Source organism: Azospirillum cavernae, from assembly GCF_003590795.1.
GTDB classification, from domain to species: domain Bacteria; phylum Pseudomonadota; class Alphaproteobacteria; order Azospirillales; family Azospirillaceae; genus Azospirillum; species Azospirillum cavernae.
In genome coordinates, this window is record NZ_QYUL01000001.1 from 378,443 (window position 1) to 434,163 (window position 55,721).

At 66.2% G+C, this 55,721-nt stretch carries 60 protein-coding genes and 1 CRISPR repeat array (2 of these 61 running past the window's edge); of the genes, 53 read left to right on the top strand and 7 right to left on the bottom strand.

What is annotated here, in order from left to right; all coding sequences use genetic code 11:
* From cas9 to D3877_RS01825, 5 genes are all read left to right on the top strand, one after another.
* A protein-coding gene (gene cas9, locus D3877_RS01805) for a type II CRISPR RNA-guided endonuclease Cas9 (RefSeq protein WP_119829075.1) crosses the window boundary here: on the top strand, positions 1-1,966 show its 3' portion. It extends 1,226 nt beyond the left edge of the window; only the last 1,966 of its 3,192 coding nucleotides appear in the window; the start codon falls outside the window, past its left edge; it ends in the stop codon at positions 1,964-1,966.
* Positions 1,967-1,969: 3 nt separating this feature from the next.
* Positions 1,970-2,953: a type II CRISPR-associated endonuclease Cas1 gene (gene cas1 / locus D3877_RS01810; RefSeq protein ID WP_119829076.1), complete on the top strand. Its 984-nt coding sequence runs from the start codon at positions 1,970-1,972 to the stop codon at positions 2,951-2,953.
* Entirely contained in the window at positions 2,946-3,236 is a 291-nt protein-coding gene (gene cas2 / locus D3877_RS01815; RefSeq protein ID WP_238474683.1) for a CRISPR-associated endonuclease Cas2, read from the top strand. The genes cas1 and cas2 overlap by 8 nt, the downstream gene beginning before the upstream one ends.
* Positions 3,237-3,311: 75 nt before the next feature.
* Positions 3,312-4,072: a CRISPR direct-repeat array (repeat unit 36 nt; unit sequence ATTGTAGCCGCTGGGGGATCGGGGTCCAGCCGCAAC).
* Positions 4,073-4,419: 347 nt separating this feature from the next.
* Positions 4,420-5,256 (top strand): hypothetical protein, encoded by an 837-nt coding sequence (locus D3877_RS01820; RefSeq protein ID WP_119829078.1) that lies wholly within the window; start codon positions 4,420-4,422, stop codon positions 5,254-5,256.
* Between the two features lie 64 nt (positions 5,257-5,320).
* Positions 5,321-5,521: a hypothetical protein gene (locus D3877_RS01825; RefSeq protein ID WP_199720671.1), complete on the top strand. Its 201-nt coding sequence runs from the start codon at positions 5,321-5,323 to the stop codon at positions 5,519-5,521.
* 24 nt (positions 5,522-5,545) lie between these two features.
* On the opposite strand, the gene D3877_RS29270 is transcribed toward D3877_RS01825, so the two are convergent.
* Positions 5,546-6,643 (bottom strand): hypothetical protein, encoded by a 1,098-nt coding sequence (locus tag D3877_RS29270; RefSeq protein WP_147395073.1) that lies wholly within the window; start codon positions 6,641-6,643, stop codon positions 5,546-5,548.
* 391 nt (positions 6,644-7,034) lie between these two features.
* Between D3877_RS29270 and D3877_RS01830 the strand changes: the two genes are divergently transcribed.
* The 37 genes from D3877_RS01830 to D3877_RS29705 all read left to right on the top strand — a co-directional run bounded on the left by D3877_RS01830 (position 7,035) and on the right by D3877_RS29705 (position 36,451).
* Complete coding sequence (locus D3877_RS01830; RefSeq protein WP_199720672.1) at positions 7,035-8,366, top strand: DNA cytosine methyltransferase; 1,332 nt, start codon at positions 7,035-7,037, stop codon at positions 8,364-8,366.
* Positions 8,359-9,156: an endonuclease gene (locus D3877_RS01835; protein ID WP_119829080.1), complete on the top strand. Its 798-nt coding sequence runs from the start codon at positions 8,359-8,361 to the stop codon at positions 9,154-9,156. The genes D3877_RS01830 and D3877_RS01835 overlap by 8 nt, the downstream gene beginning before the upstream one ends.
* Before the next feature lie 95 nt (positions 9,157-9,251).
* Positions 9,252-9,542 (top strand): hypothetical protein, encoded by a 291-nt coding sequence (locus D3877_RS01840; protein ID WP_119829081.1) that lies wholly within the window; start codon positions 9,252-9,254, stop codon positions 9,540-9,542.
* Positions 9,543-9,545: 3 nt separating this feature from the next.
* Complete coding sequence (locus tag D3877_RS01845; protein WP_119829082.1) at positions 9,546-10,349, top strand: hypothetical protein; 804 nt, start codon at positions 9,546-9,548, stop codon at positions 10,347-10,349.
* A 104-nt stretch (positions 10,350-10,453) separates the two neighbouring features.
* Complete coding sequence (locus D3877_RS01850; RefSeq protein ID WP_119830719.1) at positions 10,454-11,443, top strand: tyrosine-type recombinase/integrase; 990 nt, start codon at positions 10,454-10,456, stop codon at positions 11,441-11,443.
* A gap of 120 nt (positions 11,444-11,563) precedes the next feature.
* Entirely contained in the window at positions 11,564-12,223 is a 660-nt protein-coding gene (locus D3877_RS01855; RefSeq protein ID WP_119829083.1) for a DUF3164 family protein, read from the top strand.
* A 44-nt stretch (positions 12,224-12,267) separates the two neighbouring features.
* Positions 12,268-13,059, top strand: coding sequence for a DNA-methyltransferase (locus D3877_RS01860; RefSeq protein WP_119830720.1), 792 nt, complete (start codon positions 12,268-12,270; stop codon positions 13,057-13,059).
* Positions 13,056-13,298, top strand: a complete 243-nt coding sequence (locus tag D3877_RS01865) for a hypothetical protein (protein WP_119829084.1) — start codon at positions 13,056-13,058, stop codon at positions 13,296-13,298. Before D3877_RS01860 ends, D3877_RS01865 begins: the two co-directional genes overlap by 4 nt.
* A gap of 6 nt (positions 13,299-13,304) precedes the next feature.
* Positions 13,305-14,012: a hypothetical protein gene (locus D3877_RS01870; RefSeq protein WP_119829085.1), complete on the top strand. Its 708-nt coding sequence runs from the start codon at positions 13,305-13,307 to the stop codon at positions 14,010-14,012.
* Positions 14,013-14,024: 12 nt separating this feature from the next.
* Complete coding sequence (locus D3877_RS01875) at positions 14,025-14,267, top strand: hypothetical protein (RefSeq protein ID WP_119829086.1); 243 nt, start codon at positions 14,025-14,027, stop codon at positions 14,265-14,267.
* Positions 14,268-14,425: 158 nt separating this feature from the next.
* Positions 14,426-15,097 (top strand): hypothetical protein, encoded by a 672-nt coding sequence (locus D3877_RS01880; RefSeq protein ID WP_119829087.1) that lies wholly within the window; start codon positions 14,426-14,428, stop codon positions 15,095-15,097.
* A complete protein-coding gene (locus tag D3877_RS01885) occupies positions 15,084-17,189 on the top strand; it encodes a terminase gpA endonuclease subunit (RefSeq protein ID WP_119829088.1) in 2,106 nt (701 codons plus the stop codon). Before D3877_RS01880 ends, D3877_RS01885 begins: the two co-directional genes overlap by 14 nt.
* 10 nt (positions 17,190-17,199) lie before the next feature.
* Positions 17,200-17,460, top strand: a complete 261-nt coding sequence (gene gpW / locus D3877_RS01890; protein WP_119829089.1) for a gpW family head-tail joining protein — start codon at positions 17,200-17,202, stop codon at positions 17,458-17,460.
* A 7-nt stretch (positions 17,461-17,467) separates the two neighbouring features.
* On the top strand, positions 17,468-19,117 hold the full coding sequence (locus D3877_RS01895) for a phage portal protein (RefSeq protein WP_119829090.1): 1,650 nt from the start codon (positions 17,468-17,470) through the stop codon (positions 19,115-19,117).
* Positions 19,114-19,932, top strand: coding sequence for a S49 family peptidase (locus D3877_RS01900; protein WP_119829091.1), 819 nt, complete (start codon positions 19,114-19,116; stop codon positions 19,930-19,932). Before D3877_RS01895 ends, D3877_RS01900 begins: the two co-directional genes overlap by 4 nt.
* A 27-nt stretch (positions 19,933-19,959) precedes the next feature.
* Complete coding sequence (locus tag D3877_RS29700; protein WP_158599760.1) at positions 19,960-20,565, top strand: hypothetical protein; 606 nt, start codon at positions 19,960-19,962, stop codon at positions 20,563-20,565.
* 10 nt (positions 20,566-20,575) lie between these two features.
* A complete protein-coding gene (locus tag D3877_RS01915; RefSeq protein WP_119829093.1) occupies positions 20,576-20,980 on the top strand; it encodes a head decoration protein in 405 nt (134 codons plus the stop codon).
* A gap of 14 nt (positions 20,981-20,994) precedes the next feature.
* Positions 20,995-22,032 carry a major capsid protein gene (locus D3877_RS01920; protein ID WP_119829094.1) on the top strand — a complete coding sequence of 346 codons (1,038 nt, stop codon included), beginning with the start codon at positions 20,995-20,997 and terminating at the stop codon, positions 22,030-22,032.
* 1 nt (position 22,033) lies between these two features.
* Complete coding sequence (locus D3877_RS01925; RefSeq protein ID WP_119829095.1) at positions 22,034-22,264, top strand: hypothetical protein; 231 nt, start codon at positions 22,034-22,036, stop codon at positions 22,262-22,264.
* 3 nt (positions 22,265-22,267) lie between these two features.
* Entirely contained in the window at positions 22,268-22,594 is a 327-nt protein-coding gene (locus tag D3877_RS01930) for a head-tail joining protein (protein ID WP_119829096.1), read from the top strand.
* On the top strand, positions 22,591-23,196 hold the full coding sequence (locus tag D3877_RS01935) for a hypothetical protein (protein ID WP_119829097.1): 606 nt from the start codon (positions 22,591-22,593) through the stop codon (positions 23,194-23,196). Before D3877_RS01930 ends, D3877_RS01935 begins: the two co-directional genes overlap by 4 nt.
* An 11-nt stretch (positions 23,197-23,207) precedes the next feature.
* A complete protein-coding gene (locus D3877_RS01940; RefSeq protein WP_119829098.1) occupies positions 23,208-23,378 on the top strand; it encodes a DUF2635 domain-containing protein in 171 nt (56 codons plus the stop codon).
* Entirely contained in the window at positions 23,375-24,853 is a 1,479-nt protein-coding gene (locus D3877_RS01945) for a phage tail sheath subtilisin-like domain-containing protein (RefSeq protein WP_199720673.1), read from the top strand. Before D3877_RS01940 ends, D3877_RS01945 begins: the two co-directional genes overlap by 4 nt.
* Positions 24,854-24,865: 12 nt before the next feature.
* On the top strand, positions 24,866-25,234 hold the full coding sequence (locus tag D3877_RS01950) for a phage tail tube protein (protein WP_119829099.1): 369 nt from the start codon (positions 24,866-24,868) through the stop codon (positions 25,232-25,234).
* A 3-nt stretch (positions 25,235-25,237) separates the two neighbouring features.
* Positions 25,238-25,540, top strand: coding sequence for a phage tail assembly protein (locus tag D3877_RS01955; protein ID WP_119829100.1), 303 nt, complete (start codon positions 25,238-25,240; stop codon positions 25,538-25,540).
* Between the two features lie 112 nt (positions 25,541-25,652).
* The gene (locus D3877_RS01960; RefSeq protein WP_119829101.1) at positions 25,653-27,680 is read left to right on the top strand and encodes a cell wall hydrolase; all 2,028 of its coding nucleotides are present in this window, start codon (positions 25,653-25,655) and stop codon (positions 27,678-27,680) included.
* Entirely contained in the window at positions 27,680-29,149 is a 1,470-nt protein-coding gene (locus tag D3877_RS01965; protein ID WP_119829102.1) for a DNA circularization protein, read from the top strand. Before D3877_RS01960 ends, D3877_RS01965 begins: the two co-directional genes overlap by 1 nt.
* On the top strand, positions 29,149-30,222 hold the full coding sequence (locus tag D3877_RS01970) for a phage baseplate assembly protein (protein ID WP_199720674.1): 1,074 nt from the start codon (positions 29,149-29,151) through the stop codon (positions 30,220-30,222). Before D3877_RS01965 ends, D3877_RS01970 begins: the two co-directional genes overlap by 1 nt.
* Positions 30,219-30,800, top strand: coding sequence for a phage baseplate assembly protein V (locus tag D3877_RS01975; protein WP_119829103.1), 582 nt, complete (start codon positions 30,219-30,221; stop codon positions 30,798-30,800). Before D3877_RS01970 ends, D3877_RS01975 begins: the two co-directional genes overlap by 4 nt.
* A gap of 2 nt (positions 30,801-30,802) precedes the next feature.
* Positions 30,803-31,237, top strand: a complete 435-nt coding sequence (locus D3877_RS01980) for a phage GP46 family protein (protein WP_119829104.1) — start codon at positions 30,803-30,805, stop codon at positions 31,235-31,237.
* Positions 31,237-32,337: a baseplate J/gp47 family protein gene (locus D3877_RS01985; RefSeq protein WP_119829105.1), complete on the top strand. Its 1,101-nt coding sequence runs from the start codon at positions 31,237-31,239 to the stop codon at positions 32,335-32,337. Before D3877_RS01980 ends, D3877_RS01985 begins: the two co-directional genes overlap by 1 nt.
* A gap of 7 nt (positions 32,338-32,344) precedes the next feature.
* Positions 32,345-32,992 carry a YmfQ family protein gene (locus D3877_RS01990; RefSeq protein ID WP_119829106.1) on the top strand — a complete coding sequence of 216 codons (648 nt, stop codon included), beginning with the start codon at positions 32,345-32,347 and terminating at the stop codon, positions 32,990-32,992.
* A 1-nt stretch (position 32,993) separates the two neighbouring features.
* Positions 32,994-33,461: a phage tail protein gene (locus D3877_RS01995; protein ID WP_238474684.1), complete on the top strand. Its 468-nt coding sequence runs from the start codon at positions 32,994-32,996 to the stop codon at positions 33,459-33,461.
* Between the two features lie 2 nt (positions 33,462-33,463).
* Complete coding sequence (locus D3877_RS02000; RefSeq protein WP_119829108.1) at positions 33,464-34,822, top strand: glycine-rich domain-containing protein; 1,359 nt, start codon at positions 33,464-33,466, stop codon at positions 34,820-34,822.
* Positions 34,819-35,361, top strand: a complete 543-nt coding sequence (locus D3877_RS02005) for a DUF4376 domain-containing protein (protein ID WP_147395074.1) — start codon at positions 34,819-34,821, stop codon at positions 35,359-35,361. Before D3877_RS02000 ends, D3877_RS02005 begins: the two co-directional genes overlap by 4 nt.
* Before the next feature lie 83 nt (positions 35,362-35,444).
* Positions 35,445-36,206 carry a lysozyme gene (locus D3877_RS02010; protein ID WP_119829110.1) on the top strand — a complete coding sequence of 254 codons (762 nt, stop codon included), beginning with the start codon at positions 35,445-35,447 and terminating at the stop codon, positions 36,204-36,206.
* On the top strand, positions 36,203-36,451 hold the full coding sequence (locus D3877_RS29705; RefSeq protein WP_158599761.1) for a hypothetical protein: 249 nt from the start codon (positions 36,203-36,205) through the stop codon (positions 36,449-36,451). The genes D3877_RS02010 and D3877_RS29705 overlap by 4 nt, the downstream gene beginning before the upstream one ends.
* A gap of 169 nt (positions 36,452-36,620) precedes the next feature.
* Here D3877_RS29705 and D3877_RS02020 read toward each other — a convergent pair whose 3' ends face one another.
* Positions 36,621-37,379 carry an HNH endonuclease gene (locus D3877_RS02020; RefSeq protein WP_119829111.1) on the bottom strand — a complete coding sequence of 253 codons (759 nt, stop codon included), beginning with the start codon at positions 37,377-37,379 and terminating at the stop codon, positions 36,621-36,623.
* A 150-nt stretch (positions 37,380-37,529) separates the two neighbouring features.
* On the bottom strand, positions 37,530-38,381 hold the full coding sequence (locus D3877_RS02025) for a DMT family transporter (protein ID WP_158599762.1): 852 nt from the start codon (positions 38,379-38,381) through the stop codon (positions 37,530-37,532).
* Positions 38,382-39,388: 1,007 nt separating this feature from the next.
* Between D3877_RS02025 and D3877_RS02030 the strand changes: the two genes are divergently transcribed.
* Both D3877_RS02030 and D3877_RS02035 read left to right on the top strand, forming a co-directional pair.
* Entirely contained in the window at positions 39,389-42,337 is a 2,949-nt protein-coding gene (locus D3877_RS02030) for a calcium-binding protein (protein WP_147395075.1), read from the top strand.
* A 150-nt stretch (positions 42,338-42,487) separates the two neighbouring features.
* Complete coding sequence (locus D3877_RS02035; RefSeq protein ID WP_119829114.1) at positions 42,488-42,766, top strand: ribbon-helix-helix domain-containing protein; 279 nt, start codon at positions 42,488-42,490, stop codon at positions 42,764-42,766.
* An 81-nt stretch (positions 42,767-42,847) separates the two neighbouring features.
* Here the strand turns inward: D3877_RS02035 and D3877_RS02040 are convergent, their stop codons facing one another.
* On the bottom strand, positions 42,848-43,657 hold the full coding sequence (locus D3877_RS02040) for an alpha/beta hydrolase (protein WP_119829115.1): 810 nt from the start codon (positions 43,655-43,657) through the stop codon (positions 42,848-42,850).
* Between the two features lie 136 nt (positions 43,658-43,793).
* On the opposite strand from D3877_RS02040, the gene cobU reads away from it, so the two are divergent.
* The 5 genes from cobU to D3877_RS02065 are packed head-to-tail and all read left to right on the top strand — an operon-like array spanning position 43,794 to position 47,129.
* Complete coding sequence (cobU, locus tag D3877_RS02045) at positions 43,794-44,336, top strand: bifunctional adenosylcobinamide kinase/adenosylcobinamide-phosphate guanylyltransferase (RefSeq protein WP_119829116.1); 543 nt, start codon at positions 43,794-43,796, stop codon at positions 44,334-44,336.
* Between the two features lie 50 nt (positions 44,337-44,386).
* Positions 44,387-44,956 carry a cob(I)yrinic acid a,c-diamide adenosyltransferase gene (gene cobO / locus D3877_RS02050; RefSeq protein ID WP_238474839.1) on the top strand — a complete coding sequence of 190 codons (570 nt, stop codon included), beginning with the start codon at positions 44,387-44,389 and terminating at the stop codon, positions 44,954-44,956.
* Positions 44,957-44,958: 2 nt separating this feature from the next.
* Entirely contained in the window at positions 44,959-46,443 is a 1,485-nt protein-coding gene (locus D3877_RS02055; RefSeq protein WP_119829117.1) for a cobyric acid synthase, read from the top strand.
* A gap of 36 nt (positions 46,444-46,479) precedes the next feature.
* Positions 46,480-46,740 (top strand): type II toxin-antitoxin system VapB family antitoxin, encoded by a 261-nt coding sequence (locus tag D3877_RS02060; RefSeq protein WP_119830725.1) that lies wholly within the window; start codon positions 46,480-46,482, stop codon positions 46,738-46,740.
* A complete protein-coding gene (locus tag D3877_RS02065) occupies positions 46,734-47,129 on the top strand; it encodes a type II toxin-antitoxin system VapC family toxin (RefSeq protein ID WP_119829118.1) in 396 nt (131 codons plus the stop codon). Before D3877_RS02060 ends, D3877_RS02065 begins: the two co-directional genes overlap by 7 nt.
* Before the next feature lies 1 nt (position 47,130).
* On the opposite strand, the gene cbiB is transcribed toward D3877_RS02065, so the two are convergent.
* Positions 47,131-48,096 (bottom strand): adenosylcobinamide-phosphate synthase CbiB, encoded by a 966-nt coding sequence (gene cbiB / locus D3877_RS02070; RefSeq protein ID WP_119829119.1) that lies wholly within the window; start codon positions 48,094-48,096, stop codon positions 47,131-47,133.
* A 53-nt stretch (positions 48,097-48,149) separates the two neighbouring features.
* On the opposite strand from cbiB, the gene cobD reads away from it, so the two are divergent.
* The 4 genes from cobD (at position 48,150) to D3877_RS02090 (ending at position 52,905) form a co-directional block, all read left to right on the top strand.
* Entirely contained in the window at positions 48,150-49,244 is a 1,095-nt protein-coding gene (gene cobD, locus D3877_RS02075; RefSeq protein WP_119830726.1) for a threonine-phosphate decarboxylase CobD, read from the top strand.
* A 143-nt stretch (positions 49,245-49,387) separates the two neighbouring features.
* A complete protein-coding gene (locus tag D3877_RS02080; RefSeq protein ID WP_119829120.1) occupies positions 49,388-51,061 on the top strand; it encodes a sensor domain-containing diguanylate cyclase in 1,674 nt (557 codons plus the stop codon).
* Positions 51,062-51,308: 247 nt separating this feature from the next.
* On the top strand, positions 51,309-51,614 hold the full coding sequence (locus tag D3877_RS02085; protein WP_119829121.1) for an STAS domain-containing protein: 306 nt from the start codon (positions 51,309-51,311) through the stop codon (positions 51,612-51,614).
* 43 nt (positions 51,615-51,657) lie between these two features.
* Positions 51,658-52,905: a PP2C family protein-serine/threonine phosphatase gene (locus D3877_RS02090; protein WP_119829122.1), complete on the top strand. Its 1,248-nt coding sequence runs from the start codon at positions 51,658-51,660 to the stop codon at positions 52,903-52,905.
* Here D3877_RS02090 and D3877_RS02095 read toward each other — a convergent pair.
* Together D3877_RS02095 and D3877_RS02100 are read right to left on the bottom strand one after the other, a co-directional pair.
* Entirely contained in the window at positions 52,868-53,788 is a 921-nt protein-coding gene (locus D3877_RS02095) for a response regulator (RefSeq protein ID WP_119830727.1), read from the bottom strand. The two genes, D3877_RS02090 and D3877_RS02095, sit on opposite strands and share 38 nt — an antisense overlap.
* 79 nt (positions 53,789-53,867) lie before the next feature.
* Positions 53,868-55,721 carry the 3' portion of a response regulator gene (locus tag D3877_RS02100; RefSeq protein WP_238474685.1) on the bottom strand. It continues 1,695 nt past the right edge of the window, so only the last 1,854 of its 3,549 coding nucleotides appear in the window; its start codon lies beyond the right edge, outside the window; it ends in the stop codon at positions 53,868-53,870.

Here is a 55,721-nt window from a genome sequence, read left to right on the forward strand (position 1 = left end):
TTGCCGCCTGAGCGAAAAGGCGCTGGAGCTGGTGGTGCCGGAAATGCGCGACCGCCATTTGGATTACAGCGAGGCGGTGGAGGCGATGGGCCTGCATCACTCCGATTTCCGTCCCGACCGGCTGTTGGATCTCCTGCCCTATTACGGCGAGCCGCTGGAGCGCTTCATCGCCTTTGGCACCGGCGAGCCGAACGACCCGCCGGAGCGGCGACTCGGGCGCTTTCCCAACCCCACCGTTCACATCGGGTTGAACGAGCTGCGGCGGCTGGTCAACGCCATCATCGCCCGCTGGGGCAAGCCGGAGGAGATCGTCGTCGAGCTGGCGCGCGACCTGAAGCAAAGCCGCGACGAGCGCGACCAGACCCAGCGCGACCAGGCGCTGAACCAGAAAAAGAACGAGGCGCGGGCGGCGGAGCTGCGCGAGCTGGGCGTCGCGGTGAAGGGCGAGGCGCTGCTGCGCCTGCGCCTGTGGGAGGAGCTGCCCAAGCACGGCGTCGCCCACCTCTGCGTCTACACCGGCAAGCCGATCGGCAAGGCGCAACTGTTCAACGGCGAGGTGGACATCGACCACATCCTGCCCTTCAGCAAAACCTTGAGCGACGGGGCCGACAACAAGATCGTCTGTTTCCGGTCCGCCAACCGATTCAAACGCAACCGCACGCCGTGGGACGCGTTCGGCGTCGCCCCGGTGGAGGGCTATGACTGGGACGGCATCCTGGCGCGCGCCGAATTGCTGCCCAAGAACAAGCGCTGGCGCTTCCAACCCGACGCCATGGAACGCTTCAACGGCGACAAGGGCTTTCTGGCCCGCCAGCTCAACGAAACCCGGCATCTGTCGAAGATCGCCCGGATCTATCTGGGCTGCGTCATCCCGTTGGAAAAGGTCCGGGTGGCGCCGGGGCGCTTGACGGCGCTGCTGCGGGCGCGCTGGGGGCTGAACGCGATCCTGTCCGACGCCAATCTGAAGAACCGCTGCGACCACCGCCACCACGCCATCGACGCCGCCGTTCTGGGCGTCATCGACCAACGGCTGGTGCAGCGGGTGGCCGAGGCGGCGGAACGGGCGGAGAAGAAGGAGCTTGAACGGCTGTTCGACGGTCTGCCCGACCCGTTCGACGGGGTCAGCGCCGAGTCCTTTGGCGATCAGGTGCGCAACATGGCGCGCGGGATCATCGTCTCCCACAAGGCCGAGCATGGCTGGCAAACCCGGATGCACAACGACACCGCCTATGGCCCGGTCGGCGTTCTGCCGAATGGTCAGCACCAGGTGGTGACGCGCAAACCGCTGTCCGGCCTGACCGCCAAGGATCTGGACAACATCCGCGACCGCAAGCTGGCGGCGGCGCTGGAGGCCCATGTCGAACGCCAAGCGGCGCAAGGCCGCAGCTTCGCCGAGGCGCTGAGCGGCTTTGAATGGACGGGGGGCGTCGTGCGCCGCGTGCGGATGCTCGACACGCTGGGCAGCCCGATCCCGATTCGCGATCCGGCGGGGTCGGTGTTCAAACTCTACAAGGGCGACAGCAACGCCTGGTACGAGATCCTGCGCGACGGGCCCGGGCGCTGGGCCGGGCGAATCGTCAGCACCTATGAGGCTTACCAGCTTCACCGGGCCTGGCTGGCGGAAACCGGGGCGTCGCGGGCCGAGGATGGCCGCCCCTTTCTGGAATGGGCCGGGCGGCGGGTGGCGGGCGACCTGGGAACGCCGCTGTTCCGCCTGTTCAAGGGCGACACGCTGGCGCTGGGCGTCGCGCCCGACCGCCAGATCATGCGGGTGGTCAAATTTTCGGAGGGGGTGATTACGTTGGCCGCCCATCACGAGGCCGGGGCGTTGAAGGCGCGCGACGCCGACAAGAACGACCCGTTCAAATACCGCTACGCCTCCCCCGACGCGCTGCGCAAGGCCCAGGCCCGCCCCGCTGGCGTCGATCCGCTGGGCTACGTCCACGACAACGGCCCGATGGAGTGACGCATGGGCAGCGCGGCGGCGATCGTCATCGAGGTGGCGGAGGACGGGCGGCATCTGTCGCTCGACCGGGGATTCATGGTGGTGTCCACGCGCGGCGCGGAAATCGGCCGCGTCCCGCTGGACGACATCGCCGTGCTGATCGGCACGGCGCATGGGCTGACCTATTCCAACAACCTGTTGCTGGCCCTGCTGGAGCGGGAATGCGCGGTGGTGCTGTGCGGGCGCAACTTCAGCCCGGCGGCGATCCTGTGGCCGATTGACGGGCATCATGTCCAGGCCCAGCGGATGCGGGCGCAGGCCGACACCACCGACGCCTTCAAGAACCGGCTGTGGCAGGCCATCGCCCGGGCCAAGGTGCGCAACCAGGGCGCGGTGCTGGCGGCGCTGGGCCAACCGGCGGGGGCCTTTGTCGAGCTGGCCCGCAAACTGCGCTCCGGCGATCCCGACAACATCGAGGCGCAGGCGGCGCGCCGTTACTGGCCGTTGCTGTTCGGGGCGGATTTCCGCCGCGACAGCGACGAGCCGGGAATCAACGGCCTGCTGAATTACGGCTACGCCGTCCTGCGCGGCGGCACGGCGCGGGCGGTCGCCGCCGCCGGTCTGCACCCGACCTTGGGGCTGAAACACTCCAACCGCTCCAACCCCATGTGTCTGGTCGATGATCTGCTGGAACCGTTCCGACCGTTGGTTGACCTGCTCGTGCATCGGCTGGTCGCCGAAGGGCGTCTGTCGGTGGATCGGGACGCCAAACGCGCGCTGGCGGGCATCCTGACGCAGGATTTGCGGACGGAGGCCGGAGTCACCCCGCTGGCGACCTGCCTGTTCCGGCTGGCCTCCTCGCTGGCGCAGACGCTGTTGGGCGAGCGGCAGGTTCTGGACCTGCCGCTGTCGCCGCTGCCGTTGGATCTCGTTCCCCCACACTCTGGCAAGGGAGGCGCGCATGGCGCTCAGCGCGTATCGTCTCATGTGGATGATGGTGATGTTTGATCTGCCCACCGTGACCAAGACCGACCGGAAAGCCGCGACGAATTTTCGCAATTTCCTGTTGGACGAGGGGTTCGAGATGTCGCAATTCAGCGTCTATCTGCGCTTTTGCGCTGGCGCCCCACAGGTCGAGGCGCGAATCGGGCGCATCCGAACCAACGTGCCAAAGCGGGGAAAGGTGCAAATCCTGACCTTCACCGACCGCCAATACCAGACCATGGTGTGCCTGGAGGCGCGAACGAAGAAAGAACCCGGCGCGAAATACGAACAGTTCAAGCTGTTTTAGCGGGCCGGATTGGCGGATTCACGAAGAAAAATCCCCGGATAAAGCGTTTGGTGTCAACGCCTTATCCGGGGACCTATTGTAGCCGCTGGGGGATCGGGGTCCAGCCGCAACAAACACGCGCTCCGCCCTGCCCGCCCCTCTATTGTAGCCGCTGGGGGATCGGGGTCCAGCCGCAACTGGCCTTCCGCGCTGTAGACGGTGTAGGCGATTGTAGCCGCTGGGGGATCGGGGTCCAGCCGCAACTGCGGCCGGATCATGGTAGGCCATGACCAGATTGTAGCCGCTGGGGGATCGGGGTCCAGCCGCAACGACCAGAAATACATGCAGATGCGCAAGGAGATTGTAGCCGCTGGGGGATCGGGGTCCAGCCGCAACTACATCAACCCGTTCGATCAGGCGGCAATCATTGTAGCCGCTGGGGGATCGGGGTCCAGCCGCAACGCGCGCCGCGCGCTCTTCAACCTGGATGACATTGTAGCCGCTGGGGGATCGGGGTCCAGCCGCAACCGACCAATCAGGGTTGCCAAATGGCGGTAGATTGTAGCCGCTGGGGGATCGGGGTCCAGCCGCAACTCAACGGCGCATGACCCCGTAGTGTTTGGCATTGTAGCCGCTGGGGGATCGGGGTCCAGCCGCAACCTTCAAATCGGCAGTACCATCAAGACCGCCATTGTAGCCGCTGGGGGATCGGGGTCCAGCCGCAACTGGATCCGACGTGGTGTTCTGGCGCGAGGAATTGTAGCCGCTGGGGGATCGGGGTCCAGCCGCAACTTTGGTCAAGCTTCCTGTATTTTTCGAGAATTGTAGCCGCTGGGGGATCGGGGTCCAGCCGCAACGGCGCCAGGGCTGCCTTAAGAAGCGGGCTTATTGTAGCCGCTGGAGGATCAGGGGCCAAATGGATTGGTTGTGTCAGGGGCTTGACCCTTCGGCCCGGTGGAGCGATGTTTCGCGTCGGAGCTTAGAAACCTCCAACTAGGCGGCAAGCCGCCCGCGCGTTTTTTGCGATGCGGCTATTTTCATGCCCGGAGTCTGTCCGGCGCATACCCCTTTGCCGGGGGTCGGATAATACAACACCCGCAAGGGGAATAATCCGGCCTGTCCTAGTCAGGTTTCTAGCCCCCGGCGCCAGGGTTGTCGTAGAAAGCGGCCCTCCGTCGGCAACGCCGGACTAGGGGCTATCGCCATGAACAGCATGGGCGACAACGGGCAAGCCTTGCCCGCGTTATCACTGACCGACATCGACACCACGATCAATCACGAGCCGCGCATTCTGGATCTGCGCTTGGCCGAAGCGTTGGGTTTTGGGCGACCACGCGACATCCGCCAGTTGATCGAGCGCCACCGCGAGGCGTTGGAACGGCTCGGCGGAATTTGCGGCGCCGTACCGCAAAATCGGGGACGCGGTCGCCCGACGGTTCAATTCTGGCTGACGAAGAAACAAGCCATCTACATCACCACCAAGGCCGAGACCGACCGCGCCACCGACATCACCATCGCCCTGGTCGAACTGTTCGACGCCGTGACCAGCGGCGCCGTTCCCGCCGCCCCGTCGTCGGCGCTGACGCCCGCCGACCTCGACGCCATCGACCGCCGCGCCCGCCGGATCGGGCAGGAGGAGGAACAGCGGGCGCGCTCCGCCTTGCTCGCCCAGGCGCTCGACCGTCTGCGCCGGGGCGAGCCGATCGACGCCGCCCACCTCGCCGCCGCCCGCCCCGCCGGATCCGCCGATCGGCTCCCACCCCCGCCGCCCCGCCGGACCCACGCGCAGAGCGTCGATCTCGCCGTCGCCCACCTCCGCGCCCTGCCGCCCGAGCTGCGCGAGGAAGGCTTCCGCCTGATGCGCGCCGTCAAGGCCCACAGCGACGCCCTGACGGAGCTGAAAGCCGCGACCGAAGCCATCCACTCCCCCCTCGACACCATCGCCGACATCCTGGAACGCGAAGCCCACACCCTGCGCCAAACCCTCGCCGCCCAATCCGCCGCCGCGCGCTCCGCCGCCGCTCCAGGGGACCGGGCATGAGGACGATCCTGGTGGTTTAGAGGAAGGGCGGCGGCCAAAGACCGCCACCGTCCGCAATCGGACGGTGGCCGCCGCCCCCAAGGCCCGCGAGTCCCGCTTCACCGCCGCGCTGTCGCTGCCCTGGAGCACGGATCCGTCCGCCCCCGGCGCGATCCTGGCGGAACTGGACGGCGTGCGCCGCTTCCTGCTGGTGGCGCCGGACCCGGCGGCGGCGGACGCGGTGCTGCATGTGGTGGAGTTGCGCAACGCTTACTTAAAGCATTGAAAAGATGTTCGGAATAGCCTTATGTTAATTTTTGCCGCCTCGGAAAGCATTGGCTGTTTTGCCAAATATATCTGAAACAACATTTGTTGGAAGCATGTCGCTTCCAGTAGCGCTGTGAAAAATTGAAGTCTCTCCTTTTTTCAGAGAAAAATTTCTTTCTGTTTTTGATAGTTCAATAAATATCTTTGATGACGTTGCCGCGTTGCCCATTTTTAGAGCAGATATGGCAGACAATACTTTCATCTCAATGTTAGTTATTTCATTGCTCACGTATTTTTCGTCAATTAGCGTTGACTTGTAGTGTCTGAGGAAGAAAAAGGCAACAACTTCAATCATACTCACCAGGCTAATTCGCATAGTATAGTAAAATATTATTGATACATTGTCAGATGATTGAGGATGAGATTCAGAGTATATAAAAGCACCAAGCAGAAATATACCAATTACTGCGGTAGTAACTCCCCATGAAAGCGCGGCGGAAGCCTTCTTTGAAAGATTTGCTTGAAATTTTTCAAGCCTATTTTTCATCAAATTTACTTTTTCTTCCATAATTTCAGATACAAACTCACTTTTTACGGAGTTTCCGTATTTTTTGTCAATTGCTGCAAACACTTCCGTCGGGATGGATGAACGGACTATATCTTTCAATTGATCGGTGATAACTGAGCGATCTTCGCTAGTTATGTGGCGATTGCTGCGAATATCTTCAGCAGATTTTTGCACGGAGTCAATCATGGCCGCAAGCGTTTGAATGTTAATGTCGCCTCTACCATCTATTTGTTTTTCTCGCGGTGTGATTTTGAAAAGACCCGACAAATAACCAGAAGTATATAGATAAGTGATAAGGCCAAGAGTAATGATTCCAAGCACTCCAGAAAAAATTCTTATTTGGCTTGTGTATGAATCAAGTGCTATAGCCAAGTAATTTGGCTCGTATACACGAACACTTCCAGACATCAACGCCGTGGCGATGTCTTTCGAAAAAACTATCGATAGGAATACCGCCGCCATCAAGATCACGGCGGTGGCTATTAGAAAGGATTTTCTATTAACAACAATTGCATTCATCGAGACAATTTCTTGCGCAGACATAGATTTTCTATCTTTGCTTGTATCATCCATTCTTATGTACCTCTTTTGGTTGATTATTGCTTCCAGATGCACTGTTAAGGTTTGTTTATATTAATATCAAGCTGATTTGTCATCATAGTGAATTTCATATGCTTCTATGCGGTATGTAGAGTGCCAAAATTCTCATAAATCCCGCGAATACCCTTCCAGCCGCCCCTTGCCCCTTCGGCCCGGTGGAGCGATGTTTCGCGTCGGAGCCTGACAACTCCATGACTAGGCGGCAAGCCGCCCGCGCGTTTTTTGCGATGCGGCTATTTTCATTCCCTGAGTCTGTCCGGCGGCGGCGGGTCGTCCATTCTTGAGGGCGCAAAAACCCGATCGACAGCGCCCCGGAAACCGGCTAACTTGCGGCGTGTTGCATCCGGTTCAGAGAGCTATGCGCGTGAGACCCATCGGTATCGACTTGTTCGCAGGGGCTGGCGGTTTGTCGCTTGGATTCGAGCAGGCAGGCTTTGACGTGGCGGCGGCGGTTGAGGTCGATCCGATCCATTGCGCCATCCACATGTTCAATTTTCCCGAAACCGCCGTCATCCCACGGTCGGTGGTGGGCCTGTCGGCGGCGGAAATCCGGTTGGCCGCAGGCATCGGCAACCGTCCGGTCGATTGCGTGTTCGGCGGGCCGCCCTGCCAAGGTTTCTCGTTGATCGGACAACGCGCGCTCGACGATCCCCGGAACGGCCTGGTGCTGGAGTTTGTGCGGATCGTCGCCGAACTGGAGGCCAAGACCTTTGTTTTCGAGAATGTGAAGGGGCTGACCGTCGGCAAGCACAAAGCGTTCCTTGAGGAGCTTGTGCAGGCCTTTGACAAGGTCGGGTACGATGTGCGGCTTCCTTGGAGGGTTCTGGACGCGGCCAGCTATGGCACGCCGCAGCATCGGCAGCGCCTTATCCTGATCGGCGCGAGGAAGGGGCTGACGGTCCCCGATTACCCGCCGCCCACCGTCAACGCCGCCGATGCGCGCAAACCCATTCCGGGGCTGCCGAGAGGGCCGAATTGCCTGGAGGCGATCGGCGACCTTCCCAACGCCGACGGCTTTTTCGATCTGTGCGACAGCGACAGCGTGCGAACGACCGCCTTCAAGACGCCATCCACCTTCGCGGCTGACTTGCGTTGCCTGACGAAGGACGCCTGGCATTGCGGCTATGCCAGGGAATGGGATCCTTCCGTTCTGACGTCCAGCGCCCGCACCGATCACACGGCCATCTCGCGTCGGCGGTTCGGCGAAACCAAACCTGGTTGGGTCGAACCCATCAGCCGCTTTTTCAGGCTGGCTCCGGAGGGCCTTTGCAACACCTTGCGGGCGGGCACGGATGGCGCGCGCGGGGCGTTCACCAGCCCACGGCCTATCCATTACGCGCATGAGCGCTGCATCACCGTGCGCGAAATGGCGCGGCTGCACGGATTTCCAGACTGGTTCAGGCTTCAGGCCACCAAATGGCACGGCGCCCGGCAGGTCGGAAACGCGGTGCCGGCGCCGCTGGCCCGGGCGATCGGTCAAGCCGTGGTGACGGCTTTGGGGCTGACGCCGACGCGGCCTGAACGGGTGATCCGCTTGGGCGATCCCCGCCTCCTTCGCATGGACCTGTCGGAAGCGGCGGAGCATTTCGGCGTTGCAAAGCCGAACAGCAAGCGTGATCGCAAAAGCGGCGCGAAGAAGCGCAAGCAAGACGAAATCGAGGCGGCGCACACGCGGTCGAGGGTGGCGCATGGCTAAGAAGACGGAGCGGCCGAACCGCTATAAGCAGTTGATCGAATCGATTTTTTTCGACCATTGGCAGAAAGGAGACGTGGAGTTTGAATTTGAAAGAGGCGAAATTGAAAGCGTCGCGGCAAAGCTGGGCATAAAACTTCCGAAAAACCAAGGCGATGTGACCTACGCGCTGCGCTATCGGATCGATTTTCCAGACAGCATTCTCGACACTCAGCCTGACGGCCTCGAATGGATCATCGAGGGCGCGGGACGCGCGCGCTATCGCTTTCGCCTGGTAAAGAAAACACGCATTCTTCCACGTCAGGACTTGGCGCGCATCTCGATCCCGGACGCGACCCCTGAGTTGATCCGCGCCTACGCGCTCGACGACGAACAGGCGTTGCTCGCGATCGTTCGCTACAACCGATTGATTGACACCTTTCTCGGACTTACGACCTACAGTCTACAGAATCATTTGCGGACAACGGTCAAGGGGATCGGGCAGATAGAAATCGACGAGTTGTATGTCGGTCTTGACAAACATGGTTGTCATTACGTCATTCCCGTTCAAGCAAAAGGCGGAACGGACCAAATCGGCGTCGTTCAAACAACGCAAGACATCCGGTTTGTGGAGCAGAAATTTCCTGGCATGAGGTGCCGAGCCATCTCCGCGCAGTTCATGGAGGGCGGGGTCATCGCCTTGTTCGAACTGACGTTGCAGGATGACGAGGTGAAGGTGGTGGAGGAGCGGCATTATAAATTGGCGCCAGCATCCGAACTCGATCAAGCGGCGATCCGCGATTACAGACGCTAGTTCCTTCAGGTAATAAATTATTAATGTTTATGGGCAAACAATCCTAACAATTCAGGCGGGCCATGGCCATGCCCTGTTGTTGCTGGAGGTTGCTCATGCCCGCCACCGCCGCCCTGATGCCGCTGTTTCTGGCCTACCAACGGTTGGCCCAATGCCCGGACGCCGAAGCGGTGGACGGGATGCTGGGGGTGTTGGAGCCGCAGATCGCCAACGGCGCGATCACGACCCTGGACGATCTGTTCGCCAAAGCCCGCTATCTTCAGGAAACCAGCCGGATCGACCCGGCGCTGATCCCGGCTGAGGCGCTCGACACCCTGGTGGCGGGAATCCTCCGGCTGTTTCATCGGGAATTGAGCCAGACGCTTCCCCTGGTCGCGGCGGCTTGAGCCATGGCCGTCGCGCTCGCGCCCACCGCCGCCCACAGCCGGGCGCTGGATCTGGAGGCGTTGCTGGCGTGGGCGATCCGCGACCAAAAGGCCGACCGCAGCGACAGCGCGCTGCATCCGGTCGAGGCCATCGCGCATTTCGGGCGGCTGCATGGCTTGCCCGCCGGGGCGTGGGCGCATCATCGGGGCGTCAGCGCCGACGGCTGCGCGACCATCGCCAACCGCCACATGGTGGGAACCCACATCGACGGCGGCGGGCCGATCCGGGGCGTTCCCGCCCGCGTCCATCCCGACGCCGAACGGGTGGCCGACGCCGTCGAGCGGCTGCCGTCGCCGGAGCGCCGGGCCGTCCTGCGCCACGCCCGCGCCGCCGACCGGCCCGACTGGCTGCCGTTGACCGCGCCGCTGGTGGCGGTGACGCGCCCCAGCGACGCGCCGGGCCGCCGCCGCCATGTGGTGTCGGAGGAATGGCGCGCCACGCCCAAGCGGAGCGAGGTCGCGCAGCTCTATCTCGCGCGCGGGATTTCGCTGTTCGACGGGCAAGGGCGGCGGCGGATCCCGGCGGAGGAAAAGGGCTTTCGCTTTCGCCTTCTGGGCGACGGGGCGCGGCAAGTCCTGGCGACCTGGTGCCCGCTGGAGCCGCTGCATGGCCAGCGGGAGATCGTTGAAACCAACGAGGCGTATCTGCTGTGGCATGGGGCGATGGCGGCGCTGTTCGCGGCGTTGCGGGGCGTGGCGCTGCGCGACCACGCGCTGACCGGCTTCGCCGCGTTGGAGCGGCCCTGGATGAACAAAAAAGGAATATAATCGTTGAAATAAGATCATTGTCTTGACAGAATGGCCGGGACAAAGTGCGCCCGAACGGCCCGCTCCTCTTTGGGGCGGGCTTTTTGTTGTCTGGGGTGTGGTCGATGCCAAGCGATGGTGAAGCGCCGATGGATGGCGCCGTGGCGCGCGCGGTTCCCGCCCTGGCGCTGGACCGGCTCCAGGAGCGGCTGCTTGAGGCCTTTTACGGCGGGCGCAGCGCCAACACGGTGAAGGCCTATCAACGCGACCATGAGGATTTTCGGTCCTTTCTGGCCCGGCAAGACGGGCTGGAGGGATGGTCCGACAGCGCCGAGCGGGCGGCGCGCCTGCTGCTGACTCTGCCGCCGGGGGCGGCGAACGCCCTGGCGCTGGGCTATCGCAATGATCTGATCCGGCGGGGGCTGCGACCGGCGACGGTCAACCGTCGGCTGGCGGCGTTGCGCTCTGTGGTGGCGCTGGGGAAAACGCTGGGGCTGACGGCCTGCTCGCTGGAGGTTGGGAATGTCGAGGCCGCCGCCTACCGCGACACGCGCGGGCCGGGGCGGGACGGCGTGCGGGCGGTGATGGCCAAGGCCAGCGCGCGGGCCGACGCGAAAGGCGCGCGCGACGTCGCCATCGTCCGGCTGTTGCACGATGTCGCCCTGCGGCGCGGCGAGGTGGTCTCGCTGGATCTGGAGCATTACGACGGCGCGACGGGCGCGCTGTTCATTCTGGGCAAGGGGCGGCGCGACCGCGAGGCGATCAGCCTGCCCGCCGTGACCCGGCGGGCGGTGGAGGCGTGGATCGCCGCGCGCGGGGATCGACCGGGGCCGCTGTTCCACCGGCTCGACCAGGCCGGATCCGGCGAGGGGCGCCTGACCGGGGAAGCGGTGCGTCTGTTGGTGCGGGCGCTGGGCGAGGGGGTGGGCCTGACGCTGCGCCCGCACGGGTTCCGCCACGCGGCGATCACGACGGCGCTGGACCGCAGCAACGGCAACGTGCGCGCGGTGCAGCGTTTTTCCCGGCATCGCGACGTGCGGACGCTGCAAACCTACGACGACAACCGCGCCGATCTGGGCGGCCAGATGGCCGTTCTGGTGGTTGACGAGGATTGAGCCGAGCTTGCGAAAATGTGCGTTATCGCAAGCTGAAACGTTACACGGACGACCGGCGGACGTTACACGCGCGTTACACGCTCTGCCCGCGCATCACGAAAAACATCAAGGATTACAACGATGTCTCAGTCGGCTCCACAATTGGAAACCGTCAAGGTCGGTGTAACGCCGGAGGTGGCGCGCCCCGATTATTACGAGGACGCGCGGGGCCGGATGATTCCGGCGCGGCTGGTGAAAGCGCAGGATCTTCTGGAAGACCAGTTGGTCCGCGATCTGCTGAATCAGGCGGATTCCCTGTCGGGATTGATCGCCGCGTTCAAATCGACGGTGTTCAGCGAGGTGGGCGCTTTCCTGGCGATTTTGACGGATCAGTACAAAGCGAAGCGCGGCGGCAAAAAAGGAAACATGACCTTCACGAGCCTGGACGGAAAGCTCAAGGTGCAGGTTGCCGTCGCGGATCACATGACGTTCGGCCCGCAACTGCAAATCGCCAAGGGTTTGATTGACGAATGCATCGGCGATTGGAGCCAGGGGGTGAACGCGAACATCCGCGTTCTGGTGGATCACGCCTTTTCCGTCGACAAAGAGGGGCAGGTGTCGCGGGAGAAAATCTTCGCGCTGCGTCGGGTCGACATCACGGATGATCGGTGGCGCCAGGCGATGGACGCGATTTCCGACAGCATCCGCGTCGAGGGGACCAAGACCTACGTCCGCTTTTACCGCCGTGATTCCCAAGAATCGCCATGGCGAGCGATCACGCTCGATCTGGCCAACGCCTGATCCGCGTCGGCGGATCGCCGGGCGCGCAAACTGGGATTATCTCCATGCTTCACACTGTGACCGTCGGCGCGGCGACGCTGATGCTGGGCGACTGCATCGAACGGATGCGGGAGCTGGACGACGCTTCCGTCTCGCTGGTTCTGACCGACGTGCCTTATTCCAGCGGCGCCACCCGCGAGGCGGGCAAGACGGCCTTCAGCAAGACCATGACCCGCTCGACCAAGGGCGATCCGGCCCAGTGGTTCGGGTCGGACAGTCTCAGCACGCGGGGCTTCCTGCATCTGCTGCGGGGCTGCGCGCTGGAATGGCGGCGCGTGCTGAAGCCCGGCGGCCACGCCCTGTGCTTCATCGATTGGCGGATGGGCGACCATTTGGCCGACGCGGTGGATCCTGGCGCGCCAGACGATCTGTGGCTGCGCGGGGCCGCCGGGGACGCGATGGAGAGCGCCGATCTGCGTCGGGTCGGGCTGTTGGTGTGGGACAAAACCTATTTCGGGATGGGGACGCATTTCCGGCTTCAGCACGAGCTGATCCACCATTTCAGCAAGGGCAAGGGCGACCCGCCGCTGCGCCGCGACATGGCCAACATCCTGCGTCATCCGCCGGTGCGGAAGGGGCTGCATCCGACGGAGAAGCCGGTGGGGCTGCTGACCGACCTGATCGGCACGCTGTGCCCGGTTGGCGAGACCGTTCTGGACTGCTTCGCGGGCAGCGCCTCGACCGGGGAGGCGGCGCTGTCGAGTGGCCGCCGCTTCATCGGCGTCGAGCGGGACGAGCGCTATTTCGAGGCGGGTTGGAAGCGACTGGCCGGGCTGGTCAAGGAGAATGCGGCATGACCATGCAACTGGATGACCTGGTGCACGGTCTCAACGGTCGGGCTACGGTCGATGGGGTGATCGTCGCTTTGTTCTCGACGATGGGGCTGTGGTTGGACGCGCTGCGCGGTCCAGCCCAGGAGCTGGCGTTTTGGGGCACCGTGGTTCTCGTCCTTGGGCGGTTGGTTCTGTTGGCCTTGGATTTTCGCGACCGCCACCGACGGAACCGGCTGGCGGAATCGTTCACGGGTGAACGGTGAAGGGCTGTGTTTGACATCAATGTCCAAGCGGATCTGAAGCCGCTTCAGACAACGCTGAGCGATCTGGCCAAGAAGCAAATTCCCTTTGCCACCGCCCGCGCCTTGACCGCCGTGGCGAAGCGGGTCCAAGGGGCCGAAAAGGAGGCTCTGAGCGAAGTCTTCGACCGACCGACGCTGTTCACCCAGCGCTCAATCGGCGTGACGGCGGCGAAGAAGGCGGACTTGACGGCCACGGTCTTCGTCAAGGACATCGCGGCGCAGTATCTGGAACCCTTCGAGACGGGCGGTCAGCATCACCTGCCGCCTTCCAAGCGAGGCGGCACGCTGTTCAACCCGAAGGCGGTCGATCTGAACCAGTACGGCAACCTGCCCAAGGGCAAGCTCCGCCGGTTGGCCGCCCGGCCCGACACCTTCGTCGGGACCATCAACTTCCGCTCTGGCCAGACGGTCAGCGGGGTCTGGCGGCGACCGAAGCGGGACTACCGGCGGGCGGACCCCAAGCGCGGCTATTGGCGCGATTACGGGACCAAGGGCAAGCTGCGGAAGGTGGACGGCGTGCTGACCGGGCTGAAGCTGCTGGTCCGGTTCGGCGACGCGCTGCCCGTCAAGCAGCGCCTGGGCTACAGAGAGCGGGCCAAGGACGTGGTGCGGGCCTCGCTGAAGGCCGAGTTCGACAAGGCCATGGGCGCGGCTCTGGCGACAGCAAGGAAGTGATGGAGAACAGCGATGGCTGACCTGGACCTTCTCGACCGCGTCATCCGCTTGGCAGAGTTGGCCAACGAAGCTTCAGACGACGTGCGTGAGCAAATCGTGTTGACGCTGAAGTGGATCAACTGCCCGGTTCCGTTGACCGCTCGGCTGGGCGGCAACACCGAGGCGGCGCTGACCTTTGCCCGCGCTGCCCAGAAGGAGGGGGCGGTCGCCCGCTTCCTGCGTGATCCGCCGCCGCCTCCGATTTCCTTGGGGTGATGGGGCCGGAGGGGGCGCCCCCCTCAATGGGTCCTTCCCAAGGGGGTTGGCACACGCGGGCATTGCACACCGCAGGTTCTGGCTCTCGTTGAGCAAAAAAAACGCGTTACACGGTCCGTTACACGCTCCCGCAGGAGGGAAAAAGCGGAGCGAAATCAATGCACTCATCTGCGAAGCGTGTAACGCCCAGATCGACCGGCGTTACACCGCCGCGTTACACGCCCGCCGCGACGATCGGGAAAGCGGCCCTGGCGGAAGCGCTGGGCTGGACCCGGCCCAAGCTGGACCGGCGGCTGGAGTCCGACGCCCGCTTCCCGGTGGTGACGCGCGGCACGAAAGCCGGTGGTTGGGAGTTCGATCTGGCGGCGGTTCGGGCCTATCTGGATCCAGAGGCGCCTCCGGCTTCTCCTCCCCGATCCGCCCGGCCCCGACCGCCGCCATGTCGCCCGGCGCCGCCTCCGCCGAGCGACGATGTCGATGTCGACCTGGAGGAGATCGACGATGACCCGCCCCCGGCGCGTCGGCGCCCGCCCGCCCAGCACGCCGGTGAGAGCACGGCCAAGCAGCGCAAGGACGCCGCCCAGGCGGCGATGCTGGAGGACAAGCTCCGCCTTTCTCGGGATGAGCTGGTGGAGGCGGAGGAGATGCGCACGGTGCTGGCCACCCTGCTGTCTCGCCTGTCCAAGGGGATCGACGGCATCCCCGTCTTGATGGTCAAGCGGCTCGGCCTGGACGAGGACGCCCTGCCGGTGTTGCGGGAACTGGTCGACGATCTGCGCGGCCAAATGGTGATCGACCTTCAAAAGGCGTTGCGGGATGACCGAACCTGAGTTCGCGTCGGCTTGGGTCTTGGCCGAGGAGGCCCTGGCCGCCCTGAAGCCCCCAGAGCGTCGGACTGTGGCGGAGTTCGCCGAGATGCGGCGGGTGCTGGCCAACGAGGGCGGCGGCTTTGTCGGCAAATGGCGCAACGACCAGGTGCCCTACGTCGTCGAGCCGATGGAGTGCCTGACCTCGCTGGATCACCTGACCGTCGCCGTGATCGGGCCGGGCCAGAGCGCGAAGACCACCATCGCGGAGAATTGGCTGCTGCACGCCGTCGCGTCGGACCCGGCCAACCTGCTTTGGTACATGCAGACCGACCAGGCGGTGGAGGCCTACGTCAAGTCGCGCATCAACCCGATGATCGAGGCGCATGAGGACCTGGCGTCCCGCCTTGGGACGCGGTCGGTCGACGACAGCCTGCACTTCAAGAATTTCCGCACCATGCGCGCGGAGTTCCTGCCTGCGACCAAGCGCAACCTGATCAACAAGTCCGCGCCGCGCATCGTCGCCGACGAGATCGACGCCTATGGCGAGATGGGCGACGTCAAGGCCCTGCTGGACATCCGCCGCCAGACCTTCGGTCGGCAGTCGATGATCCTGGCCGTGAGCCACCCCGACAAGGCCAAGGGCATGAATCCCGCCCGCGACTGGTCGGAGGGAATCATGGCCATGTACGCCGACAGCGACCGGCGGGTCTGGTACTGGCGCTGTCCGCATTGCGGGGCCTGGTCGTCACCGGCGCCGATCGCGGCCCGCGTCATGGCGCTGGACTACCCGGAGGAGGGCACGCTCGACGACATCGAGGCCGAAGCCCGCTTGCTGTGCCCGGTCAGCCAATGCCGGATCAGCGACGCGGAACGCCGTGGCATGCTCGCCAGCGGTCGCTGGGTGGGGGACGGCCAAACCATCGCGGAGGACGGCGTCGTCACCGGCGAACGGGCGCGGCGCGCCACCGCCGGGTTCTGGATCACCGGCACGATGTCGCCTTTCGTTTTGGGCGGCATCGGCGCGCTCGCCCGCGCCAAGGCCAAGGCGGAGCGCGAATTCGAGATGACCGGCGAAGACGAGACGCTGCGCCAGGTCATCGTGAAGCAGTTCGGCATCCCCTACGCCCCGCCGCGCAGCGTCGGGCTTCTGCTGGGGACGGACATCGCCGACCGTTGCTCGACCGATCTGCGCCTTGGCGCCGTGCCGGAAGGGGTCCGCTTCATCACCGCTTTCTGGGACGTCCAAATCGCGCATTTCGACATCCTGGTGCGGGGTTGGGGCGTGAAAGGGGAAAGCTGGGTGATCGACCGATTTCGGGTCGCTGGCGACCCGGCCACCAGCCCGGAGGATTGGGACCAGCTGGTGGAGGCGGTGGTGCTGAAGACCTACCCGCTGGCTGACGGCTCCGGTCGCCACATGGCGCTTCGCGCCGTCGGCTACGACTCCGGCGGCCAGCCCGGCGTGAGCCAGCAAGCCTATGACGCCTGGACGCGGTGGCGGAAGCGCCAACTGGTGAAGCGGTTCGGCACGATCGCCGGGCGTGACGTCTATTCGGTCATCCCGACCAAAGGCAGCTCCGCGTTGATGGCGCCACGGTTGAGCGTGACCTACCCGGACACCTCGGCCCAAGCGAACAAGAAATTCGGCTCGAACGGCACGGTGCCCGTGGCGGTGTTCAACCCAAACACCTTCAAGGATGACCTGAACGGTCAGCTCCAAAAGGCGGATGACGGCCCCTGGTCGGTCCATTTCCCGGCGGCGTTGCGGGCGAAAGCGCCGCCGCACCCCTGGTTCGAGCAGCTGGTCGCCGAGATCCGGCTGCCGTCGGGCCGATGGGAGAAGCACAGCCGGTCAGCGCGCAACGAGGCCTTGGACACCATGGTCGGCAACCATGTCGTCGCGCACCTGCACGGCCTGAACCGCATCAATTGGGAGCGACCGCCGAGCTGGGCCGCGCCATGGGATGAAAATTCCCTGGTCTTCACCCCCGAGCAGGTGAAGGCCGCAGAGGTCGCTTCGGTCTTTTCGACCCTGGCGACCGTCGTTTCCGCCGTTGCGGGCGTTCCGCAACCGCCGTCGCCCCGGCGCAGCCTGTCCAGCCGCCTGGCCTGAAGGACCTGACATGATCGACACGTCCAGCGGCATCCTGGCCGGGATGACCGAGGCGCAATTGCGCGCCGCGCTCGCCACCGCGCAGAAGGCCTACATCGACCTCCAGATCGGTCAGAAAGTGGTCTCCGTCTCCTACGCGCAGGGCAACGGCTCCCGCTCGATCACCTATCAGCCGACCGATCTGCCGCAGATCACGGCGCTGATCCAGGCGATCCAGCGTCAGCTTGGCATCGGCTCCAGTCGTCGAGCCGTCAGCTTCCTCTATCGGTAAGGCCGCCATGACCAACGTCATTCTCTACGGGCCGGACGGCGTCACGCCGCTGTCCGCGCCGCCCCGGCGCGCCTCGATGCTGGCCGGTGGCGGTTCGACCCCCTACGACGCCGCCGACACCCAGGGCGAGCATCTGGCCGCGTGGCAGCCCTATCTTGGCTCTGCGGACAGCGACCTGACCCCGTACCGCGACCGCATCGTGTCGCGGGTGCGGGACCTGGTGCGCAACGACGGCTGGGCCTCTGGAGCCGTCACCCGCATTCTGGACAACGCGGTCGGCGCGACCTTCCGACCGATCGCCAAGCCCGATTACCGGGCGCTCGCCCTGATGACCGGCAACAAGGGATTCGACGCGGCCTGGGCCGACGCGTTTGGGCGCGCGGTGGAAGCGGGCTGGCGCACGTGGGCGGACGATCCTGGTCATTACTGCGACGCGCAGCGGCAACGCAGCATGGCGCAGCTGCTCCGTCTGGCGTTCCGACACAAGCTGGTCGATGGCGACGCCCTGGCCGGCCTGCCGTGGATGCCGGAGCGGATTGGGCGCGGTCGAGCGAAATATTGCACCGTGGTGCAGCTGATCGACCCGGACCGGCTGTCCAACCCGCAGATGCAGTTTGACCAGCGCCATCTGCGCGGCGGCGTCGAGATTGACGAACATGGGGCGGCGGTCGCCTACCACGTCCGCAAGGCCCATCAGAATGATTGGTATTCGGGAAGCGACAGCGTCGCCTGGTCGCGCATCCCACGCGAAACCGATTGGGGGCGCCCGCTCATCGTCCATGACTTTGACGCGGAGCGGGGCGAGCAGCATCGCGGCGGCGCCGGGGTGCTGACCCCGGTGATCCAGCGGCTCAAAATGCTCATCAAATATGATGGCACCGAGCTGGACGCCGCGATCGTCAACGCGATTTTCGGCGCCTACATCACCAGCCCGCACGACCCGTCGGTGGTGCAGGACGCCCTCGGCGCTGGGGATGGCGTCGGGGCCTACCAGGACGCCCGCGCCGACTACCACAAGGAACGCCGCACGGCGCTGGGCGGGGTCCGGATGCCGATCCTGTTCCCCGGCGAATCCATCAACACGGTGGCGGCGGCCCGCCCCACCAGCAACTTCGCGGCGTTCGAGGGGGCGGTGTTGCGCAACGCCGCCGCTGGGATCGGCATCAGCGCGCAGCAGCTCAGCAACGATTGGTCGGACGTCAATTATTCCAGCGCCCGCGCCGCCCTCCTTGAAGCGTGGAAGACGCTGACGCGGCGTCGCACCGACTTTGCCGTGGGATTCGCCTCGAAGGTCTACGCCGCCTGGCTGGAGGAAGCCATGGAGGTCGATAACCTGCCGATGCCGTCCGGCGTCGTCCCCGACTACCTCGACGCCCGTGGCGCGTACAGCCGATGCCGCTGGATGGGGCCGGGCCGAGGTTGGATCGATCCGGTGGCCGAAAAGCAGGGCGCGGTTCTCGGGATGGACGCCGCGCTCAGCACCTTGGAAGAGGAGTGCGCGGAAAACACCGGCCAGGATTGGGAGGAGGTGCTCGACCAGCGCGCCCGCGAAATGCAGGGGTTCAAGGAGCGGGGTCTCGAACCGCCCAGCTGGGCGAAGATGAACATTCCCGCCAACCAGGCGGCGGCGCCGCCGAAGAAACCGGACGCCCAATGACCCAGATGTTTGACATTGCCCGGCGGTTGTCGAACCGCCCGCTGGCGCTTGTGCGAACCGAGGTGGACCTGCTGGCCGCCGCGCTGCGCGGCGAGGCTCTGGCGCCGCAGGCGGTCTTCGGTCAGCCCGCCGAACGGGAGCGGCAGTATGGCCTGATTGACGGAGTGGCGATCATCCCTGTTCGTGGGGTTCTGTTTCAAGGCGCGGGGGGCTGTTCCTGGGCGACCGGCTATGACTGGATCCGTCGGGGCTTCTTGGCCGCCCTGTCTGATTCCGAGGTTCGCGCCATTGTGTTGGACATCGACAGTCCCGGCGGCGAGGTGGCTGGATGCTTCGATCTGGCTGATACGATCCACGCGTCGCGCGGCATCAAGCCGATCGCCTCCATCCTGTCGGAAAGCGCCTATTCAGCGGCCTACGCGCTGGCGTCCTCTGCCGATCCCGGTCGGCTGTCTGTACCCCGAACCGGCGGCACCGGATCCATCGGCGTGATCTGGATGCACGTCGATTGGTCCAAAGCCCTGTCCGACTTCGGCCTGGCGGTGAGTTTCATCACCTACGGCGCGCGCAAGGCCGATGGCCATGCCGAGATTCCGTTGTCCAAGGAGGCACGGGAGCGCTTCCAGGCCGATGTGGACATGATGGGCGACCTGTTCGTCACAACGGTCGCGCGCAACCGCAACCTCTCGGCTGCCCAGGTCCGGGACACCGAGGCCGCGACGTTCCTGGGTCAAAAGGGCGTCGATCTGGGGCTGGCGGACGCAGTTCTGGCGCCGGACGCCGCCTTCCTGAGCCTGCTCGACGAGCTGGGCTAACCCACCAAACCACACTGGAGACCGATCATGAAGCACTCGCCTTTCGCGAGCGCGGCGGGCGCGTTCGCCCACCTCTTGGGCCGCCGCCCCTCGGGCAAGCGAGCCGAAGAGGACCGCAAGGAGGACGAACAGTCCAAGCGGGCCGAAGAGGACGACGAGGAGCAGGAGGCGGAGGAGGACGGGGACGGCGAGGGCGACGGGGATGAGGAGGAAGACCCTGACGCCAAGGCTGAGGAATCGGACGACGATTCGGAGGACGATACGAAGAAGAAGGATGCGAAGAAGGCCAAGGGAGCGAAGGGAAAAACCTACGCCGCCGGTCGGTCCGACGAGCGCAAGCGTTGCGCCGCCATCTTCTCAAGCCCGCAGGCCGCCGGGCTGCCGCACGTCGCCGCTCAACTCGCCTTCTCGACCAACCTCAGTTCCGCGCAGGCCGTCGCCGTGATGGCGGGCGTCGCCATCACCGGCCAGCCAGAGGGCAAGCGCGGGCTGGGCGAGCGCATGGCCCATGTCGAAAGCCCCGCCGTCGGCCCCGACGGCGGCGGCGGCCCGGAGAAGGGCAGCGTCGCCGAAACGGTCGCGCGCATGACCAACGCCTACAACCGCGCCACCAGCGGCGCGGCCAAGAAGTGAGGAGCCGACCATGACCACCCTCTCCAGCTCGCCCTTCGCGCCGGGCACGGCCTCGAATGAGTTCGTGCCGGACCAATCGATCGCTGGTCGCCTGCAACTCGTGACCGACACCGTCACCGTGGTCAGCGGCCAGGTTCTGGCCCGTGGCGCGGTGCTCGGCAAGATCACCGCGTCGGGCAAATACACCCTCAGCGCCGCCGCCGCCAACGACGGCAGCCAGGCGCCGTCCGTCATCCTGGCCGACGCGGTCGACGCCAGCGGCGGCGACAAGCTCGTCGGCGTCTACCTCGCCGGTGAATTCAACGCCGGTCGTCTGGTTTTGGGCGCCGGCCACACCGCCAACAGCGTCAAGGACACGCTGCGCGACGCGGGCATTTACCTCAAGACGGCCGTCTCGGCCGCCGACCCGGCCTGATTGGAGGCATTCCCATGGACATTTACAGCACCGCCGTCCTGGTCGGCGTGGTTCCCAACCTGAAAACGGCGCAGAACTGGCTGCTGGACAGCTTCTTCCCGAACATCGTCACCAGCGACAAGGAGACGGTGGCCATCGACGTCGACGTCGGCCTGCGCCGCATGGCGCCCTTCGTCTCGCCGCTGGTCGCTGGCAAGCTCGTTGAGAGCCGCCGGATGCAGACCAACGAGTTCAAGCCCGCCTACATCAAGGACAAGCGCGCGCCCGATCTGCGCAGGCCGGTGCGGCGCCAGATCGGCGAGCGGATCGGCGGCGAGTTGAGCGGCGCCGAGCGCGAGATGGCCAACCTCCAACTGGAGATGGCCGACCAGATCGACATGCTGAACCGCCGCCTGGAATGGATGGCGTCGTCGGCGCTGTGCACCGGCGCCGTCACCATCAAGGGCGACGGCTTCCCGACCACGGTGATCGACTTCCAGCGCGATCCGGCCCTGACCGTGGCCCTGTCGGGCGTCGCCCGCTGGACCGCCGACGCCATCAAGAACGAAACGGCGTCGCCGACCACCGACCTCGACAATTGGGCCACGCTGGTCCTGAAGAAGTCGGGCGCGGTGGTGACGGACGTCGTGTTCACGACCAAGAGCTGGCAAGCCTTCATCAAGGACCCGGTTCTGAAGACGGCCAACTGGTACCCCGGCCAGGGCGGGGCCAACAGCATCCAGCTTGGCACGCAGGTGCAGCGCGGCGCGGTGTCCAAGGGCGTCTGGGGCCAATACCGGCTGTGGCTCTACAACGACTGGTTCATCGACCCGGACGACAATGTCGAGAAGCCGATGATCCCCGACGGCGGGGTGGTGCTGACCGGCCCCGACCTTCAGGGCACCCGCGCGTTCGGCATGATCCTGGATCCGGATCACGGCTATGGCCCGCTGGCCTACGCCCCGAAGTCGTGGGTCGAAAAGGACCCGGCCCAACGGCTGATCCTGATGCAGTCGGCCCCCGTCATCATCCCCTCCCGCGCCAACGGCGCGATGTTCGTGCAGGTGAATTGACATGGCTGAGAAACAGAACCCGGCCCCCACGGGGCTGGTCGCGATCACCGTGGCGCCGCGCCGCGCCGTCCATCGGGCGGGCAAGGGCGAAGACGGGGAACCGACCTCGATCGCCCATGGCCCCGGCGAGACTCTGGACGTCGAGCCTGCCGAGGCCAAGCGCTTGCGCGAGCTTGGCTTTGCCCTGCCGGAGCCGGTCGCGGTCGCGATCAACGATCCGGCGGAGGCTTGATCCATGGCGGTGGATTGGGACGGTTTGGTTCACGGGCCGGTGGCCGACGCCTTTGGCCAGGCGGCGCTGTACGCGCCCTTCGCTGGCGGCGCGCCCTTCACCATCACCGGCGTCTTCGATGAAGCTTACGCCGAGGTGCAGGAACTGGCCGACCAGCCGGTCGCCTCGGCCAGCCCGGTTTTGGGAGTCCAGCTGTCTCAATTCCCGACGCCGCCGGACATCAAGGACCAACTGACCATTCTGGCCAGCGGGACCGTTTATGTCGTCTCGGTGGTGGAGCCGGATGGCCATGGCTGGGCGAAGCTCTTTTTGAATTGGGTGTCGGGATGACCGTGCTCTTTTCTGAACAGCTCCGCGAACTGGTGATCGCCGCGCTCAAGGCGGCGAACACGCTCGCCGGGGCCAACGTCTTCGCCCCCCGCGACACGCCGCTCGCCAGCAGCGAGCTGCCCGCGATCATGGTCGATGACCAGCGTGAGGACAGCGAAAGCCGAGGCAACGCGGGCTTTCCCGCCTTCCTGACGACGGCCATCCTGTTGGTCGAGGCCAAGGTTGAGCGGGAGACGTCGGAGGCGGTCAAGGCGGACCTGTCCACCCTGCGCCGTCAGATCAAGGTGGCGGCGCTGACCGACTGGAGCATCATCGCCAGCGTTGAGCAGGTGGTGGGCGTCCGCACCGAAACCGCCATTTCGGCGGAAGGCAAAAAGCATGTCGGCGAGCTGCGCATGCAATTCGCCATCCGTTACCCCGAGGATTTCGAGCCGATCATCACCGATCAGCTCGATGGCCTCGACGTTCACGCCGACCTGCTCGACCCCTTCGACTCCACCGGCGTCTATCCCGACGCGCCCTTCCCCGAGGCGGCGCGTCCCGCCCCCCGGACGTCCGGCCCGGATGGGCGGGATGAGGCCGCGCTCTCCATCACCTTTTAAGGAGCCGCGCCATGCGCGTGAAACCCGCTCCGGGCGTCGCCGTGCGCGACCCGGATCTGAAGGACTTTTTGCCCGAAGACGGGCGAGAGGTGCCGGACACCCCCTATTGGAACCGGCTGTTGCACGTCTTTGGCGACGTGACGCTGGTCGTTCCTGTGGACCGTGAGGAGGACAAGCCGTGATCCCGTTCAAGAACGTCCCTCAAAATCTGCGCGTGCCGCTGTTTTACGCCGAGGTGGACAACTCCAAGGCCAACAGCGCCGCGCAAACCATGCGGACCCTCATCGTCGGCCAGATCACCGCCAGCGGAACCGCCGCGCCCAATCAGGCGTCGATCTGCCAGGGCGCCGCCGACGCGGTGGTCAAGGGCGGCCCTGGCTCGATGCTGGCGCTGATGACCGCCGCCTACCGCAAAGCGGACAATTTCGGCGAGGTTTGGTTCCTGCCGCTGGCCGACGCCGAGGCGGGCGTGGCGGCCACCGGCGGCGTCACCCTGACGGGCGGCGCGACGGCGACGGGGGTGCTGTCGCTCTACATCGGCGGCGCGCTGGTGTCCCAGGCCGTCACCAGCGGCCAATCCGCCGCGACGGCGGCGACGGCCCTGGCGGCGACGGTCAACGCGATGATCGATTTGCCGGTGACGGCCTCCGCTGACACGGGGGTCGTCACGCTGACGGCCAAAAACAAGGGACCGGCGGGCAATGAGATTGACCTCCGCCTCAATTACCGAGGGGCGGCGGGCGGCGAGGCCTCGCCCGTCGGTCTCAGCGTCGCCGTAACCCCCATGGCGTCGGGCGCGACCCCGCCGGACCTGTCCGCCGCCTTCGCGGGCCTCAGCGACATGGCCTTCGACTTCATCGTCTTTCCCTACACCGACGCGGCCAGCCTGGACGCGGTGAAGGCGCTGCTGAACGACGTGTCGGGCCGCTGGAGCTGGTCCCAACAAATCTATGGCCACGCCTTCGCGGCCAAGCGCGGGACGCTGGGGGCCTTGACCAGCTTCGGCTCGACGCGCAACGACCAGCATGTTTCGGTGCTGGGATTCTACGACAGCCCAACCCCGGCCTGGGTCGTCGCGGCGGACTTCGCCGGGACCGCCGCCGTCAGCCTGCGCGCCGACCCTGGCACGCCGCTCCAGACCCTGGCGCTGTCCAGCATGCTGGCCCCGCCCATCGCCAGCCGCTTCGCCATCGCCGAGCGGAACGTGCTGCTGTGGGACGGCGTCAGCACCTTCGTCACCGCCGACGATGGGACCTGTCGGCTGGAAAACGTCATCACGACCTATCAGAAAAACGGCTTCGGGGCCGCCGACGACAGCTATCTGGAGGTGGAGACGCTGTTCCTGCTGGCCTTCATCCTGCGCCGGATGAAGAGCGTCATCACCAGCAAATACGCGCGGGTCAAGCTGGCGGCCAACGGCACGCGCTTTGGCCCCGGCGCCAACGTGGTGACGCCGAACATCATCAGGGCGGACCTGATCGCGGCGTACCGCGAGCTGGAGGCCGAGGGCTATGTCCAGAACGGCGACGTCTTCAAGGCCGAGATCATCGTCGAAAAGAACAAAACCAACCCGAACCGCGTCGATGTGCTGTGGCCCGGCGCCCTCATCAACCAGCTGCGCATCTTCGCGCTGCTGGCCCAATTCCGCCTGCAATAAGGAGGTTCGCCCATGGCCGACACCAGCCGCCGACTCGCGGGAGTCGCCTATTTCACCGTCGATGGCGTCAGCTACATGCTGGCCGGAGATTTCAGCTACAGCCCGGTGCAGGTCAAACGCGAGACCATCAGCGGCATGGACGGCGTCCATGGCTACAAGGAGACGCCGATCCCCGGTTTCATTTCCGCCACCCTGCGCGACGCGGGCAGCCTGTCCGTCGCGGCCTTCAACGCCATGACGAACGTCACCGTCATGATCGAGCTGGCCAACGGCAAGATCGTCACGGCGCGCAACGCCTGGACGGTCGACAGCCAGGAGGTCAAGGGCGCGGATTCGACCTTCGACGTGAAGTTCGAATCCGCTTTGGTCGAGGAGGCGTAAACCATGAGCACAGATCATTTGCCGGACGAACTCGTGATCGAGCTGCGCAAGCCGATTGAGGTCGGGTCGGAAGTCTACATGGAGATCCGGCTGCGCGAGCCGACGGCGGGCGAAGTCGAGAAGGCGCAAAAGGCCCTGATCGGGCCGAACGCGTCCCCCACGATGAGCGACATCGTGATGGTGTCCTTGGTGTCCGGCCTTCCGAAACCTGTCGTCGAGCGGATTCCCTACAGCGATTTCGAGAAGGCGGTGCGTTACCTCATGGGTTTTACGGGCGGTGGCCTGACAACTGGCGCGACGTCCTAGCCGAGGTCACACGGTGGTATGGCTGGGGGCCGCGCGACGCGTGGTCGCTCACCTGGACGGAGCTGTCCTGGTGGCTTGACCAGGCCGTGCGGATGATGAAGGCGGAAGCCCGATGACCAACCAATTCCAGATCGTCATCACGGCGAAGGATCAGGCGTCCGCCGTCGTCGCCAAGGTCGGGTCGGCGCTCGGTCAAATCCGCCGCCCGATAGCCGGTATCGGCTCGGCGGTCGCCGGGTTGGGCGACGCGACCCGGTTGAGCGCGCTGGGCCATGGCGTCGCCAACGTTGGCGGAATGGCGCGCGAGGCCGCCGGTGGGCTTGGCCTGCTGGGCGGGTCCGTGGGAGCCATCGCGGGCGTGGGGTCCGTCGCGGGCGTGGCGGCGCTGGTCAACCAATGGGGGCAGGTTGGCGTCGCCACCGCGAACGCCGCCGGGGGGATCGGCATCGCCGCCGGTCGCTTGCGGACGTTGGGCAGCGCGGCGGGGCTGGCCGGGTTGGAGGCGGGCGCGATGACCGGCAGCCTGCACGCTCTGGGGGCGACGTTGCAGGACGCCGCCTATGGCCGCGCGCCGGAAGCCGCCGCGATGCTGAACATCCTGAACATCCGCATGAGCCGAACGGCGTCTGGCGCGGTGGACGCCGAGCGGGCGATGGGCGATCTGGCCGACGCGATCGGGCGGCAGAGCAACCCGCAGACCCAGGCCCGCGTCGCCCAAATGTTCGGGGTCGAGCAGCTGCTGCCGATGCTGCGGCGGGGGCGCGACGGTTGGAAGACATACCTCGCCGATGTCCAGAAATACGCCGAGGTGTCGCAGGACACGCAGGCGAAGTCCGAAGAGCTGGGGGCGTCGCTCAATCGGCTGAAAGCCGCCGCCAAAGGCGTTGGAGCCACGATTGAGGCGTCTTACGCTGACCGATTTGGCGGCATCATCAACAAAACCGCCGATTGGGCGGCGGCCAACAAGCCGTTGGCGGGCGGATTGGCCGAGGTCGGCGTCGCTTTGGGGGTGGTGGCCGGTGTGGCGCGGTTTCACCCTGTGCTGGGCCTGATCGCGGGGATCGTCCAGGGAGCGGCCCTGATCTACGAACACTGGAACGGGATCGGTGATTTCGTCCGTGGCGAGCTGGACAAGATCAGCAAAGCCGACCCATTGCGGTTCGGCGTGCGCGAGCAAACGACCGAAGAAAAGAAGCAGCGGGAAGATTCCGGCTGGCCGAGCTGGCTGCCGCATTTCAGCCTGAAATCAGCCACGCCGGAGGAAAAGCCAGCCATCGCCGCGCCCCAGGCCAGCCCACCGGAGAAATCCTGGTGGCGGAGCCTGTTCGTCACCCCCGCCAACGCCGCCGTGCCTCCCGCCGCCGCGCCGTCGGCGCCCGCCGTCGCCGCGCCGCAATCCACAGCCGCCGCTCTGCCGACGGCTGTCCCGCCCGTGACGGTCGGCGCGGACACCAAGGCGATCACCCTCGATCCGACGGCGGTGGAGGCGTTGACCCGCGTCGCCATCGCCGAGGCCGGCAACCAGGGGGCTGTGGGCTTGGAAGGTGTGGTGCGGACGGTCCTGAACCGATCGGCCCACCCGGCGTGGGGCGGGTCCATCCCCGACGTGGTCAACCAGCGCGGTCAGTTCGAGCCGGTGATGCGGGCGGGTGGCGACTGGCGGAACCTGCCATCGGGATCCACCGCGCAACGGGCGACGGTCCAAGGCATCCTGGACGGGATCGCCAGCGGGCGGCGGACCGACCCGACCGGCGGCGCCACCTATTTCCTCAACCGCGACATTTCCGAGCGGCGCGGCACTGATTTCGGTCGGGGCCGGGATGATCTGCGATCGGCGGAAATCGGCGACCACAGCTTCTACAAGCCCGGCGTGTTCGGCGAAAAGCCGACGCCGGTGCCGAATTATTCGGTGTTGCTGTCGGACCTCGCCAAGGCCCAGGCGGAGCAAGCGCGAGCGGCGGCGGCCAATCCGGGGCAACCCGGCCAACAGGGGCAGCAACAGGGGCAACCGATCCAGGTTGACGTGCGCTTCTCCGGCGCCGTGCCGCCGGGAACGACGGCGTCGGTGCAGGGCCAGCCGGACAGCGTCTTCGCGCCGACCCGCGTCAATTACTCCACCCCCGACTTTGCGAGGCCGTGATGCCCAACCGCAACGCCTATCAGGCGCTTGGCGGCGCGCTGGACCGCGTCACCAACGCCGCCGGTCGCTTGGGCGTCGATCTGGCCGGGTTCGACGGCGGCGCCGGGCCGTGGCACACCCGGCTTCAAACGGCGTCGTTTCGGGGCGTGCCCTTCGGCGTCATCGGATCGGCGTCGGAGTTTGGCCGCCGTGTCGCCGTCCATGAATACCCCTACCGGGATTCGGTGTGGGTGGAGGATTTGGGGCGCGGGCCGCGCCGCATCAGCCTGATCGGGTTCCTGGTCGAGGGGTCGGTCCAGTACGGCGGGGGCGACGTGCTGGCCCAGCGCGACCGGCTGGTGCGGGCGTGCGAGACGGCGGGCGAGGCCGAACTGGTCCATCCGACCTTGGGTCGGAAATCGGTCGCTCTGCTGCGCTTTCACGTCGTCGAGCGCCGCCGCGAAGGCCGGGTGTTCGAAATCACGCTGGATTGCGTCGAGGCGGGAAAGCTCCAGTTTCCCGAGGGCGGCGCGACCAGCGTCGGCCAGATCGAGGCGGCGGCGGACGCCGTCGGAGCCGCCGCCGTTCTGGACTTCGTCCAAACGGTGGGCGGGTTGCTCAAGCAGGGATCGGCCATCCTGCGGCAGATCGTCAGCGCGGTCGGCGTCTCTGTCCGGGCGGTCTTCCGCCTGATCGACGACGCGACGAACCTCTACAACGCGGTGCGCGACCTTCCCGGCGCGTTCGGTCGGTTCATCGGCGGCACAAAGGTCCAGGGGCGGCGGCGCGGCGCGACGACGGCTTCTCCCGCCACTCTCCCCGCCCTGAAGGCAGCCACGGCGGCGCGGCGGGCGACGGTGGCGCAGGCTGGCGCGGACGCGATGGCGCAGGCGAAAGCGTTGACGGCGGCGAGCCTGCCAACCGCCGCCGCGAGCGTCGCCGCGCTGGTGTCCGCCGCCGCCCGCGCCACCCCCAACGCGACGGACGCGCTGCGCCTGCTGACGCCGCTGGCCAGTTTTTCGCCGGTCTCCCCCGTCAGTTCAGGGACCGTCGGTTCAGGGGCCGCCCCTTCGGGGCCGTCGCCGACCCCGGCGGCCACGGCCACGGCCACGCTGGTGCGGCGCGCCGCCTTGGCGGAGGTGGCGCGGGCCGCCGCGCGGTATGAGCCGCCATCGCACGACCAGGCGGTTGAGACGCGCAGCCGGGTGGTGGAGCTGATCGACGCCGAAATGACGCGGGCGGGCGACGCCGGGCAGGACCAGACCTATCAGGCGCTGCGCGCCCTGCGCACCGCCGTCTCGGTTGATTTGACCGAGCGCGGAGCCAGCCTCACGCGCCGCGTGGTCGTGTCCACAGCCCGCCCGCAACCCGCTTTGGTGTTGGCGCTGCGGCTCTACCAGGACCCTGCGCGCAGCGACGAGCTGGTCGAGCAATCCGGCGCGATCCACCCGGCCTTTCTGCCGGTCTCCTTCAACGCCTTGGCGGAGTGATGATGAGCGACGACCTGACCCTGGTGATTGGCGGCGCCGCCGGGCGCAAGCTCTCCGGCTGGCAGCAGCTGCGGGTGACGCGCGGCGTCGAACGCTTGCCGTCCGACTTCGACATCACCTTCACCGAGCGCTTTCCGGGCGAGGTGGCCAGCGTCGTCGTCAAGGAGGGCGATGAATGCCAGGTGCTGCTCGGCTCCGATCTGGTGCTGACCGGCTATGTGGACCGCTTCATCCCAGCCATTGACCGCCAGTCGCACAGCCTGCGGGTGATGGGGCGCGGGAAATGCCAGGATTTGGTCGATTGTTCGGCGGAATGGCCCAGCAACCAGATCAGCAGCGCCGACGTGTTGAGCATCGCCGCGAAGCTGGCCCAACCTTACGGCATCACCGTCAGCGCCTTGACCGACGTCGGTCCGCCCATCCCGCAGATTAATCTCATGTGGGGCGAGACGCCCTTCGCGGTGATCGAGCGGATCGCCCGGTTTCGCGCTCTGCTGGCGTACGACGGGCCGGACGGCAACCTCGTCCTGTCGCGCGTCGGAACGGTCGAGCACGCCAGCGGTTTCGCCCAGGGCGCGAATGTCGAGAGCGCCGTCGCCCTGTTCTCGATGGATCAGCGCTTTTCAGAATACGTCGTGCGCTCCCTCTCCATGGCGCCCTTGGGCGAGGCTGGTCCCGACGGCGACATCCAGGCCATCGTGCGCGACGCCGGGGTGACGCGCCACCGCAAGCGCTTCATCATCGCCGAATCCGGGATCGTGGCGCTGGGGCTGTCGGAGCAGCGGGGCCGCTGGGAAATGGCCCGGCGCGCGGGGCGCTCCTTCCAGGTGCGGTTGACTGTGGACAGCTGGCGCGACGCGGCGGGCGAGCTGTGGACGCCGAACCGGCTGGCGCGGGTCACGCTGCCCAGCCTGCACCTGGACGCAACATGGATCATCGCCGAGGTGACGTATCAGCGCGGCCCGTCCGGCACCTCGGCCAGCCTGGTGCTGATGCCGCCATCCGCCTTCGAGCTGGCCCCGACCGTGCTGGTCCCTGTCCTGTCGGACGTCACGCCGGGGGCGCGGCCATGAGCGATCCGGGACTGATCGAGCGCCTTTACACCCGCGCGCTGCTGGCGATTGGCCGGGGCCGGATCACCGCCGTCACCGATGGCGGCGCGGTGCAGACGATGCAGGTCCGCTTGGGCGTCGATGAGCTGCGCGACAACACCCCGCGCCTCATCGAATACGGCCTCTCGTCGGTCCCGCCGATCGGCAGCGACGTCGTGCTGCTGTTCGTCGGCGGCGACCGCTCAATGGGCGTGGTGGTGGCCAGCGGCAACCAGGGCGCTCGGCCAAAGGGGCTGGCCGGTGGAGAGGTCTGCCTCTACGACGACCTCGGCCAATCGGTCCATTTGACCCGCCACGGCATCGTCGTCAAGGGCGCGGGGCTGCCGATCACGATTGAGGACACCCCCAGCCTGACGATCAAGGCAAGCGCGAAAGTCCGCATTGAGGCGCCGCTGCTGGAGGTGACGGGCGACATCATTGACCAGGTCGGCAGCGGCGGGCGCAGCATGGCCAGCATGCGGGCCATTTATAACGAGCACACGCACAACGGCGTGCAGCCGGGCGGGGCCAGCACGGCCATCCCCAACCAACAGGAATAGCCATGGCCGACATCCTGGTGTCCTGGATCGCCAACGACGCGCGGGGCGATTGGTCCCTGGTCTCTGGCGACCTGGACACGGGCGACGACTTGGCCACCGCCATCCTGCTCAGCCTGTTCACCGACCGCCCGGCGACCGCCTCCGACAGCCTGCCGGACGGCGCGGGCGACCGGCGGGGTTGGTGGGGAGATCGCGAGATCGGCTCGCGGCTGTGGTTGCTCGACCGCGCCAAGCAGACGGAAGAGACCCGGCGGCGCGCCGCCGATTACGTCGCCGAGGCGCTGCAATGGCTGATCGACGACGGCGTGGTCGCGCGCTTCACGATCCGCGTGGAATGGGCGCGCCGCTCGACCTTGGGCGTCTGGGTGATCGCCCACCGCAGCGACGGCCAATCGACCAGCTTTAACTTTGATTGGGCTTGGCAAGGAGTCGCCTGATGCCGTTTTCGCGTCCAACCCTCACCGACATCCGCCAGCAGGTGGCGCAGGACGTCGCCTCGGCGGTCGATGGTGGGGCCAACCTGTTGCGGCGGTCGGTGCTTGGGGTGCTGGGGGCGGCTCAAGCCGGGCTGGCGCATCTGCATTACGGCTATCTGGACTGGATCGCCAAGCAGGCCGTCCCCTTCACCTGCACCGACGAGGCCCTGGAGGGCTGGGCGGCCCTGAAGGGCGTCACCCGCAAGCCCGCCGCCGCCGCGACCGGAATCGTGACCTTCGCCGGGGCCGTCGGCGCCGTGATCCCGAGCGGAACGGCCATCGCCCGCGCCGCCGATGGCCGGGCGTTCACCAGCACCCAGACGGTGGCGGTGGGCGGCGCTGGAACGGCGAGCGTCCCGGTCCTCGCCGACGAGCCGGGGGCGGGCGGCAACACCGACGCGGGCGCGGCCTTCGCCTTGTCGCAAGCGGTTTCCGGCGTGCCGTCGTCGGGCACGAGCGGCGCGCTGATCGGCGGGGCGGATGTCGAGGCGGACGAGGAGCTGCGCACCCGCATGCTGACCGCCTACCAGATCACGGCGATGGGCGGCGCGCATGACGATTTCGTCAGCTGGGCGCTCGCCGTCCCCGGCGTGACGCGGTCCTGGTGCGTCCGCAACGGCGCGGGGCTGGGCACCGTCGTGCTGTTTGTGATGTTCGACGACGCGCAGGCCGCGCACGGCGGTTTTCCGCAAGGGTCGGACGGCGTGGCGAGCGCCGAAACTCGCGCGCAACCGGCCACCGGCGACCAGCTGACCGTCGCCAACGCGCTCTGGCCGCTCCAGCCGGTGACGGCGCTGGTCTATGTCGTCGCGCCAATCCCGTCGCCGCTGGCGCTGACCATCGCTGGAATCCCCCTGTCCTCGCAGGCGGCGGCGCGCGACGCCCTGATCGAACGCCTGCGCGAAGACGCCACGCCCGGCGGGACGGTGAACATCAACCGCCTGTGGGAGGCGGTGCAGGTGGCGTTGGGCGATTCCAGCTTCGACATCAACGCGCCGCTGGACGACGTCTCAGCGCCGCCCGGCCACATGCTGACGCTGGGCGTCATCACCTTCGTTTGAGGTCGCCATGCCGCCACGTTACAGCCGCGCCGACTTCCGCGCGGCCTTGCAAGCCCTGCTGCCGACCGGGCGAATTTGGCCGCGCGAGGAAGGCACGACGCAAGCCCAGGTGCTCGACGGGCTGGCGGCGGTCTATGAACGGCAGAGCGCGGACGCGGCGGCGCTGCTGAGCGACGCCTTTCCGGCGGGCGCGCACCAGCTGCTGCCGGATTGGGAGGCCACGCTCGCGGTCAGCGGCCAGACCACGTTGCAGCAGCGCCGCGCGGCGGTGGTGGCGCAGTTGATCGGCGTGGGCGGCCAAAGCATCCCCTACCTGACCGCCTACGCCAAGGCGCTGGGCTTCGACGTCACGATCACCCAATACGGCCCGGCGCGCGCCGGTGGCGCTCAAGCCGGGAGTCCCTGCTGTGGCGACGCTTGGTCCTTTGTCTGGTCCATCGGCCTGGTCCAATGGACATCCACGCACGCGCGCGCCGGTCAATCGGCGGCGGGCGAATCGCTCGCCGCGTGGGGCGAGGCGGCTTTCGAGGCAGCCCTGCGCCGGGTTGCTGCGGCGCACACGCTGGTGCGCTTTTCCTACACCTCGCCAGACGCCGCGCCGTGGGATGACGGCCTGGTCGGCTGGGATCATGGGTTCACCATTTGGGAGACATGACGTGACCAGCTCTGTAGACCCCAGCCTCTTCCGCACCGCACCCCGCCTGAGCGCTCTGCGTCAGACGCTGGAGATCATCCGCACCGAGTTGAACGCCCTGTTCAGCCGGAGCGCGGTGACGCCCACCGGGACGTTGGAGGTCTTTGCGGGGGATGTGACGCCGCCGGATCGCCTGGTCTGCGACGGTCGCGCGGTGTCCCGCCAGACCTACGTCGACCTCTTCGGCGTGGTCGGAACGCGCTGGGGCGCCGGTGACGGGGCGACCACGTTCAACCTGCCCAACATCCCGCCCCGATATCGCTTTGCTGCGGGAGGCGGCCAGACGACGCCGCAACCGATTCTGGTGACGCGGCAGGCGACGGATTCCGAGGGGAACCCTCTTGTGGTGGACGGCAGCCCGGTGATGGAGACCGTCACCGTCGTGATCGATCTGCCGCTGGCCAAAACCGTAACCACAATCAAGGTGTGAGAATGGACGCCATCGATCATCCGACCGCCGCGACCTCCTCGGGGCGGTCGCTCTTTACGGAGGGCAGCCCCGCCACCGGCGTTCCCGCCACCGTCATCACCGCCGACTGGCTCAACGGCGTCCAGGGTGAGATGCTGACGGTGATCCAAACCGCAGGCCTCGCGCCATCGGGCGGCGACCATACCCAGCTGCTCCAGGCCATCCGAACGATTTCATCGACGGCGCTGGTGCGGCAACCCATCAACCTGGGTCCGGCGGCGGGCGCGATCGGCGTCAGCGGCACGCCGACGCTGTCGGCATCGCCCTATTATTCGCTCTACGGGGTCGCTCAGGGGCAAGCGCGGTTTGAGATCGCCACAAGTCCCAGCTTTGTCCCCATCCTGCACAGCGGCACGGTGGAGGCCGTGGCCTCTTACGCCGTCCCCGACTTGGTTTTGGCGACGACCGGCGTCTATTGGTGGCGGGTTGCTTACGCCGACGTCGAGGGGCATTGGTCGGCCCCCAGCACGCCGACGGCCTTCACCTGCGCGGCGATCTTTTCCTTTGTCGCCCGACCGACAAACCAGACGCCCGCCAACGGGTCGGCTGGGGCCGCGCTCCAGCCCACCCTGACCAGCTCGCCGTTTTCGGTCGTCGCCGGAGCGGACGCGCACGCGGCGTCACGCTGGCGGGTCTCGACGGTGCCCAGCTTCGACACGGTCGTCTACGACAGCGGGATCAGCGCCGGGGCCTTGACCTCCGTCACATTGCCATCGACCGCCGCCCTCACGCCGCTGACCGTCTATTATTTCCAGTGTCAACATCAAGGCGCCACGCTGGGCTGGTCCGATTGGTCCGCGCCGACGGCCTTCACCGCAGGCGCTGGAGCGGGCGAATGGATCTTTTCCACGCCTGGCACGACCACATTCACGGTGCCGGTGGGCGTCACGCTGCTGACCCAGGTGACGGTGGTGGGCGGCGGCGGTGGCGGCGGTTACGACACCAGCCAGTACGATTCATCCGAGGGCGGACCCGCCGGAAACGGCGGCGTGTCGATCAAGTACAATCTTCCTGTGACCCCAGGCCAGGTTTTCACCATCGTCGTTCCGGCGGGCGGATCACTTGGGCAGCCCGGCGGGTCCGCGTCCTTCGGAACGCTGTTGTCGGCGACCGGCGGGGCGGCAGGACCGAACGATCTCAACCAGCGTGGCGCGGACGGCACAGGAATCGGCGGTGACTACAACCCCGAATATCGGTCTCAATTCGCGACCTTCGGTGGGGTCAGTTACGGCGGGGGCGGCAGCGGCGGATCTCTGGCCTTCACCGGCGGGGCCGGAACGCCCGGTCGCGTCGGGGCGGTGTGTATCAAGTGGGGTGGATGATGTGGGCACGCATTGATGTCGGCGTTTGCGCCGAGTTTGTAACCGACGATCCGACCGGCCTGTATCACCCATCGATTCTGTGGGTGCGGGTTCCTGATGCGCTGTCGGCCTGGGCCACGCACGATTATGTGTGCGTTGACGGCGCCGTCCAGCCGCCGACGCTCGACTATCTGCTCGCCCAGCTGCGCGCGGCTGTGGTCGCGCGTCGCAAGACCGAGCGCGACCGTGGCGTCCTGATTGGCGGCCAACGCTGGCGCAGCGACAAGGCCAGTTGCGACGACGTGTCCACCGCTCTGACCCTGGCCAATCAGGTCGAGCTGGCCGGTGGCGGCTTCGAGACGGTCTGGAAAACGGCGGACGGCTTCGCCCGCGTCGGCAAGGCCGCCCTGGCCTCCGCCGGGCTGGCCATCGGGGTTTTCGTGCAGGCCTGCTTCGCCCGCGAGGAGGAGTTGAGCGCCGCCATCGATGCCGCCGAGACCGTCGATGACGCGCTGACGGCTTACGCCGTCGGGATTGATCTGGGTTGGCCCGGCAGCTGAACCCAACCGCGACAACATTCCAGTTTTCTCGGCCGCCCGGCACCCGCCCGGCGGCCTTTTTCATGCGCAGAAGGAGGATTTCCATGCGCCCTGTTCCTCAACCCGTCATCGACCTGGTCAAAGACGCGGAAGGCCTTCGCCTGATGGCCTACCCCGATCCGGCCAGCGGCGGCGCGCCCTGGACCATTGGCTATGGCCACACCGGGCCGGAGGTGCGTCCCGGCCTGGTCGTCACCAAGGAGCAGGCCGACGCTTGGCTGCTCGCCGACCTCGATGCCGCCGTCGCCATGGTCGACGGCGCGGTCAAAACGCCGCTGACCGACACGCAGCGTGGGGTTCTCGCTTCCTTTGTCTTCAACGTCGGGCCGGGCCGGAAGGCGACCCGCCAGGATCCGGGCAAGGACGGCTTTGTCACGCTCAAGACCGGCAAGCCCTCCACCTTGCTGGCCAAGCTGAACGCGGGTGATCTGGCCGGCGCCGCCGTCGAATTTTCCAAATGGACGCGGGGCGCGGGCAAGGTGATGCCCGGCCTGGTCAAGCGGCGGGCGACGGAAACGGCGCTGTTCCTGTCCGGCGTCGATCATCCCGCGACCGGCGCGCCCGAACCCCAGCCCGCACCCAAGCCGCTGTCCAAGTCGGCGGCTGGCGTCGGTGGCGGCGGCGCGCTGGGGCTGGCGGGCGTGGCGGTGGCCATTGACCAGGCGCGCGACGTGTCGGACGCCGCGCGCGGCCTGCTGGACAGCCTGCCGTCGGGCGGGCTGGGCTGGCCGGTGGCCATCCTGCTGGCGGGCGCGGTCGGGTTCTTGCTGTACCAGCGCTGGGCCGACCAGCGCCAGGCCGCGTGATCGGGCTGCCGTTCCTGGTGGGGCTGTGGGGCCGGATCGGCCCCATCCTCGCCGCCGTCGGCGCGCTCCTGCTGGCGATCGCCACCTTCGGCGCGTTTCAGCGCCGGGCGGGGCGGCGGCAGGCCGCCGCCGAACAGACCGAAAAGACCCTCAAGGCTGCGGAGACCCGTCGTGAAATTGATGATGATGTGCGCCGCTCTGGTGGTGCTGCTGACCGGCTGCGCCGGGAGTGGAGCCGGGATTGACACAGCCTGTGGAGCGTTTCGCCCGGTCTACACAAGCCGGGCCGACACGTTGACTGACGCGACCGCTGAGCAGCTGCTGGCGCACAACCGCACCGGCGCGTCCCTGTGCGGTTGGACGCCGACGGGCGTTTGAGCCAAGCGCGCGGCGTATCCGCCAGCAGCGTCCTCCTCACAGTAATGGCGACAATCCATCGGAAACCGGGCAAGCGGGGTGGGTGAGCGCATCAGGAAAGGCCAGGAAGAAGCGCGCGCGCCATTGCTGACGCGCGTAGCCCTTCGGGCGGCGACCGATGTGAGTGGAGAGTGCGTGGCCATAGCGCCGCTGCCAGTCGGCTTGCACGTCCACAACCGTACCACCGCCTTGAGCGGCGTCCGCCCGCCAAGCGTGGATGGACGCTTGGGCGGCGGCGCGGGCAGCAAGGATCAAGCGTCGGCCCAACCGGACGGCGACGTGGCGCGCCGCTGCCAGACGGTCGGCCATCGTCACGCTCGGGCGCTGCGGCAGGGCCGGGGTGGAGGAGAGCATGGCCTGAACGCGGCGCAGAAGCTCCTGCGCCTCCGGTTCCCTTTCGATGTCGCGGAGCACGGCCACGGCGTCGAGCAGCGACCTTTCCCCATTGGAGATCAGCGCGCGGGCTTTGCGCAGGGTCGCCGCCGCCTGCAACCTGCGTTCCCCGCCCATCAGTTCCATGGCGATGGCCACACTGACCGGATCGAGCGGGGTGGTGGCGCGATCGGCGTTGCAGCGGGCATGGGCGGCCACCTCGTTGCCCCACAACCGCAGCCCGCCGTTGCCCAGCGGCACGACATGCTCGATGGTGGCGCTGTCGGGCAGACCGCTCTGCATCAGCATCCCGCCGCCGCAATGGGCGCAGCGCCAATTCTGCGCCTCGGCCAGGGCGAACCGCCGCGTCTCCTTTGATCCCATGGCCCAGCCTCCGCCGTCGTCTCTGGGCGGATCCAGCACCCTCGTGCTCAGCTGGTCAATTGGGGTTACTGCACGAAGTGCAGCATGTCGGCGACGCTTATGGGTGAGCAGGCCCTTGAAGCGTTCACGGGTGAACGCTTCGCTTGATCCTCAACGTTGATTGATCTTGGTCACAGAATAAGTCGCAGCAACGATCAATGCGGCGCCGATGGCAGTCTGCCAAGTCGGCGCTTTGCCCCACAGGGCATAGTCCAGCAGCGCTGCGAGCGGAATCTCAATGAAGCTGAGTGGCGCCACGATGGTGGCTGGGGCGAATCGGTAGGCTTGTGCGGTGCAGAAAAGCGCCGCCATGCCAAAGAGGCCGATACCCAGCAGACCGACCGTCTCGACCGGAGCCGGCGGCACCCAGACGACCGCCGTCGGCACGGCCAATAGGATTGTGCTGACGACGGCGTAGACGGCGACGATCACCGTGCTGGGGTTGGCGAGGGTGAGCCGACGGACGGCGAGCTGGGAGCCGGCGGACAGCACAGCCGCAGCGGCCATCGCCGCCGCCCCCACCACTTGGTCGGGCACGCTGAGGGCTGGTGACACCGCCAGCAGGACGCCGGCGAATCCGGTGAGCGTGGCGGCCCACAACCCCGGCCCGGCGCGCTCCCCCAGCGTGACGCGTGCCAAGGGGATCATCATCAGGATGCGGCTGTACAGGATGAGCGTGACCAGTGCCAGGGGCAGCTTGGTGCTCAAGGCGTAGACGCTGGCCAATAGGGCGGCGGTGCCCAGCCCGGCCCGCAGGAGGTGGATCCATGGATCCCGGAGCGTGCGGACATCGCACAAAGCGCGCCATGCCACGGCGACTAGGACCAGGGCGGCAGCGCCGCGCACGAAGGCGATTTCGATGGGCGGCAGACTGGCGCCCAAGGCCTTCATCAACGCGGTGAGCGCCTGGAAGGTGATGCTTGAACCAAGCGCCCACGCGACAGCCCGCGCCGTCATGCTCATCCCATTGATCGAACTCGCCAAGGCAACAAGTCGCGCGGGCATACAATCCTCTATCTCCGTTGCGCGCAGATTACCTGTGTCGACCGCTGCAATCCAGCGATGTCAAACCGTCTAGGTAACGCATTGATTCCCTTAGGGGGGATTTAGTGGCAAAAGTTTGATGTTCTCCATATTTTTCAATAGGTTAAACATCTCTTTTAATCATGTGGCCGTGGGTTCGAATCCCACCCGGATCACCAATTTTCTAATGAAAATCAGAGAATTGTGAAAAGGGATCGGGCGTGGCTCCGGTCCCTTTTCTTTTGTATCTGTCCCATGTCCGACGAACGCCATCTTTGTGTCGGATGAATGTCTCCCCGATCGCGCGGTCGTCCGCTCCGTAAAGTTGGTTTGCTCTCGGCGTGGCGCGATCTTCCGGGTGCGCCGGGCCGTCTCAGTTTTGCAATCGCCGTTCAAAACTTGGCGCGAACATCGCGCTGGCGAAGTGGAAAATTTGCAGAAAAACAATTTTAAGTGGGTTAGCGACGCTTTTTTTGAGCGGCTTCTTGTTATAAAAATACTGTTGAATTGATTTCCTGTCCCGTGATCTTTTCATATAAGGCGCGCTGCCAGAAACGAGCATTCCAGAGAGCGGAGATCCCATAAAACAACCATAGGGTTTCTCTGGTTATGTTAATTCAATGGAAATTATCTTGTTTCATTTTGTCGCGTGACTGTGCGTCTCAACATATTTAGGCTGCGGTAGCGTGTCAGGCTAACGATAAGAACGATCAACAAAACAATTTTTGATTGTCTAGTTGGCCGCCTGTGTTATTTTGGAGGTTTTTGTGCAGTTTTCATACATTATCGGGAATTTCACGAGCGGATATTCCAACATAAAGGTCAATTCAGGTGGATTTGTCGTTGTTGACGCAACGGCCACGGGTGGCGGTCCTGTTGTTCTTCAATTGAATGGAACAACGTGGGAGGTCCTAGTCGCAGGGGTGAATGGCGGCGCGGCGGCCACCTTGCTCGACACCTCCAACGTGGCGCTTTCAATAGACACGCACGGAGTCGGCATCGCCTGGACGGGCGAAACGGGGACGGTCAACTTCACCGGCGGCAATCTGTCGGACATGCTTCTGGGCGGGTTTGACAACGACACGATCTTTGGCGGCAGCGGCGGGGACACGCTTTATGGCGCTTCAGGGGGTGACAGCCTTGTCGGCGGCAGCGGAAACGACCGGCTTTCCGGCAACGAAGACAACGACACGCTCTGGGGCAACGAAGGGGCCGACACGCTCTACGGCAACGCTGGCGACGATTCGATCTTTGGCAATGAGGGCGCCGACAGCGTGTACGGCAACGCTGGCAACGACTATCTCTTTGGCGGCGACGGCAACGACAGCATGCTCGGCCAATCGGGCGGCGACTGGATGGAAGGCGGCGCGGGCGCCGATCGCCTGATAGGCAATGAAGACAACGACACTATTTATGGCAACGACGACGCCGACACTATTTATGGCAACGCTGGGATCGACTCCCTCTTTGGCGACGGTGGCGACGACTGGCTATCCGGCGGTTCGGCTGGCGATTGGCTGTCTGGCGGTTCTGGCGGCGACTTGCTCTATGGCAATGAAGACAATGACACGCTGTATGGCGGCGGCGGCGACGACAGCATTTATGGCGGCGACGGAAACGACAGCCTGATCGGCGGGAGCGCTGGCGAGTCCAACGCGGACACGTTGATCGGCGGTCTTGGCAACGACACGCTGACCGGCGGCGGCGGCAACGACATCTTCGATGTTCTCACCACCGACGGAATCGATCTGATCACCGACATGGAGAATGGCGACGCCATTCGCGACACGGGCGGCACATTCACCAGCCTGTCCGATGGCGATGGCGCAAACATCGCCAGCGGCACGGTGGAGGTGGCCTCCAGCGGCGGCGAGACCACGCTGTACCTGCGTTACACCGCCGGAACTGGAGCCGCCGACACGACGGTGAAGCTGACCGGAACCTTTGCCGCCGACCGCTTCAGCGCGTCGGGCAACGCCATCACCATGGTTGCCGCCTCCGGCGGCACGCCAACCCCAACGCCAACCCCGTCCGGCGGCGGCGACGACACCTCTACCACCCCCACCACCCCGACCCAAACCGTTGACGGGCTTGTCGTCACCCAAGAGACGGTCAGCAATTCCAATGGAACGACGACCAGCGTGTTCACCGTTCCCATTTCAACGGAAAGCCGGACCGAAGATCGGGGAACAAGCGGTCGCGCCGACATCCCGCTCGTCACGTCAGCGACCGGAACGACCCAACTGGAGGCCGGTTTGCCGACCGGCGTTGGCCTGCGGGTCGAAACGACGACCACCGGCCAAACAGGTCTTCAGGAGTTGATTCAGGCCATCGAAGCGCGGACGACCCAATCTGGCCAGTCGGCGGATCGGACCTTCATGAGCGGCGTCGGCTCCACGTTTCTGGGCGCTTTGCCGACTGGGACCAGCTTGACGGTGCGAACCGTCATTCCAACCGTCGCGTCGGGGACGACGTCGGTCAGCTCCCCCATCGTCATCTCGGGCGCGGCGAACCAGGGAACGCAGCAGGAGGCGCTGGTCATCGACGCCAGCGGCCTGCCGTCCGGCACGATCATCCAACTCGACAACGTCGAGTTCGCGGCGGTCGTCGGCGCGGTGCGGATCACCGGCGGCGCCGGCTCGCAAATGGTCAGCGGAGACAGCGGCAACCAAATCATGGTGTTGGGGGCCGATGACGACACGCTGCGCGGTGGTGGCGGCGACGATCAAATCGGCAGCCTTGAAGGAAGCGACTGGCTGTATGGCGACGACGGCGCGGACACCGTGACCGGGGGCGTCGGCAATGACTATGTGTATGGCGGCACGGGGAGCGACCTTCAGAACGGCAACCAGGGCGATGACCTGGTTTACGGCAACCAGGGCGCCGACACGGTGCGCGGCGGCCAGGACAACGACACCGTTTATGGCGGCCAGAACGACGATCAGGTCTATGGCGACATCGGCGCCGACCGGCTCTTTGGCGACGATGGCGCGGACACGGTGAGCGGCGGCGCTGGCGCCGACGTTGGAAATGGCAATCAGGGCAATGACCTAGTTTACGGCAACCAGGGCAACGACACGGTGAACGGCGGCCAGGGCAACGACACCGTTTATGGCGGCCAGAACGACGATCAGGTCTATGGCGATCTCGGTGACGACCGGCTGTTTGGCGATGATGGCGCGGACACGGTGAGCGGCGGCGCTGGGGCCGACGTTGCCAATGGCAATCAGGGCGATGACCTGCTTTACGGCAACCAGGGCAACGACACGCTGAACGGCGGCGCTGGCGCCGACACTCTTTATGGTGGCCAGAGCGACGATCAGGTCTCTGGCGATCTCGGTGACGACCGGCTCTTTGGCGACGAAGGCGCCGATACGTTGAGCGGCGGCGGCGGCAATGACTCGCTTAGTGGCAATGCGGGCGATGATCGGCTGTTGGGCGAGGATGGAACCGATACGTTGAGCGGCGGCGATGGCGCCGACACCCTGTATGGTGGCCAGAACGACGATCAAATCTCTGGCGATCTCGGCGCCGACCGGCTCTTTGGCGACGACGGGGCGGACACGCTGAGCGGCGGCGCCGGCAATGACGAGCTTGCTGGCAACGCTGGCAATGATCGGCTGTTGGGCGAAGCTGGCGACGACACCTTGTATGGTGGTGACGGCGCGGACCTGTTCGTGTTCCGCGCCGGTGATGGGCGTGACGTCATCCAGGACTTCAAGGTGGCGGACGGGGATCGAATCGGTCTGGCCAATGGAGTCGAGTACAGTCTGAGGTTGGACTCCGACGATGTCGCGATCACGTTCTCCGATGGCGGCGAGGTGACGCTGACGGGCGTGAAAATTGGGGATCTTCTCAACGGCGCCGGGCTGGACGATCTGTTCTTGCGGATGTAGGCGGTCATCGCGCCCCCCCCGTGGTGGCGCGCGATGACCGCGCCAACCACGGTCTGCATCATCCCGCGTGTGTCGCCAGTGTGAAAAACTTCACTGCGCCACATATGATTGCGCGGGTATGCAGCCTTCATCGGATGATGGAGGACCGCGATGTTGATCTGCCGGAATGTAAAAGTTGATGGGCGCCGCACCAGCTTGCGTATGGAGCCGGAGTTGTGGGACGCGGCGGTTGACATCGCCCAACGTCGCGCTTTGAGCGTCAACGATCTTCTGACCGAGATTGACCAGACGCGCGGCGATGCGAATTTGACCGGCGCGTTGCGCGTCTACATCATCGGTTATTATCGCCGACTGGTCCGTGGTTTGGATTGCTACGGTCTGACGCGGGCCGTCGAGCACGCGATGCCCGTCGGCGCCACGATCCAGTGACGCCATCGGCGTTCTGAGGTTGAAACGAAAAGGCCCTTCCTTTGTGGAAGGGCCTTTTCGTTTGAGGATGGCGGCGCTGCTTTACGCCGCCATCGCTTTGGCCAAGGTCTGGTTCAGCCAGTCGTCCACACGCTGGGCGGCCAATTTCCAATCGCGTTCCAGCATCATGGCGTGGCCCATGTTGGGCAGAAACGCCGCCTTGGTTCCCAGGGCTTGCGCGGTGGCCAGCACTTCGGCGCGGGGGAACAACAGGTCCTCTTCGGCTCCCAGAACCAACAACGGCTGATCGCCGGGCGGCAGGGGCGGGAAGGGGATCCAGCCGCCGATGTCGGCCAGCACGCGGCGCGATTCCTCTTGCAGGAAGGGTTCGTAACGCGCGGCCTCCTCGGCGGGCATGGCGTCGGAAAACATGGCGCGGCGCACGGCCTGCGGGTCCACCGCCGCCGCGCCGAAGGTCATCAGCGACGCCATCTGATGGAACACGTAGGGCGCGCGCCACGCCAGCCCCAGGGTGGAGGAAAGCAACCCGTGCGGCGGGGTCGAGGCCATCAGAACGGCGGCGGGAAAACGACGGCGGGTCAGGGCGCGCTGAACCACGATGCCGCCCATCGAATGGCCGATCAGAACCGGCGGGGCCGAACAGGCGTCGGCGGCCTCCAGAGCATCGTCGATGTAGTCGGCAAGGCCGAAGCTGTGCAGCCGCTCGCGCCCCTCGCTGCCGCCATGGCCGCGCAGGGAGACGGCGTGAACCTCCCACCCGCGTTCGGCGAACCAGGGCAGGAAATGGGCGTCCCAAATCCAGGCGCCGCTGAAGGCGCCATGGACGAACAGCAGCGGGGTCGGCTTGGCGGGTCCCGTCGGGCGGCGGGTGATGATTTCAAGCTGGGACATCGGGGGCGGCAAGGTTGTTGTGCGGTGCGGGAAGGATGGCGCGGCGCGCGGGCGCTGTCCAGGAGCGCCGCATGGTTTGACGGCGGCGACGGGGTTTGCGACAGTCCGCTCCCGCCCCACGCAGGAGACGGCGACCGTGCCGAACGCCCCCACACCGCCCCCCGATCTCACCCTGGTGCTTGGCGGCGCCCGATCCGGCAAAAGCCGCTTTGCCGAGGGGCTGGTCACGGCGCTCGGCGGGCCGCGAATCTATGTCGCCACGTCGCAAATCTGGGACGAGGAGATGGCCGAACGGGTCGCCCGCCACCGGGACGACCGGGGGCCGGATTGGCGGACGATCGAGGAGCCGCTCGACCTGCGCGGGGCCTTGCGCGCCCACGCGGCGGAGGGCTGCGGCCTGCTGGTCGATTGCCTGACGCTGTGGCTGAGCAATCTGATGATGGCCGACTCCGACGTGGACGCCGAAACGGCGGCGCTGGTGGCGCTGCTCCCGACGCTGCCGGGGCGGGTGGTTCTGGTGTCGAACGAGGTCGGTCTGGGCATCGTTCCCGACAACGCGCTGGCCCGGCGCTTTCGTGACCATGCCGGGCGGCTGCACCAGGCCATCGCCGCCGTCGCCCCGCGCGTCGTTCTGACCGTGGCGGGCCTGCCGATTTACGCGAAAGGAAGCGCGCTGTGAGCGAACCCCAGATTGACGAGGCGGAAACCAACCGCCGCCACGCCGAGAAGATGAAGCGCCGCAAAGCGTTGCAGGAGCGGGCCTTGGCCTCCAAGATTTTGGAGAAGGGCTTGCTGATGGTCCACACAGGTAAGGGCAAGGGCAAATCGACCGCCGCCTTCGGGTTGATGATGCGGGCGGTCGGCCATGGCATGCGGGTCGGCATGGTCCAATTCGTCAAGGGGGCCTGGTCCACCGGCGAAACCGTGGCGCTGGAGCGCTTCGAGGATCTGGTCGATTTTTACACGATGGGGGAGGGCTTCACCTGGGACACCCAGGACCGCGCCCGCGACATCGCCGCCGCGCAAGCCGCGTGGGCCAAGGCCAAGGCGATGATGGACGACCCGCGCTACCGCCTGATCGTCTTGGACGAGTTGAACATCGCGCTGCGCATGGATTATCTGCCGCTGGAGGAGGTGCTGGCGGCGTTCGCGGCGCGGCGGCCCGACCTGCATGTCTGCGTCACCGGGCGCAACGCCAAGCCGGAATTGATCGCCGCCGCCGACCTCGTCACCGAAATGACGCTGGTCAAGCATCCCTTCGAGGCCGGGGTGAAGGCCCAGGCGGGGATCGAGTTCTGACCATGACCAGCCCCAAACGCGCCCGCGCCGTCATGCTTCAGGGCACCGGGTCGGACGTCGGCAAATCGCTGCTGGTCGCCGGGCTGTGCCGGGCGTTGACTCGGCGCGGCCTGACGGTGCGGCCCTTCAAGCCGCAAAACATGTCCAACAACGCCGCCGTCACCGCCGACGGCGGCGAGATCGGGCGGGCGCAGGCGTTGCAGGCGCGGGCCTGCGGCGTCGCCCCGACGGTCCACATGAATCCGGTGCTGCTGAAACCGCAGTCGGACGTCGGATCGCAAATCGTCCTGCGCGGGGTGGTGGTCGGCAACGCGCGGGCCGCCGATTATCAGGCGCGCAAGGGCGAACTTCTCGGCGCCGTGCTGGACAGTTTCGAGCGGTTGCGGGCCGAGGCCGACATCGTGGTGGTGGAAGGGGCGGGCAGCCCGGCGGAGGTCAATCTGCGGGCGGGCGACATCGCCAACATGGGATTCGCCACCGCCGCCGACGTGCCGGTGATTCTGGTCGGCGACATCGACCGGGGCGGGGTGATCGCCAGTCTGGTCGGCACCCACGCTTTGTTGCCGCCGGACGAGCGGGCGCGGATCAAGGGCTTCCTCATCAACAAATTTCGGGGCGACGCCCGCCTGTTCGAGTCGGGCTTGCGAATCATCGAGGAGCGCACCGGCTGGCGCGGCTTTGGCGTCGTGCCCTGGCTGAAAGAGGCGGCGACTCTGCCCGCCGAGGACGCGGTGGCGCTCGACCGGCCACGGGCGGCCAGCGGCGGGGCCTTGCGGGTGGTGGTGCCGATGCTGTCGCGCATCGCCAATTTCGACGATTTCGACCCGCTGGCGCAGGAGCCGGGGGTGGAATTGCTGATGGCGCCGCCGGGGCGGCCCTTGCCGGATTGCGATCTGGTCATTCTGCCCGGCACCAAGGCGACCATCGCCGATCTGGCCTTTCTGCGCGCGCAGGGCTGGGACATCGACTTGTTGGCCCATTGGCGGCGCGGCGGGCGGGTGCTGGGGATTTGCGGCGGCTATCAGATGATGGGCCGGACCATCGCCGACCCCGACGGCATCGAAGGCCCGCCGGGCGAGGCCGTCGGGCTTGGCCTGCTGGACGTCGACACCGTCCTGAAGGGGGCAAAGGTGCTGGAGGAGGCGCGCGGGGTGGAGCGCCGGACCGGCGCGGCGGTGGCGGGCTATGAAATGCACATGGGCCGCACCGAAGGGGGCGACCGCGCCCGCCCGATACTGACCCTGGATGGCGGCGGCACGGACGGCGCGGCGTCGGAGGATGGGCGGGCGCAAGGCTGCTACCTGCACGGGCTGTTCGCCGCCGATGGTTTCCGCGCGGCGTTTCTGGCGGGGTTGGGCGCGGCCTCCTCGGGTTTGTCCTACGACGCGGCGGTGGAGCGGGCGCTGGACGCCATCGCCGACCGGCTGGAGCGGGAGATGGACATCGGAGCGATTCTTGCGGTGGCGGAGCAACTTTCTTCGGGTTAGAGTTTTTCCGGGACGGCCAAGGCGAGGATGTTGTGGATGGCGTTGCGGGTGGACAGCGAGGAGGCGGACCGGCTGGCCCGGCAATTGTCCGCCATCACCGGGGAAAGCCTGTCGGTCGCCGTGACGCTGGCCTTGCGCGAACGGCTGGAACGGGTCAACCGCCCGCAGGATCCCGCAAGGCGCGAGGCGCTGCGCGCCATCCGCGAACGCGCCGCCCAACTGCCGCAACTGGATCGCCGCAGCGACGCCGAGATTTTGGGACGGGATGAAGCCGGGCGGGGGATCAGCCGATGGTGATCGACGGTTCCGCCATCGTCGCCTTTCTGCGCGGCGACGCCCACGCCGAACGGATCGAGGCGCTGCTCGACGATTCCCCGGCCTGCCACATTTCCGCCGTCACCATGGTGGAATGCCGCGCCCTGCTGCTGGCCCGCTTCGGCGAAGAGATGCTGCGCGAGTTTGAAAAGCTGGTGGAGCGGGCGGGCATCATCATCCGCCCCTTCGACCGGGTGCAATCGGCCTTGGCCTTCAACGCCTACCGCCGCTTTGGCCGGGGTTGCGGGCATCCGGCGCAACTGTCGCTGACCGACTGCGCGGCCTACGCGCTGGCCCGCTCGCTGGACGTCCCGCTGCTCTACACCGGCCAGGATTTCGCCCTGACCGACGTCGAACCGGCGTTGGTGTGACCTACCCGAACACGGCCAAAACCAGCGCCCCGCCTCCCAACAGGACGCAGGCCAGCCGGTAGAGGCGCAGACCGGCGTCGATGTCCGCCGGGGTGGCGGCGGTGCGCCCACCGCCCAGCCAGACGTCTTCGATCCGGGTGTTTCCATAGACGCGCGGGCCGCCCAGCCGCAGATCCAGCGCCCCGGCCATCGCCGCTTCCGGCCATCCGGCGTTGGGGGAGCGGTGGCGGTGGGCGTCGCGGCGCACCGCTTGCCAAGCCCGCGACGCGGCGTCGGCGTCCTGGCTGCGGGCGGCGGCGACCAGCAGCAGGGCGGTCAGGCGCGATCCGGGCAGATTGACCAGATCGTCCAGCCGGGCGGCGGCCCAGCCGAACGCCTCGTGCCGGGGGGTGCGGTGGCCGATCATGCTGTCGGCGGTGTTGATCGCCTTGTAAAGCGCGATCCCTGGCAAGCCGCCGACCAGCAGCCAAAAGGCTGGGGCGACGATTCCGTCGGAAAAATTCTCGGCGAGACTCTCGATGGCGGCGCGGCAGACCGCCGGTTCGTCCAAGCTCGCCGGGTTGCGCCCGACGACGCGCGACACCGCGTCCCGCCCACCGGCCAGCCCGCCCTTGCGGAACCCCTCGGCGACGGCGGCGACATGCTCGTGCAGGCTGCGCTGGGCCAGCAGGGTGGAGGCCAAGACCGCTTCCAGCAGCCAGCCGAAGGGCAGCAAATGGCACAGCCACGCGACCGCCACGGCGACCCCGCCGACGGTCAGCAACAGAACCAGCAGGGCCAGGACGCCGAACGCCTTGCGGCGGTCGAAGTTGTCCCGCTCCTGGTTCAGCGCATGGTCGAGATGCGTGATGAGCGCGCCGATCCACACGACAGGATGGCGGATGCGGGCATAGAGTGCGTCGGGAAAGCCGACCGCCGCCTCGACAACGAGCGCGACGGCGAGCAGAAAGGGATGAAACGCAGGCACGGCGGCAAGATTCCTGACGGGGACGGCGGCGGGCGAGGATGAAGGCGGGGATCATGGCCGAAAGCAAGACGGCAACCAAGGGGGCAAGCGGCGTGACGACAGAAGGGCAGGGGAGCGGCGGGGCGGCGATCCTGCATGGCGGCGACCTGGACGGCGCGCGTTTGGCCTTTCCTCACGCGCCGGAGCCGTGGGTCGATCTGTCCACCGGCATCAACCCCTGGCCCTATCCGTTGCCGCCGATTCCCGCCGACGCCTGGAACCGGCTGCCCGCGCGCGGGGCGGAAGAGGGGCTGCGCGAGGCGGCGGCGGCCTGTTACGGCGCGCCCTCGGCGGCGAACGTGGCGGCGGCGTCCGGCTCGCAGGCGCTGATTCAATTGTTGCCGCGCCTGCGCGCGTCGGGAACCGTCGCCGTGCTGGCCCCGACCTACGCCGAGCACGCCGCCTGTTGGGCCGGGGCTGGGCATGTCGTGCGCGAGGTTGCGGGCTTTGACGCGCTGGCGGATGGCGAGGCGGCGGACGTGGTCGTCGTCGTCAACCCGAACAATCCTGATGGGCGGACGCTGTCGGTCGCCGCTCTCTTGGGGTTGGCGGAACGGCAGGCGGCGCGCGGCGGCTGGCTGGTGGTGGACGAGGCTTTCGCCGACGCCGATCCGGCGGCCAGCGTGGCGGGCTTCGCCGATGAACCCGGTCTGGTGGTTCTGCGGTCCTTCGGCAAATTCTTCGGGCTGGCCGGGTTGCGGTTGGGCATCGCCCTGTGCGCGCCGGACTTGGCGGGGGCGCTGCGGGCGGCCATCGGCCCATGGGCGGTGTCGGGGCCGGGGTTGGCGGTGGCGACGGCGGCCTTGGCGGATCGGGTGTGGATCGACGCCACCCGCGCCCGCTTGGCGGCGGCGGCGGCGGCGTTGGACGCGTGTCTGGTGGTGGTCGGTTTGCGGGTGGTCGGCGGAACCAGCCTGTTCCGTTTGGTGGCGGATCGCCGGGCGGCGGCGCTGCACCGGGGGCTGGGCGAGGCCGGAATTCTGGTGCGCCGATTCGAGCGGCAAGCGGATTGGTTGCGTTTGGGGCTGCCCCCCGATGAGGAGTCTGTCATACGTTTGCGCGATGCCTGCGTGCGCATCTTGGCCGGTACGGATCCGTCAGCGCGTTGAACAATCGAGAAAATTTCTAGCTGACGCATACGTTCCAACGGTGAACGGTTAGATACCAAACAATATTTGTCAAATACCGTCATTGCAGAGTAATAATATTTTATGAGAAACTGTCTGTCATGTTGGACCCGGGTAACAGTGTGATGATTTCTCTGGATGGCGTGAACGGCGCGCGTCGTGAACCATGGCGGGCGTTTGACGTTCTTCCTGTTTGCGTTTGCGTCACCACGCCTTCGGGCGACATCCGCTACGCCAACCCGACTCTGCACGCGCAATTGGGCGTCGCGGCGCCGGGGCTGGTTGGCCGGTCGCTGGCGGAGTTTGACGAGACCGGGGCCGACGGGCTGGCGGCGGACGACGACGCGCGCCTGGAGTCCGGTCCGCCGACGCGTCTCTTGCGCGTGGCTGACGGGCCTGCGCGCTGGTTCGCCGAATCCGTTCGCGCCCTGGACGATGACGCCGACGATGGCCGCGACGAGCGGTTGGAGTTGCGGGTCTTCACCGACGTCGACGACCAACTGCGGCGCGAGATCGCTTTGGAAAACCAAGCGGCGCTGCAAAACACGCTGTTCGAGGTGTTGCCGATCCCCGTCTTCATCAAGGACGCGCGCGGGCAATTCAGCGATTGCAACAGCGCCTTTGAACGTTACACCGGCCTGAACCGGAACGATATCCTGCAAAAGACCACCTTTGCGGTGATGGAACCGGGCGCGGCCAAGGCCCATGTCGTTCATGACCGCCGTCTTTTGATCGAAGAGGGCGTGTCGCATTACGAAGAGGCGGTGCCGGTCGCCGACGGCAATCTGCGTCTGGTCAACCTGACCAAGGTGTCTTACCGGGACGGCCAGGGCAATGTGAGCGGCATCATCGGGGTGGTCCATGACCTGACCGATTCCCAGCCCAACGAAGCCCGGTTGGAAGCCATTTTGGAGCAAAGCCCCATCGGCGTTTCGGTGTCGCGCCGCGACGATGGGCGGATCGTCTTCGTGAACACCCGTTTTTCCGAACTGATCGGCTTGTCGCGGGACAGCCTGATCGGCAGCCGGGCGCGCGATTATTACCTCGATGACCACCAGCGTGAACGGGTGCTGGAGCGTTTGCGCGGCGGCGGGGCCGTGGTGAACATGGAGGTGCAGTTCAAGAAGGCCGATGGTTCGCCCTTCTGGACGCTGTTCACCGTGAATCAGGCGGTGATCCAGGGCGTTCCGGTCAATCTCGCCTGGATTTACGACTACACCGAACGCCGCAACATGGAAGAGGCGTTGCGCGACATGGCGTCGCGCGATCCGTTGACCGGCATCTACAACCGCCGCTCCTTCATGGAACTGGCGCGCCAGCAATTGGCCCGCGCCCACCGTTTCCATGAGCCGCTGGCGGTCTTCGTCCTCGACGTCGATCATTTCAAGCGGATCAACGACACCTACGGCCACGCGACCGGCGACGACGCCTTGCGCATGGTGGCGGGCGGTTGTCAGGCGATCCTGCGCGAATACGACATTCTGGGCCGTCTGGGCGGCGAGGAGTTCGTCGTCGTTCTGCCGGGGGCCACCGCCGACGAAACCCGCGTGGTGGCGGAACGGGTCCGCCGCAATCTGGCGCGCATGGCGATTCCGGCCCCCGACGCGCCGTTCCATCTGACCTCCAGCATCGGCATCGCCGGGTTGGAAGGGGCGACCGACACGCTGGAAAAGGCGATCCATCGCGCCGATCTGGCTCTTTACAGCGCCAAGCGCGAGGGGCGGAACCGGGTCGTCGTCTATGAACCGGGAATGCGCGCTTCGGAACCGACGGGGCCAGCCGCCCTCACAAGACCCTAGACAAGGCCTCGGGATTGTCGCGGCGTGCGGTCGTGGCAACTTGTGTCTTGACCGCAAGGGGCTGGTTGGGGTTGTGTCGCCCTTGTGTTTCCATCGTCTTTCGCAACGCGATCTGTTAACCTTCCCTTACCTTTGTGCGCAAAACCGCATCGGTTCATGAGCCGTGCGGCATGTTTGGTGTTGGTGAAACAGCCGGGACAGACGGGCGCTCTGAGGGTAAGATCGGACCAAAATCATTGGGTGTGGCATGAATTACACGGTCCGCGATTTGGGCGGTGTCCGCGAGGTTGAGTTGCGCGGGCAGTTGACCTTTGAAGCCAATGACGATTTCCGCCAGATCATCGAAGGCATGGAAAAGGACGGCATCGCCGAATGCGTGCTGAATCTCGGTGGTCTGGATTTCATTGATTCGGCGGGGCTGGGGCTGCTGGTGTTGGCGAACAACGCCGGACACCGCGCGTCTGTCCAGTTGAAGATGAAGCATCCGCGCGGGCAGGTCCGCGACATGATCGAGATTTCCGAATTCCACACCATCATCCCCTGCGAGTTCTGACCCCGGTGGCGTTGAACGCGGCAGAGGGAGAGGGCAAGCGGGCATGACCGGCGCCTCATCAGAGGGTGGCGCGGCGGCTCCGGCGGCGGCCCTTGCGGTTGGCGGGCAGCGCGTGCTGATCGGCCATCCCCGCCCCCCCGCCGTGGCGGTGTTGCGTTCGGCCCTGGCCAGCGTTGGCGTGCGGGCGGTCGATGTCGCGCTGGACGCCGATGGGCTGCTGGCGAGGGTGGGGCAGGGCGCGCCCGATCTGCTGGTGCTGCATCTGGGGCTGCTGGCCGACAATCTGGATCTGATCGCCCGTCTGCGCGCCATGAACGGCATGCGCGACGCGCCGATTTTGGTGCTTGGTCGGTTTTCCGGAGCGGGGGAGCGGCAGGCGTTGATGCGGGCCGGGGCCACCGATTTGATCCCGCGCCCGGTGACGCGCCCGGAACTGGCGGCGCGGTTGCGGGTCCATTTGGAAAACCGCTCGCTCAACCGCTCGCTTCAGGAGGTCATCCGCAGCCTGCAAGCCTACCACACCGGGGCGGTCCAGCGGATGACCCTGGCGCGCGACATGCAACTCGACCTGTTGCCGACGACCGAGGCGTGCGGCGGGTTGGAGCGGCGTTACGCCATTCGACTCGACAGCCATTTTGAATCCAGTTCGGAATTGGGCGGCGACATCTGGGGCGCCCGCGCGCTCGACGATCACCGCTTTGCGGTGTTTCTGTGCGATTTCACCGGCCATGGCGTCGCGGCGGCGCTGAACACCTTCCGCTTGCACGCGCTGTTGACCAAGATCGACTTGCCCGGCGACGATCCGGCGGAAACGCTGGGGGCGATCAACGGCCTGTTGGTCGGGCTGCTGCCGGAAAGCCAGTTCGCCACCATGCTCTACGCGGTGGTCGATGTCCGGGTCGGCGCCGTCACCTACGCCACCGCTGGCGCGCCGAAGCCCATCGTCGGGCGACCCGATGGCGCGCTGGAGATTGGCGGAAGCCTGGGGCTGCCGCTGGGGGTGTCGCCAAAAGCCAGTTACCGCAACCGCCATCTGGATTTTCCCCCCGGCTCCTTCCTGTTCCTGTTCAGCGACGCCCTGTTCGAGGCGCGCGATTGGGACGGGCAGTTGTTTGGTTACGAGGGGGTTGTCGATCTGGTCAACGGCCTGGACAGCGACGCCGAGCTTGAGGGCGGGCCGCTGCGCCAATTGCTGGAGCGCTACTTCACCACCATGCCGCGCCCCTTGGCCGACGATCTCACCGCGCTGTGGATCAGTCGGCGGGCGGAACCGCTGGACGGTTCAGGTTGACGACGCCAACCACCCGGTTGCCGGCGCCGACATAGGTCAACTGGTCAAACCCGACCATGCGGGCCAGCGCGATGCCGCGCCCATGGGTGGCGGTCGATTGGAAGGCGTCCACCGTCAGATAGCGGCTGGAGTCAAACCCACGGCCCATGTCGGTGACAGTGAAGACGACGCGGTTGTCGCTGCGCTCCACATGCAAGGTCGCGTATTTGTCGCGATGCTCGGGCGAGGCGAGGCGGTTTTCGACCTCCTGCGTCAGCGCGCCGGTGGCTTTGAGAACGCTTTTGGCCTCGAACCCGATGCCGAGATTGCCGTGCTCCACCGCGTTCATCAGGATTTCCGACAGGCCAAAGGTCAGGCTGTGCGCGGTGTCGGCGATGGTGGACAGGGTGATGGCGAGGTTTTGCGCCTCTTGCGGGGTGCGGAAACGGAAACGGGCGTCGCGCAGCAGGGAAATCGCGTCGGCGCGCGACCGCAAATCGCCCTGCAAGGTTTTCAACCGCCCGGAGCGCTCTTCCGCCGCGCGGACGACCGAGCGCAGCAACGCCCCGTCATAGGGTTTGAACAGGTAATAAAACACCCCGGCGCGGATCGCCGCCGCGATTTCCGCGCTGCTGTCCGACACCGTTTGAACGATCACCGGGATTTCCGCCAACCCAGGCACGGCTTTCATCCGTTCAAACACCTCCAACCCGTCGCCATCGTCCAGGCGACGGTCGAGCAAGACCACGTGAATCGTGATTGTTGGATCGCTCAAAATCGCCCAGGCTTCGGCGATCGTCGCCGCCTCCAGCGTGCGGTAGCCGATGCGGGCCAGATACCCCGCCACGATGGCGCGGGTCATTTCCTCGTCATCGACAACCAGCGCTGTGACGGGTTCGGCCATGATCGCGTTGCTCTCCAAACGGTGCGGATGTCGATGGGTCGTTCAACTGCCACAGAATGCAGACGCCGTCAAACGTCCGCTAAGACGCGGTTTCCGGTGGGATCAATCGTATCGAGTTTTCGGAGAAACGCGTGTGATGTTGTTTGGCGCTCGCCAGTTCTGCGGAGATTTTTTTGACGTGCTCAAGGGTCAGAGCGGCCATGTTTTCCTGATGAACGGCAATCACCAATTGATTGGCGAGGCCGGAGAGGCGCCCCAACCCGACGTTGGCGGCGGAACCTTTCAAAACATGAGCTTCGCGTGCGACAACCAAAAGGTTGGAATCAACAACCGCCGCCTGCAAAAGATCGACGTGACGGGCGCTGTCGGCAAAGAAGGTGGTCATCAAGGCGGCGTAACCATCATCCCCCAGAATCTGGAACAGTTCTTGGCGCTTCGCCGGGTTGATCGGATCGAGATCCTCGTCCTGGGCTGGATTTGGCTGATTGGGCGGCTCAGGAACGTGGGGGGATGGTTGATTGGTTGGCGCCGGGGGGCGGCGCGCCCAGCGGACCACCGACTCCGTCAACTTCCGGGCGTTGATCGGTTTCGACAAATAGTCGTCCATGCCAGCGTCCAGGCACACGGCGTCATCGCCCTGCATGGCGTTGGCGGTGAGCGCGATGATGGGAATGCGGGCGGCGGCCCCGGACAGGCGGCGGATGACCCGTGTCGCCGTCAAGCCATCCATCACCGGCATCTGGACATCCATCAGCACCAGATCATAGGAGCGTGACGACACCGCTTCGACCGCTTCCTCTCCATTGGACACCGCTTCCGCCGTGTGACCGGCGCGGCGCAGCAAGGCCAGGGTGAGTTGCTGATTGACCGGGTTGTCGTCGGCCACCAGAACGCGGGCGTGAAAAGCGGGGAGCGGGGCGGGGGCGGGCGTGCTGTCCGCCGTCGCCGTCGGGGGAGCCGGTTGTTCGGTTGCCGGTCGGCGATCCAGCAGGTTGGCCAGAGCTTGACACAGCGCGCTGAAGCGGATGGGTTTGGTCAGGTTCGCGTCGACCAGCGGGTTTTCCGGGGCCAGCGCGCTGTCCGAGGGCTGTTCTTCGGTCGTGGGCGCTGTGAGATGCGAGGTGGCGAGCGCCAATCGGATCCCGGCCAACGCCGGGATGGCCCGAATCCGCCTGGCCAATTCGGGGCCGGTCATCCCCGGCATCCGATGATCCAGGATGGCGGCGTCGAACGGGCGTCCCTGTTCCGCCGCCATGGTCAAGCGCGTCAGCGCCGCGTCCCCCGATTCCGCCGTTTCGACGTCGATGGCGAAGCTGGTCATGTGACGGGCCAGAAGGTCGCGGTTGACGGCGACGTCATCGACGATCAAGACGCGCCGCCCCGACCAATCGGCCATCGGCGCGAGCGGTTGGGCCGCCGCTCCAGGCTCCAGGGGGATTGACACCCAGAAGACGCTGCCCAGACCAGCTTGGCTGTCCACCCCGATCTGTCCGCCCATCAGTTCGGCCAGACGCTTGCAGATCGCCAGCCCCAGGCCGGTGCCGCCATGCCGACGGGCGGGGGAGGCGTCCACTTGGCTGAACATGGTGAACAGGCGCGGGCGGTCCTCATCGCTGATGCCGATGCCGGTGTCGCGCACCTCGAAGCGGACTTGAGGGGCGCCGCTTTCGGCGATCTCCTCGGCCAGCAGGATGGTGACGCTGCCGCTGTCGGTGAATTTGACGGCGTTTCCGACCAGATTCAGCAAAATCTGCCGCAACCGACCAGAATCGCCGCGAAAGGGCCGACGCAAGGGCGGCGGAACGAAGCTGGCCAGTTCCAGCCCCTTGGCGGCGGCGCGCGGCGCCAGGATTTCCAGCACGCTTTCGACCAGCGGCGCCAGTTCCAGATCGTCGTTTTCCAGTTCCAGCCGACCGGCGTCGATCTTCGAGAA

Bases quoted from the DNA above. Each gene is read 5' to 3' on its own strand.
- cas1 (WP_119829076.1), top strand. From the start codon at position 1,970: ATGGGCAGCGCGGCGGCGATCGTCATCGAGGTGGCGGAGGACGGGCGG.
- cas2 (WP_238474683.1), top strand. From the start codon at position 2,946: ATGTTTGATCTGCCCACCGTGACCAAGACCGACCGGAAAGCCGCGACG.
- D3877_RS01820 (WP_119829078.1), top strand. From the start codon at position 4,420: ATGAACAGCATGGGCGACAACGGGCAAGCCTTGCCCGCGTTATCACTG.
- D3877_RS29270 (WP_147395073.1), bottom strand. From the start codon at position 6,643: ATGGATGATACAAGCAAAGATAGAAAATCTATGTCTGCGCAAGAAATT.
- D3877_RS01835 (WP_119829080.1), top strand. From the start codon at position 8,359: ATGGCTAAGAAGACGGAGCGGCCGAACCGCTATAAGCAGTTGATCGAA.
- D3877_RS01840 (WP_119829081.1), top strand. From the start codon at position 9,252: ATGCCCGCCACCGCCGCCCTGATGCCGCTGTTTCTGGCCTACCAACGG.
- D3877_RS01845 (WP_119829082.1), top strand. From the start codon at position 9,546: ATGGCCGTCGCGCTCGCGCCCACCGCCGCCCACAGCCGGGCGCTGGAT.
- D3877_RS01850 (WP_119830719.1), top strand. From the start codon at position 10,454: ATGCCAAGCGATGGTGAAGCGCCGATGGATGGCGCCGTGGCGCGCGCG.
- D3877_RS01855 (WP_119829083.1), top strand. From the start codon at position 11,564: ATGTCTCAGTCGGCTCCACAATTGGAAACCGTCAAGGTCGGTGTAACG.
- D3877_RS01860 (WP_119830720.1), top strand. From the start codon at position 12,268: ATGCTTCACACTGTGACCGTCGGCGCGGCGACGCTGATGCTGGGCGAC.
- D3877_RS01865 (WP_119829084.1), top strand. From the start codon at position 13,056: ATGACCATGCAACTGGATGACCTGGTGCACGGTCTCAACGGTCGGGCT.
- D3877_RS01875 (WP_119829086.1), top strand. From the start codon at position 14,025: ATGGCTGACCTGGACCTTCTCGACCGCGTCATCCGCTTGGCAGAGTTG.
- D3877_RS01880 (WP_119829087.1), top strand. From the start codon at position 14,426: ATGCACTCATCTGCGAAGCGTGTAACGCCCAGATCGACCGGCGTTACA.
- D3877_RS01885 (WP_119829088.1), top strand. From the start codon at position 15,084: ATGACCGAACCTGAGTTCGCGTCGGCTTGGGTCTTGGCCGAGGAGGCC.
- gpW (WP_119829089.1), top strand. From the start codon at position 17,200: ATGATCGACACGTCCAGCGGCATCCTGGCCGGGATGACCGAGGCGCAA.
- D3877_RS01895 (WP_119829090.1), top strand. From the start codon at position 17,468: ATGACCAACGTCATTCTCTACGGGCCGGACGGCGTCACGCCGCTGTCC.
- D3877_RS01900 (WP_119829091.1), top strand. From the start codon at position 19,114: ATGACCCAGATGTTTGACATTGCCCGGCGGTTGTCGAACCGCCCGCTG.
- D3877_RS29700 (WP_158599760.1), top strand. From the start codon at position 19,960: ATGAAGCACTCGCCTTTCGCGAGCGCGGCGGGCGCGTTCGCCCACCTC.
- D3877_RS01915 (WP_119829093.1), top strand. From the start codon at position 20,576: ATGACCACCCTCTCCAGCTCGCCCTTCGCGCCGGGCACGGCCTCGAAT.
- D3877_RS01920 (WP_119829094.1), top strand. From the start codon at position 20,995: ATGGACATTTACAGCACCGCCGTCCTGGTCGGCGTGGTTCCCAACCTG.
- D3877_RS01925 (WP_119829095.1), top strand. From the start codon at position 22,034: ATGGCTGAGAAACAGAACCCGGCCCCCACGGGGCTGGTCGCGATCACC.
- D3877_RS01930 (WP_119829096.1), top strand. From the start codon at position 22,268: ATGGCGGTGGATTGGGACGGTTTGGTTCACGGGCCGGTGGCCGACGCC.
- D3877_RS01935 (WP_119829097.1), top strand. From the start codon at position 22,591: ATGACCGTGCTCTTTTCTGAACAGCTCCGCGAACTGGTGATCGCCGCG.
- D3877_RS01940 (WP_119829098.1), top strand. From the start codon at position 23,208: ATGCGCGTGAAACCCGCTCCGGGCGTCGCCGTGCGCGACCCGGATCTG.
- D3877_RS01950 (WP_119829099.1), top strand. From the start codon at position 24,866: ATGGCCGACACCAGCCGCCGACTCGCGGGAGTCGCCTATTTCACCGTC.
- D3877_RS01955 (WP_119829100.1), top strand. From the start codon at position 25,238: ATGAGCACAGATCATTTGCCGGACGAACTCGTGATCGAGCTGCGCAAG.
- D3877_RS01960 (WP_119829101.1), top strand. From the start codon at position 25,653: ATGACCAACCAATTCCAGATCGTCATCACGGCGAAGGATCAGGCGTCC.
- D3877_RS01965 (WP_119829102.1), top strand. From the start codon at position 27,680: ATGCCCAACCGCAACGCCTATCAGGCGCTTGGCGGCGCGCTGGACCGC.
- D3877_RS01970 (WP_199720674.1), top strand. From the start codon at position 29,149: ATGATGAGCGACGACCTGACCCTGGTGATTGGCGGCGCCGCCGGGCGC.
- D3877_RS01975 (WP_119829103.1), top strand. From the start codon at position 30,219: ATGAGCGATCCGGGACTGATCGAGCGCCTTTACACCCGCGCGCTGCTG.
- D3877_RS01980 (WP_119829104.1), top strand. From the start codon at position 30,803: ATGGCCGACATCCTGGTGTCCTGGATCGCCAACGACGCGCGGGGCGAT.
- D3877_RS01985 (WP_119829105.1), top strand. From the start codon at position 31,237: ATGCCGTTTTCGCGTCCAACCCTCACCGACATCCGCCAGCAGGTGGCG.
- D3877_RS01990 (WP_119829106.1), top strand. From the start codon at position 32,345: ATGCCGCCACGTTACAGCCGCGCCGACTTCCGCGCGGCCTTGCAAGCC.
- D3877_RS02000 (WP_119829108.1), top strand. From the start codon at position 33,464: ATGGACGCCATCGATCATCCGACCGCCGCGACCTCCTCGGGGCGGTCG.
- D3877_RS02005 (WP_147395074.1), top strand. From the start codon at position 34,819: ATGATGTGGGCACGCATTGATGTCGGCGTTTGCGCCGAGTTTGTAACC.
- D3877_RS02010 (WP_119829110.1), top strand. From the start codon at position 35,445: ATGCGCCCTGTTCCTCAACCCGTCATCGACCTGGTCAAAGACGCGGAA.
- D3877_RS02020 (WP_119829111.1), bottom strand. From the start codon at position 37,379: ATGGGATCAAAGGAGACGCGGCGGTTCGCCCTGGCCGAGGCGCAGAAT.
- D3877_RS02025 (WP_158599762.1), bottom strand. From the start codon at position 38,381: ATGAGCATGACGGCGCGGGCTGTCGCGTGGGCGCTTGGTTCAAGCATC.
- D3877_RS02035 (WP_119829114.1), top strand. From the start codon at position 42,488: ATGTTGATCTGCCGGAATGTAAAAGTTGATGGGCGCCGCACCAGCTTG.
- D3877_RS02040 (WP_119829115.1), bottom strand. From the start codon at position 43,657: ATGTCCCAGCTTGAAATCATCACCCGCCGCCCGACGGGACCCGCCAAG.
- cobO (WP_238474839.1), top strand. From the start codon at position 44,387: ATGAAGCGCCGCAAAGCGTTGCAGGAGCGGGCCTTGGCCTCCAAGATT.
- D3877_RS02055 (WP_119829117.1), top strand. From the start codon at position 44,959: ATGACCAGCCCCAAACGCGCCCGCGCCGTCATGCTTCAGGGCACCGGG.
- D3877_RS02060 (WP_119830725.1), top strand. From the start codon at position 46,480: ATGGCGTTGCGGGTGGACAGCGAGGAGGCGGACCGGCTGGCCCGGCAA.
- D3877_RS02065 (WP_119829118.1), top strand. From the start codon at position 46,734: ATGGTGATCGACGGTTCCGCCATCGTCGCCTTTCTGCGCGGCGACGCC.
- cobD (WP_119830726.1), top strand. From the start codon at position 48,150: ATGGCCGAAAGCAAGACGGCAACCAAGGGGGCAAGCGGCGTGACGACA.
- D3877_RS02080 (WP_119829120.1), top strand. From the start codon at position 49,388: ATGATTTCTCTGGATGGCGTGAACGGCGCGCGTCGTGAACCATGGCGG.
- D3877_RS02085 (WP_119829121.1), top strand. From the start codon at position 51,309: ATGAATTACACGGTCCGCGATTTGGGCGGTGTCCGCGAGGTTGAGTTG.
- D3877_RS02090 (WP_119829122.1), top strand. From the start codon at position 51,658: ATGACCGGCGCCTCATCAGAGGGTGGCGCGGCGGCTCCGGCGGCGGCC.
- D3877_RS02095 (WP_119830727.1), bottom strand. From the start codon at position 53,788: ATGGCCGAACCCGTCACAGCGCTGGTTGTCGATGACGAGGAAATGACC.